Genomic DNA, 52936 nt, shown 5'->3' on the forward strand with positions numbered 1-52936 from the left:
GGTACCTTGGGAGAGCAAAAAAAGTGTGTTTGAATTGCGATAGCTGGGTCAGCATTAATATCAAGGCTCCAATGCATAAGACAGGGAAAAACTGCCATAAGTGCGAACATTCTAGCGATTAACGCTAATGTTTCCAGAGATTATTTATATTTTATCAATGAAATCTTGGCATTACCCGACGACAACTTCTTCCGACCCCCGTCGTTGCTGAATGACAACCTATCTTCTACATTGATAGCTACATCGGTATCAACCTGCGGCGTATCCCTTGAGTCGAAACTCATCATCATGTTCAGGTCAGTTTTTACATCAGCGTTTTAAATAGCTAATGGCCGCAATAATGGCGCCCTGTGGGTCTTTTATCCAACAAAAACGGCCCACCTCCGGAATGTCTTCAGGGCCAAACAGAATGTCACCGCCGAGTTTTTTGGCACTGATAGCCACTTGATCCACATCGTTAACCGTAATATAGCCTGTCCAATGTGAGGGAAGGGTGGGGATTAAACTGTCGGTAATTCCGCCAATGCTGATGCCTTGGTTTTCAATAATGTGATAGTGACCGTGGGGCAATTTAACGGTTTTAAAATGCCAGCCAAAAATTTCAGCATAGAAGCGCATGGCCTCTTCGGTATTATTGGTTGTGAGTTCATGCCAACTTAACTCCCCTGCAGTGTTAAAAGCCGATTCCATAAGCGCATCCCTAATTTATAGTGGTTAACTTTTGTATTTGAGCCGATGTTCAGTGGCTGTGTTAAGGCCTGTATTTAAGACATGTGTTTAAGCCCTGAATTCTGAGCTTGCATTTGGAAACCCTATTTCGGGTTTCTAACCCAAATTGAGTGTAGTTGAGGCCCATTGATAATTCACAGGCGGTAAATTAAAATTTCTGCATTTTGAGCTTGGTGAGCATTAAATTAACTTAATGTTCTACAAGGAGATTCACTTATTTAGCATAGGCCAATCGGCCGTTAGCGGCTCTGTGACGTTGCGGCTTTGGCGATGAGCAGGATGCAGCTTATCGCGCCAAGACTTAGTACTGAAAACAGATTTGAAAATGGGTTCGTTTACTGTGGTTTGAGTGTTAGACCTGACTCCCGTTAACTTGTTAATATAGGCCAGTTTTGCATCTTATCGATGCCACCTTAGGGGATACGAGATTGAATAAGAGTTTAGTAACAAATTTATTGGCGGCTGCTTTGGTGGTTGTGGGTTACCTGATGCATTCGGCAATTGTCCTGAATGTCGGATTGTTTGCCTTATCGGGTGCTATTACCAACTGGGTTGCGGTTTATATGTTGTTTGAGAAAGTTCCCGGACTTTATGGCTCGGGAGTCGTGCCTTCTCGTTTCGAAGAGTTTAAGGCGGGCATTGCTCATCTGATGATGAAGCAGTTTTTTACCACAGAAAATATCGAACGATTCCTATCGGAAAAAGAAGGCATCAGTAAAATGGATTTGGCGCCCGTGATTGAAAAGGTCGATTTAGCACCTTCTTTCGATGCCTTAATTAGCACTGTCGCCCAATCTTCCTTTGGCGGCATGTTGTCTATGTTCGGCGGCACTGATGCATTATTACCGCTAAAAGAGCCGTTTATTGTGAAGATGAAAGCCTCTTTAGTTGAAATGGCGCAAAGTGATGCATTCCACGAGCTGTTGAAACAAGAAATCGAACAGCCAAATGTGATGGCCGATCTGCAAACTAAAATTGCCAACATAGTGGAACAAAGGTTAAACGAGCTGACACCGCAAATGGTGAAACAAATCGTTCAGGATATGATCCAAACGCATTTAGGTTGGTTAGTGATCTGGGGCGGGGTGTTTGGTGGTCTGATTGGACTTGTCGCAGCCTTAATCCAAGGTTAACCTGAGTTAAAGCCGCGAATAGAATGGGAGCTTTGGCTCCCATTTTTTATTCATGCATTTTGTGCCCATCATTTTGTTCCTCATTAAATAGCAAGGAAGTCTATGAACCTTCAACACAGCATCAATTATTTGGAAATCCCGAGCCGCGATATTGCGAGTTCTAAGGCCTTTTTTAGCCAGGTATTTGGCTGGACCTATGTCGATTACGGTCCTGAATACAGCTGCTTTATGGATGTCGGGATCACAGGTGGCTTCTATCAAGCCGAGGTGGATTTTACCCTCGCAAAAGGCTGCCCGCTGATTGTGATCTACAGCCAGAACTTAGAATTGACTCTGACGGCTGTCGTGGCCGCTGGCGGCGCTATTACGGCAGATATATTTAGTTTCCCCGGTGGTCGCCGATTCCACTTCACTGAACCCTGTGGCAATGAATATGCCGTCTGGTCAGAATGATCCTAATGCCAATCCTTGTATCCGCAATTGTTGTTTAGACCAGCAAGATATTTGCTTAGGTTGCTTTAGGCATCTCGATGAGATTTTAGCCTGGCGCGCTATGTCAGATGTGGAGCGGCAAGCTTGTTTTGCCAGAATGGCGCAGCGTAAAGCTGAGTCTCAGGCCAAAAGAAGCGGCGTAAATAGAACTCTGGATAGTGAGTAGCCTTGCATAATTGTGCTGAGGTTAACCATTTATGCCGAGTTAGCTTTCACATTTGAATACTCAGCGTTTGCGTTTGAGCACTAGGCGTAACGTTTGAGGATTGGGTGTTAGGCATTAAAGTTCAATACAGCTACTTTGGCGTCAGCATTAGCGCGTGATCACTTGATGTTGAAGTATTAGTCGAACAATCCAACGGCGAAATACGCATTAACGTATTTCGCCGTTGGCATTTTGAAGCATTCTTGGCATTTGAAGCAGGCGTTACACGGGATCTATGACTATGTGCTCAAGTTCGATGGCGGCAACGGTATGGAGTGCATCCATAGTCGCGCCGACTAAACTGATTTTTCCTTGAGATGATTCAATCAATACCGCACGGCTGATATCGCTAAACTCGCGATTATGGCGAACGAGATTCGACAAGGCCATTTGCATCGGCAGCATAGAAGGATTGAATGCCGCGTTCTCTGCATAGCGACCACAATAGGTTGCGCCATCGCGAGTTTCTAAAACCACGGCAGCAAAACTCTGAGTATAAGGCGCGTAGCTTAAACCGGCATGATCTAAACCTACGATGATCATAGGATCGGCACTATCTAAAGCAAATTCAGTTTGTTGCTTCGCCATTAAAGGCGAAGTGACATTTAAGTCTTTTGGGCCAAAGGCATAGGGTAAATAATACGCCAGTGGATGGCTTTCCTGTGCGGGTAGATGAATGCTGATCTTACTTCCTTCAACCAGCTCATTCATAAATTGACGGCAATGGCCGCAAGGGCTGGCATTGACTATGATATCAACAATTTGGCTTTCACCGCTGAGCCATGCATGGCTGATAGCGCTTTGTTCTGCATGGACAGAATGAAACAGCGCTTCACCGGGTAATTCTAAGTTGGCACCCATGTAGATATCGCCACTTTTTCCTTTGGCAATCGCACCGACATAAAACTCACTGATAGGCGGTTTCGCCAGTGCAGCGGCTATCGGCAGCAGTGCCAGTAACACTTCTGCTTCGGTCATCTTGCTTGCACTTGTGAGCGTGGCAAGTTGCTGCGCATCTAAGTGCCCAGCAAAATTCTGGTGCAACATCGGAATGAGAGCATCGGCTAACGGCGTTGGCAGTTGGGTTATGCTACGAATGAATCTATCTTGCATTTCCCGATTCCTTATTTGTTAAGTTCATGGAAGAACATTCTAGTAATTTTGTTACAGCATAAATGCGAGTTAGCTCGCGTTTATACGCTGCAAATGTGTGTGTTCGATAGTAAACAATTTAAGTTATGCGCCTAATAGAGTGAGTCTATTCACGAATATAAACAAGCTTAAGACTATTAAATAAAAGACTTAAGCTTGAATTGATTAAACTTAAAGTTCACGCAAATAATGACAGAGGGCAGCCAGTAACTTCTGTTTAGTCTCATCCGCTTGTGTATCTTGCAGCAGATTTTCTAATTTAAGTACGTAGTCTTGATCGGCTAAGCGATTTTGACAGAATTCACGCCAGCGCTGTGACTCTTCGTAATCGAGTAGTTCAGGGTAATTACGGGCACGGTAACGAAACAGCATTTCAGGGATACGTGGGTCATCAAACTGCAAGTCTAGCGCCGCTAAATTTTGCGGTAGGGTATGACGGATGATTTCCATTTTCGCTTTATCAGCTTGGCTAAAGAAACCACCAGAATACAGCATCAAATCGGGATCTGTGGTCGCTCTGCTGTCATCGTGCTCAAATAATAGCGCCAGTTTTTCACGTAGTTCTGGGTGAAGTTTAAGGCGTTTATATTGCTCTCTGGCAAATTCTTTATCTATGCCTAAACGAGCGGCATGTTCATCGCTGAGGATTTTAGCCGAAGTGATAAAAGGGCACTTATTTAAATGAATTTGTTTTATCGCGATCGGTAATTCGTCTTCGGCAAGATCGGCTCTTGGCGTATACATACGCGTTTTAATTTGCTCGATATCTAGCTCAAAGAGTGGCGTTAAATCCATGGCTAAATTAACGCAAATAACTGCATTTTTATTGGTTGGATGGTGCGCCACGGGGGAAATCAACGTCGTACAGCCATTGCGAGCACTGATCTTAGAGCTCACGTGTACTAACGGCTGCATATTGAGCACATCGATTTGAACGCTCACCGCTTGCTTACGGCGCAGGTCAAAATAGTACTGATATAACTTAGGTTGTTTCTCGCGAATGAGTTTTGCCATAGCGATGGTTGCATACACATCAGACATGGCATCATGGGCTTTCTCATGGCTTAAACCATTCGCTTGGGTCAAATGTTCTAGCTTAAAACTAGGAGATCCATCTTCCTTGGTTGGCCAATTGATCCCTTCGGGTCTAAATGCGTAACACGCGCGTACTAAATCAATGATATCCCAACGAGAGTTGCCATTTTGCCATTCACGGGCATAGGGATCGATAAAGTTTCTATAAAAGCCATAACGGGTCACTTCATCATCAAAACGCAGTGAGTTGTAGCCCGCGACACAGGTGTTTGGCTGGCTAAACAGTGCTTGAATACGCCCCATAAACTCAGTTTCAGGGATGCCTTTTAAATTGGCTAACTGCGGAGTGATCCCTGTGATCAATATCGCTTCTGGTGACGGCAAATAATCAGGGGCTTGCTTGCAATAAAATGTCTCAGGCTCGCCGATGATATTGAGATCTAAATCCGTGCGAATACCGGCAAATTGCGAGGGTCTGTCTTTCGCCGGGTTAGCCCCGAAGGTTTCGTAGTCGTGCCAAAATATGCTTGGCTGGGAATGATTAGACATAATTAAATTCAAATGACAGTTTATCGAATAATAACATCTTAACACCGAAACTCCCCGAATGAACATTTACACCATTAAGGTAATTAAGTCATTATCTTGAGAATATAAAGACTTAATTGGTGATCTTCATTCAGATTCAAAGGTACAATCGCGGCTGAACAGGGGAATAATGTCTTATGTATCATCAATTTTTAAATGAGCCTATGGTGCTTGATGCCGAAAAGGCGTCGAAACTCACGTTGCGGTTACCCGACGATATCAGTGATTTTATTGTGTTACAGGCGATCAGTGCGCCTTTGCTAGAGGTCGTCGTTATTGCTGAAGCTGGAACCCCGCAAAATATTGCTATCCGCTTTCAACCGTTTATGGGTCTTAAGGTTGAATCATTACCGCAAAGTGCACAGGCCTTTAATACACCGATCACTCGGAGCCTTGGGCAAGGTTTTCGGCTTTATACGCGTATGGGCACTGCAGCAAAATTTTGCGCAGCAGAATTGAGACGGGGCGTATCTTTTACCTTAGACATGACTAATCGTTTAGGCGCAGAGAATTGCTTAACGTTTGCCTTACAAGCAGATTCAAAGTTTGAGTTAGTGCCTTTAGAAGCCGATTTACGTGTCTTACATGAGCCTAAAGCGTTGATGGTCGCCAAAGCGCTGTTAGCAAGACAATACGACTATGCCGCTTCGTCAGAATCCCTTGCCATTTACATGACCGAAATCGAGCAAGTTAGGTTAGAATTACAAGCATTTTTACGCGGAGAGCTTGGCCAATGTCACGCTAGGCTTACCGATGAGGTATTAAGGCTCGATCCCTTGTTGCTTCAGAAACAACAATGGTTATTTAGAACCTATACCCATATGTTTGAGCGCCCCAATTACAACCGCGCCGCTAATGATGTTGATAACACAGATAAGTTATTAAGAAAATTAGAGTGTTATGAGTTGCTTGCCCCACCTGAACTGATCCAGATGGTTGATCGATTGATGGAAGACGAAACGTAAACTTTTCTTGCCAAAATTTAGTTAAACGATAAGAGTCCACTATGCATTATTTATGTCCCCTGTGTTCCGCGCCGCTGACGTTAACGGATCGAACTTGGGGTTGTCCACAGCAACATAAGTTTGATATGGCCAAAGAGGGCTATGTCAACTTATTGCCTGTACAGAAGAAAAACTCAAAAGATCCTGGCGATAACAAGCAGATGATGTTTGCTCGGCGTGAATTTCTAAACGAAGGCTACTATCAAGATTTGAGTGATAGAGTGAATGCACTCGCGCTCGACTTTGGTGCTGAAGCAAAGCAGATCCTCGATATAGGCTGTGGGGAAGGGTACTACAGCCAGCGTTTATTCAATGTGTTGAGCCAGCACCATGATTGTGATTTACAAGGCATAGATATTTCTAAGTCAGCAATTAAATATGCGGCTAAACGCTACCCCAATTTAGCATTTTGTGTGGCAAGTGCCTATGAGATGCCCATCGCCTCTCAAAGTGTCGATCTTGCCATTCGCATTTATGCACCTTCCAAAGTTGAAGAGTTACAACGCATTATGGCCGATGGTGGTATCTTGATAACAGTCTCTCCCGGACCTTCACATCACTTCGCCTTGAAGCAACAGATTTATGCTGAGCCTAGATTACATCCCGTATCAGCCGCGCATATTCCCGGATTTGAGTGCCTGCATCAGGAACGCTCAATTTCTCAACTTGAACTGACAAAAAGTGAACATATTGCTCATTTTTTAGAAATGACGCCTTACGCTTGGAAGTTTACCGATGCGCAAAAGCAAGCATTTGCTCTGCAAGGACTGAGTTGTGAATTGGATTTCCAAATTGAAGTGCATCGCATTTCAAGATAAGCGATAAGATTAAGCTATTGAAATAAATTATTTAAAATGTTTAACTATACTTGCTAAGCAGCATGAACTGAGTGTTCAGCTAGCCGGTTGCAAAACCGCAAAGTAGATTTAGGCAAAATAAATAATCCAAAGTGTCGCAGTGTGTTGACTTATCTTTAGAATGGTTTATAGTCTTATCAGCTTGAAGGTTGGGCTTATATTTATGTGTTCAATACGACCAGTTCGTCCTGTAAACATAAGTAATACCGGCATTTTCCAGCTCCACCGCCGTTAAGGCTTTAATTTTTTATTTACAGGATTTATATTATGTCTCAAGTTACTGGTGTTGTTAAGTGGTTCAACTCTGACAAAGGTTTCGGATTCATTGAGCAAGAATCTGGTCCAGACGTATTCGTACATTTCCGTGCGATCAACTCTGACGGTTTCAAAACTCTTGATGAAGGTCAAAAAGTGTCTTTCACTGTGACTCAAGGTCAAAAAGGTCCACAAGCTGAAAACGTAACTATCGTTGGTTAATTTTCGGTGCTGTTAGCCTAGAGCTGATAGCAATGGATTAAAGGGCTATGGTTTATTCCATGGCTCTTTTTATTTGTGCAAAATTTAAAATATCCTTCTAGGTTAGATGCTCTTCTAGAGTGGGTAGCCTTCTAAGAAAGTAAGAAAGTAAGAAAGTAAGAAAGTAAGAAAGTAAGAAAGTAAGAAAGTAAGAAAGTAAGAAAGTAAAATATACAGTTGCTAGATGCATGAGCTTAAGTTGCTCAATCGGCTCCTTAGACTACCGTATTAATTTAACTGTTAGCTCCCGCTTCCAGTTTTCCTCTTCATCTCCAAAACACCTCATTTCAGAGAGTTAATCTTCAATAAAGCTTCCTCGATTCATCCACCATGTTTTTGCTTCAGTGATATTAAAGCTTTTAGCTCTCAACACAGTATTTAGCCATAGCGTAACTTAACTCTCTAGGCCGACAGCGTGTACATCCCATCACTTTTTTGTTGTATGAATCTGGAGGATCAGAAGCAGCAGGGCACTATTAACGCTTTGGAGTCTGTTTATACAGCACTGTGTTCATTGGTAACATGCCTAACTACAAATCTCGCTATGGCTAAACCAGAATTCAGATAATAATTACTAAACCGAGTGGGATGGATTATACATTGATATGACTCAGTTTTTTGCCATTCATTGATTGGCGTTGAGTCGATAAAAAAGCCTGAATATTGCTATTCAGGCTTTTTGTATTTCTTATGGAAGCTCACACATTGCTAATGAAACATTGCTTACGAATCCAGCTTGTCATCGGCCACTTTATAGTGAGGATCATCGAGTTGATTCACTTCGACAAGATTTCCCGCTTTATGCAGCAGTGCTTTACAGTCAGCGCTTAAGTGGATCAAGTGCAACTTCTTACCCGCATTAACATAACGTTCAGCGAGCGTGTCTATTGCTTCCAATGCGGAATGATCGGCAACCCGAGAGTTCTTAAAGTCGATAACCACATCTTGAGGATCTTTTGATGGGTCAAATAATTCGAGGAAGTTCGCAATTGAGCCGAAAAACAATGGGCCATTGAGTTTATAGACTTTCCAGCCTTGCTCATTTTGCTCTTCTGTCACATTAATATGCTTGGCATGTTCCCAGGCAAAGACTAAGGCTGAAACGATTACGCCGACAAATACCGCAAATGCCAGATCGGTAAATACGGTTACCGTCGTCACTAGCACGATAACGAAAGCATCATGTTTCGGGACTTTACCCATAAACTTAAAGCTTGCCCATTCAAAGGTGCCGAGCACAACGATAAACATCACCCCAACTAGCGCCGCAAGTGGGATTATCTCAATAAATGAAGCGCCAAATAAGATAAAGGCAAGCAGCGCGATTGCGGCTGTAATTCCTGATAATCGGCCGCGTCCACCCGAGTTAATGTTAATCATCGATTGACCTATCATGGCACAACCACCCATAGCACCGAAGAAGCCGCTGGTGATGTTTCCAAGACCTTGGCCGACGCATTCTTTGTTGCTGCGACCACGGGTATTGGTCATCTCATCTATCACAGTTAATGTCAGCAGTGATTCGATAAGACCAATAGCCGCTAAGATGCAGGAGTAGGGCAGGATGATATATAAGGTTTCAAGATTAAAAGGCACAGAGGGAATCGCAAAGCTAGGTAATGAACCCGCTATCGTCGCATTATCGTTACCACTCATGGTTTTTAGGAAGTCGAGGACATTACGAGTATCAAGATCGAGTCCGACGACAATTGCCGTTACAGTGAGGATTGCGACTAGTGATGAAGGCACTGCTGTGGTGATCTTAGGCAAAAAATAAATTATCGCCATCGTCAGTGCCACTAAGCCTAACATCAGCATTAATGGTTCTTGTGGCAACCAGACTAAGTTTCCGCTGGCATCCTTGATCTTAAACTGACCTAGCTGGGCGAGGAAAATCACAATCGCCAGACCATTCACAAAGCCAATCATGACGGGATAGGGCACAATCCGAATAAATTTACCGAGTTTACATACCCCGGCTGAGATCTGGATGAGTCCCGCTAAGACTACGGCAGCAAATAAATATTGGACACCGTGCTCAACGACCAAAGACACCATGACGACGGCCATAGCGCCTGTCGCGCCTGAAATCATGCCTGGGCGGCCACCAATCAGTGCCGTGATAAGTCCCATGATAAAGGCGGCATAAAGTCCAACCATAGGCTCTACATGGGCGACAAAGGCAAATGCGACCGCTTCTGGGATAAGCGCAAGTGCAACTGTTAGCCCTGAAAGCACATCGGCTTTATGGCTAGACGTTTTGTGGCGAATGAGATCAAACATTGAACCTCTGTTATTAAGTTGTTGTGTGGATAAAAATAAGGCGCGAATACTAACAAAAAAATGGATTGAGCTAAACCTTAAATATAGTGTGAGTTTTACGATAGAAATAAAAAAGCCATGCAATTGCATGGCTTTTTCTGACTAACCTAAGTGGTTATGGACGAGCCATATCCGACTCTGCACCGTTAGCGAGTTTGATTTTGGCGGTAGGCTCTTCGGTCGCAGTATTTTCATACTCGCGTCCTTTAGGCACAGCCACTTGCTCTCTCACTTCAACAACTGGTTTGGTCATATCCGAAGATACCATAGAGCCAAAACGGCTGGCAGCTTTCGGCTTGTTGACAACAACCGCATCAGTGATTTGCGAATTCACTGTCGTTGGGGCAGCTTGCACTGTTGCTTGAGGCTTAGCGATAGCAGCAGGTTTTGCCATTGGGGCAGAGGCTGTTGCTTTAACCGCATCTTTAACTTCAACACTCGGTGCAACGCTTGGCTCTACAGCAGGTTCAGTCTTAGGCGCTTCAACTTTAGCCGCTTCAACTTTTGGCGCAGCTGGTGCAACCGCTGGGCTTTCAGCTACAGGAGCTTTAACCGCTTCGGTTTCTACTGCAACGCTGACTACTGGAGCTTGAACGATTGGTGCAGCTTCAGCTTTCACTTCAACTGCTTTTGGCACTTCCGCTTCAGTAGCTTTAGTCTCAACTGGCTTAGCTTCAACTTGCTGAGTTTCGACCGCTGTAACGTCATTTGCTGGCGTTTCAACTTTCGCTTCAGCTTTAACGATAGCAGGAGCTTCAACAACAGGTGCTTCGCTTGCTTGTGCCGTTTCTACTTCAACGGATTTAGCCGTTGCTTGAGCTTTAGCCACTGCATCTGTTTTAGTTGCGACGACTGGCGCTTCTACACGCACACTGGCGACTTCGCTTGGATACTCTTGGTCAGCACCTAATTCGTCGTTAGGAACGAATTGCGCTGGCGTTGATGTACCTTGGTCATCTTCGTCACGACGACGACGTTGACCGGCTGCACGAAGGTGACGTGGGCTACGACGGCTACGACGTTGACCATCTCTTTGCTCGCGTTTTGCTTGATCATCAGCAGTTTCGCTTTCAGCATCGACCGCTTCGTTATCTTGCGATACCGCATCCGCTGGTGCTGCAACTTCATCAGTAACAACTTCATCAGTAACAACTTCAGCATGTTCTTCAGTCTTAACAGAATCAACCGTTGGGGTTTCAGCTGCCGCAGAACTCATCGCTTTCTCTTCTACTGCAACATTTTCAGCCGCTTCTTGAGCAGGTGCAGCTTCTTTACGAGGCTGACGACGTGTTCTTGGTGCTTTAGTTTCAGCAGGTGCTTGGGCTACTTCAGCTTTAGTGTCAACACTGATAGTGCTCGCCGCAGCGGCGTTAATGGCTGCAATTTCAGCTAATACTTCAGCAGCATCTTCTGGTGCAATTGGGATCGCATTATCTGGCGTGTTATGGCCATTATCGATACGCACCTTACGGCGCATGTTACGACGTTGACGGCGTTCACGGGCGACTTCTTGCTTAGGTGCATCGGCTTCAACGTCGGCAACCACGTCTTTTGGCGCTTGTACACGTGGCTTAGGTTCCGCTTTCGCTGGACGCTTAACCGCTTCTTCCTTCTCGCGAACTGGGCGTTCTTGAGTGCTTGTGCTTACCGCTGCATCAGCTGGTTTTTTCGGATTACGGCTGCGTGGCTCACGAGTGCCTTCTTTTGCTTTATCAGCATCTTGGGCATTACGTGGGCGGCGAGTATCGTTGCGACGGTTACGGCGGTTGGCGTTAGCGGCACTAGAATCGGCTGTTTTAGTTTCAACAACTTTTACGGGTTCTGCTTTTTCGCTTGGCGCAAACATGGCGCTGACCGCACTCACTAGCTTACTGAAGAAGCCAGGTTGTGGTGCTTCAACTTTCACCGTTGGAGATGGCGCTTGTTCCACTTTCTGTGGCGCGGCAAAACCTTTTAATGCAGGAATAGGCGCTGCGGTACGTTCCAGTTTACGTGGCTCATACAACTTGGCATCAGGCTGCTCGATACGCTTATAGCTAGACTCGCTGATTTCATCATCACTACGGTGACGGATCACGCGGTAATCTGGCGTCATCATGTGCGCATCAGGTATCACATACACTTCGACATCGTGACGTTGCTCTGTAATGCGAATGGCTTTGCGTTTCTCGTTCAACAAGAAAGCCGCCACATCCACAGGCACAATCGCTTCGATTTGTGAGGTGTTCTCTTTGATGGCTTCTTCTTCCATCAAACGTAAAATCGACAGTGCTAAAGATTCAGTACTGCGAATCGTGCCTTGGCCATGACAGCGAGGGCAGATGTGCGCTGCAGATTCTTCTAAAGAGGGGCGCAGACGTTGACGCGACATTTCCATCAAACCAAAACGCGAGATGCGACCTAACTGTACGCGAGCGCGGTCATGGTGCACAGCATCACGTAAGCGGTTTTCAACTTCACGCTGATGGCGCACAGGCGTCATATCGATAAAGTCGATAACCACTAAGCCACCTAAGTCACGCAGACGTAATTGACGGGCAATTTCATCGGCGGCTTCAAGGTTAGTGTTCAGTGCTGTCTCTTCAATATCACCGCCTTTAGTGGCACGGGCTGAGTTGATATCGATTGAGGTTAAAGCTTCAGTTGGATCGATAACAATCGAGCCGCCAGATGGCAGACGCACTTCACGTTGGAAGGCTGATTCGATTTGTGATTCGATTTGGAAGTGAGTGAATAACGGCACTTCGGCTTCGTAAAGTTTTACGCGCTCAACGAAATCTGGGCGAACTAAGGCGATATGTTGCTTAGCTTCTTCGAAAATACGTGGATGGTCGATGAGGATCTCGCCCACATCACGACGTAAGTAGTCACGAATAGCGCGCACGATCACGTTACTTTCTTGGTGAATTAAGAAAGGAGCGCCTTTAACCTGTGAAGCTTCGGTGATTGCTGCCCAGTGGTGCTGCAGAACTTTTAAGTCCCACTTTAACTCGGCAGATTCTTTGCCCACACCGGCAGTACGTACGATAAGACCCATGCCTGCTGGCACTTCCAAATCGGCCATCGCTTCTTTTAACTCAGTACGCTCATCACCTTCGATACGACGAGAAATTCCGCCTGCACGTGGGTTGTTTGGCATTAATACTAAGTAAGAGCCTGCAAGGCTGATGAAGGTCGTTAAGGCGGCGCCTTTATTGCCGCGTTCTTCTTTGTCAATTTGGACAATAACTTCCTGTCCTTCACTGACCACTTCTTTGATATTTGGGCGACCTTGGAACGAATATCCTTTCGGGAAATATTCTCTGGCGATTTCTTTCAGTGGCAAAAAGCCGTGACGATCGGCACCGTAGTCGACGAAAGCGGCTTCTAAAGACGGTTCTACGCGGGTAATTTTACCTTTGTAAATGTTTGATTTTTTTTGCTCATGACCTGGACTTTCAATATCTAGATCATACAGTTGTTGCCCATCAACAAGGGCAACACGCAACTCTTCTGATTGAGTTGCATTGATTAACATACGTTTCATGATGACGTCATTCTTCTTTAAATAGAGGTCATCAAACATCGCGCTTCGCTGCATTACGGGCCTAGCAGTAGGTCAACTGAGCCTCACGGCTGGTGGCTAGGCAAGAGGTGCGCATTGCTGTTAGACGCAGTCGCTGCGTGTCGCATCCTATTTATGGCTTATTTTTTAATGATTACAAAAACAAGGAATTCGTTGTAAAACATCAACCAACCCCATAAATTCTTTAGTTTCTTTCCGGTAATGCCCAAGTCGAATCGGTTTGTCTGACGACAAGTTAAAATATCCTTCGAAATCGGGGAGGAAAATCTAGGGTAAACCTTATTAAAGTAAGGCGACTTTCTCGATTTAATCGTAAAAAACGCATTTATGGTATTTTTACTTATTATACGATTCGCAAATCAATGACTTGCTATCAAGAAAATGTTTTTTTATCCGTTAAATTTTCCGCTTGGGATCGGGGCGTTGTGAACACTTTATTCACGGCTTATCCCTAATCGCTGGTGAAATATAGCAATAATCAAAAAATTCAGCAATGGAAAGGCACAATTCTTCTCAGTTGTTGTACAATGGCGGCCGTTATAATTAGATGGCGCATCATGAATATAGAATCCACCCCACAACAGGTTCAGTTGATCACGATTGATGAAGATCACTTCGAACAGCGTATCGATAACTACTTAATGACCAAGCTGAAGGGCGTGCCGAAAAGCATGATCTATCGCATTGTCCGCAAGGGCGAGGTTCGAGTGAATAAGAAACGTATTAAACCCGAGTACAAGTTGCAGATTGGCGACATAGTGCGTATTCCGCCTGTCCGAGTGGCAGAGCCAGATAACCGTACCGCACCATCGCCTAACTTAAGCAAAGTCTCGCAACTCGAAGACCGTATTTTGCACGAAGACAATCATTTGATCGTGCTGAATAAACCTGCTGGCATTGCTGTGCATGGTGGTAGTGGTGTCGATTACGGTGTGATTGAAGCATTGCGTTCACTGCGTCCTCAACAAAAGTTTTTAGAGCTAGTACATCGTCTCGATAAAGATACTTCGGGTGTGTTGTTGGTGGCGAAAAAGCGTAGCGCACTTAAACATCTGCATGATCAGCTCAGATATAAAAAGATGCAGAAAGACTATTTGGCCTTAGTGAAAGGTGAATGGTCTGCTCAAGATAAAGCCGTTAAACAGCCTTTATTAAAAATCACCCTTAAATCCGGTGAGCGCATAGTGCGTGTTAATGCGGAAGGTAAGCCTTCTGAAACGCGCTTTAAAATTATGCAGCGTTACCAAGGTTGTACTCTCGTGAAGGCAAGCCCTGTCACTGGACGTACTCACCAAATTCGGGTGCATTGCCAATTTGCGGGTCATCCTATCGCCTGTGATGATAAATACAGCGAGCAAGGTTTTGACGACAGCATGCGTTCATTAGGTTTAACTCGACTCTTTTTACATGCGGCTGAGTTGATGTTTATTCATCCAGAAAGTGATGAAGTGATGCGGGTCTCTGCACCTTTAGATGAAAACTTGTCACAATTATTAGATAAGTTAAAACGTGTGTAATCGACGGGGATAGGTTTCAAGGATGAAGACAAAGCAATACGATTTAGTAATTTTCGATTGGGATGGCACTCTGATGGACTCCATTGGTAAAATTATCACCTGTATTGAAAATATGGCTAAGGCATTGCGGTTACCTATCCCAACCGAAAGCGATATTCGTGATATCATCGGTCTTTCTATGACAGAAGCGCTGCGAGTCCTGTTTCCACAGGGGCTCAATCTCAGCGCTTCTTCTGCCTATTCTCAGCATCAGCATCCTAAAAATGCATTCAGCCAAGGCGAAGATGATCAATATCAGCAGATGCGCGCCGAGTTTAAAGCACAATATTTGCATTTAGACACCACGCCAACGCCACTCTTTGCACAAGCACCTATTTTAATCGATGAGTTACATGCTCAAGGTTATCAATTAGCCGTTGCAACCGGTAAGGCCCGTGCGGGACTTGACCGCGTTTTTGCGCAAACGGGCTTAGGTCGATACTTTGTTGCGTCACGCTGCGCTGATGAAGTGCACAGTAAACCCCATCCTGAAATGATCTCAAGTTTGCTGAAAGAATTGAATATTGCCCCGAACCGAGCCCTAATGGTGGGTGATTCTCTGCTGGATTTGACCATGGCGGCCAATGCCGGGATTGATAGTATTGGCGTGACCTATGGCGCCCACAGTGCCGAAAAGTTACTGCAAGCAGGACCTATCGCTTTGATTGACTCTCCTGCGCAATTGCTGCAATACCTCTAGCACTGCTATTTAATGCTGAAGCGGCAATACATGCCGCTACGCATGAGTACTTGCTGGTTAGCTTTATTTACGTCCCATCTTTTCGTCAATGAAACGAATCTGCTGCTCGGCATTTTTGGGTGCGCTTAATCGATTTAATAAACAGAGCACGCTGAGCAAAACCTCAGTAAACGAATAAGCTAACGTGTAAGCCGGTTAAGCGAGAACGTCTACACCTTGGGCCAACAGCATTTCTGTCAGTAATATCAGTGGTAAGCCAACTAAGGTATTCGGATCGCGACCTTCAAGCTCGGTAAATAAGGCTATGCCTAAGCCTTCACTCTTAAAACTGCCCGCGCAGTAGTAGGGCTCTTCTTTTTCTATGTAGGCGACAATCTGCGCATGGCTAAGATGCCTGAAATGAACCGTAAAGGGTTCAACCTCGGCGGCCATGGCGCCCGTTTCGGCATTATAGAGTGCAAGACCAGTATAAAAGGTGATGGCCTTGCCAGAGGCTTGGGTGAGCTGCGCGACGGCATTGTCAAAATCATGGGGTTTACCGATAATCTTGCCATCAATGACGGCAACTTGATCGGAGCCAATAATCAGCCCATCGGGGAATTGTTCTGCACCTGCGACGGCTTTTGCTTTGGCTAATCGCAGCACTAAGGCATGGGCCGATTCATCGATATGCGCCGTTTCGTCAATATCAGGATTGCAGCATTCGAAGGGAAGACCGAGTTTTTGCAGTAAAGATTGTCGGTATACAGAGGTCGAAGCTAAGATTAATGGGGTTGGCATAATAGGATATCCGCAAAAGAGTGACTCATATTGTGACCAATCTGCGCTAGAGAGTGCAAGAGTTTCGTCTTTTACGGTTTCTTTTCCGTGAATGCGACTATTTTAGTCGGCTTATGCTTGTATGCGACCTCGTGCTTGGGTACTATTTCGCTTCCGTCAATTTCAATGTTGGGGCTGGAGAAAGGCTTAAGTCGCAAACTGGGACTTAAGTTAGAATTTTTTCTTTGACTCTAGCGTTTTCAAACTATAATATGCGCGCCTTATGCAAACAGTAAAGATACCGGTTTCAATTGATCCATTTCGCGCCGCCTCGAGTCGCCTAGTTTATCAGGGCGTTGTTCCTGGTGTGCAATTGAAAAGATTAAATGAGTTATGTGCCGGCGACTGTTCCGATGTGGCAGTGTCGCTTGAATGTGGCGTAGATTTACAGGGGATAGTCTACCTGAAAGGGAAGGCTGTGACGGAGCTCACTCTGATATGTCAACGTTGCATGACGCTATTTACCACTGAGGTTACGGTCGAGTTTTGCTTCGGTCCATGCCGGACTAAGGCAGAAATCGATGAGCTCCCGGATGCGTATGACCCAATTGAGTGCAATGAAATTGGCGAAGTGCGTCTACATCAATTGATCGAAGATGAATTGATAGTCGCTATGCCGATAATCCCAATGCATCAAGAAATTGATTGCAGTGCTGGATCTAAAGACATGGTTGTAGGCGAGATCGAACCCGCTCATGAGGAGCGTCCAAATCCGTTTGCAGTGTTAGAAAAACTGAAGAGCAAGTAATCTAGGAGACAGGCCAATGGCTGTACAACAGAACAAAAAATCACGTTCAAAGCGCGGAATGCGCCGTTCACATGACGCACTGAGCACTGCTCAGCTGTCTGTAGACGCTACCAGCGGTGAAATCCATATGCGTCACAATGTGACTGCAGATGGCTTCTATCGCGGTAAAAAGGTAATCAACAAGTAATTTGTTGGTTTCCTAATGACGAATCTGACGCTTGCGTTAGATGCAATGGGTGGTGATCATGGCCCCCACGTCACAGTGCCTGCAGCCTTGCGGGCACTACAATTACATTCTTTTCTAAAAATCATTTTAGTCGGTGACAAGACTGAAATTGATGTCTATCTACGTCAAGCGGAAGCGAATTTACTTTCACGCATAGAAATCATTCATACTGATGAAGTCGTTAGTATGTCCGATCGACCTGTGCATGCTTTGCGTACACGTAAAAACAGTTCCATGCGATTGGCGATTGAGTTAGTGCGTGACGACCGCGCGCAAGCTTGTGTGAGTGCCGGTAACACGGGTGCGCTGATGGCAATGGCGAAAGTGTTGCTGAAGACCCTACCTGGCGTTGACCGTCCTGCGTTAGTGAGTTGTTTACCTGCGGTGACCCAAAAACCTGTCTATTTATTGGATTTGGGCGCGAATATTTCCTGTGACTCGGAAACCTTATTTCAATTTGCCGTGATGGGCTCTGTCCTGTGCGAAGCGGTAGATAAGAAATCTCGGCCAAAAGTCGCCTTGCTCAATGTGGGCATTGAAGAAATTAAAGGTAACGATCAGGTTCAGCAAGCGGCGCAGTTGCTGCAACACACAGATCAAATCAATTACACAGGTTTTATCGAAGGCGATGAAATCTACTCCGGTAATGTGGATGTGATTGTTTGTGATGGCTTTGTGGGTAACATCACGCTCAAGACCTCAGAAGGTATTGCCAAGTTATTGGTACATCAGTTAAAACGGGGACTAACCCAAGGTTTATTCGTTCGTTTTCTGGCTAAACTTATCGCCCCACGTATTCAGGCGGTCCTTAGTCAGATGAACCCCGACCACTATAACGGTGCAAGTCTGATAGGATTGCGCGGAATAGTTGTAAAAAGCCATGGAAACGCGGATGAAACTGCCTATTTACAAGCAATTAGTTTGGCAGTAACGGAAGCTCAACGTCGACTCCCTGAAATGATAAAAGATCGTTTGGAGTCGATTCTTTTAGATATCAATCACTGATACCGCGACAAACAAAGATTTATCACGACATTCGCTAGTATAAAACCCTTTAAAATCCTCGTTATGCGTCAAATCACTGCGACAAACTAAGACATTCAAACTCGACATAAGACAAGCAAAACTTGTACAAATTTGTGTGCAAATTTACACTATGTACACCGATAGCCGATCAGGCTAAAAAAATTTGTACACAAAGAGGGTTTATGGCGCTGTCAGATTCATGGCTAAAAGCTAACTCCGGCAAGGAGATCGACAAGGCTTATGGGAAGGCCGATCGTGATGGCTTAAGTGTGAGAGTGTCACCCAAAGGCAAACTTACATTTCAATTGCGCTATCGATATATTGGCAAAGCATCACGGCTTGATCTCGGCTCTTATCCTGCGACTTCATTAAAGTCAGCCCGGACGGAATGCTTACGTTTAAAAGGTGAGCTAGAGAAAGGTTATGATCCTAAATTAGTTAAAATTAACGATCGGATTGAAATTGAAAATGCACCAACGATCAGCGACTTGTTTTATCGTTGGCATAGTGCAAAAAAAATCAGAAATGAAAAGTGCCACAAGCAGGTATTACGTAGCTTTGAAATTCACTTATTACCTCGAGTTGGCATGATGTTAGTGCAGGACACTAAATTACATACATGGCTTACTGTGCTTGATGACATCGCGAAGGGAACGCCAGCAGTGGCCGCAAGTATATTGGCCAATGCCAAAAAAATGCTTGGCTGGGGTGTTAGAATGCGGCTAATCAGCGATAACACTTTATCTGACATTAGTGCGAGAGAAGATCTTCATGTCGTTAAGCGTGTCGGCAAGCGTTCGCTGAGTAATGATGAAATCGTCTTGCTTTGGGATGCGCTTAGACGCTCAAGAGTTGCACCTAAAAACAAAGTGTTTATCAAGCTCCACCTGTTCTTTGCTTGTCGCACAGGTGAACTACGGCTAGCTGAAAAGTCACATTTTGATTTTGATAAAATGGTCTGGACTGTTCCGGCTGAAAACCATAAAACTGGTTATAGTGGTAACCAAATTGTCAGGCCTATCGTGCCTGAAATTGTGCCTCTACTGAAAGAGGCTTTTCTATTAAGCTCAGGTAAATTTTTATTTGGGTCGGCAGATTCTTTCAGCGAAAAGCCTGATAGTGAAGTCAAGCCGTTAGCGTCGACATCGCATTTATCTATAGTGAACGTCATCAATAATTGGATAAATAAGCATCATGAATGCGGCATCACGCATTGGTCTATCCATGATTTACGTAAAACCGCGCGCACTAACTTTTCAGATTTGACAGATGAAAGGACTGCAGAGGTGATGCTCGGGCATAAGTTGCCAGGCATTCAAGGCGTGTATGACCACAATTTATATTTAAAAACCCAAGCGGCAGCATATACCGCTTGGCATTATAGATTGTGCGACATTATTGGAAGTGAGTTGTAACGATATACAGAACGTAGGGGGGATGTTAAGCGGCTTGGCTGTTATTTGTTTGGTGGTTTGCTGCTTGAGTCTCCCACGCTTCTACATCATCGATGGCCCACAAGTTTTGACTGCCTGCCGCTAGCATCCGTGGTTTTGGAAATGGATGTTGTGGTTTTTGCATCCAGCGGTAAATGGTGCGGCTAGTGCATCTAAACCGCTCGGTGATATCTTTTGTACACCAGTAACCTTTAATCATCATGCACCTGCCTTTCTAATTCTTGATGAGAAATCATCAATCGCTTGTCTAACAGACTTCTTCATTGGGTCACTATCATGCAGAGAGATTCTGTTGTGGTTCCAATCAACAGCCCATCCATAGATAGTGCTATTCTTCTTATTAAACTCAGCATTGACGGCATCCAGTAAATCTAGCCTTAGCTTGTCCTGATTTAGTTCTCCGAACTGAGTCAACATTTCAAGGCGTTCTGATTCTAGTTGCTCATTTTCGGAAATCACTTGGATCATGCTTTCGATCCACTCAATAGCATGAGGCACACACTTACCATGAACTTCACACTCAGGTATTGCATCTAATAGTTTTTGCCGTTCTCTTAGAAGGGAATTGGTTATATCTAACTCCTCTTTTAAGTATTCAGCACATGAATGGCTTCCGCTTTTGCCTCGAACCCATTGATAGTTACAAGTGCTGCATTTACATAGATTTTCATTGATTTCTATACTGGTACTTGCTCGAGTAACCAATACTTGATCACAGCTTTTAACGGTAGATTGTTTAAACTCAGGACCCTTGCTAAGGGTTGCCACTTGTCGCTTAAGCTCGGCGTTCTCTGCGATAAGCTGGTTAAGTCTGTCATTCATCTTCATGCTTCACCTACCTGAAGTTCAACTAGCTCGTCTCTAAACTCCATATAAACAAATTTCAGAATCTTCTTTTGCAGCTCAACTCGTTGAAGCATTGCATCGTTCAGCACTGCTTGAGCAAATGTTTTTTGAAGATTATTACAGTATTTATCGAAGTAAGGCTCTGAATTACCATTCATTTTAAATGGCGACCTATTTTTGTTATTGAATGACATTTGAACGAAACACATCAGTAATGCCAATTCATTTTCAATGAATATCATATCGTTAAGCTTTTTAAGTTCATCTGATGTCAGCATCATGCACCGTCCTTATTTTTACCAACTGGTTTGACTTTGGCATCAGGTTTCACATCGATGTACCACGCTTCACCTTCTGCGTTAATAACGATAAATCGCCAACCGAAAAGCCACTTCATCGCTATTTTTTTGCCAATCCATGTGAATAAAATCCAGATGATCGGAAGCAGCACAATACAGATAAAAAATGTGGTCATTTAGCACCTTCCTTCATTGTCTTAATGACTTTCTTACTTGCCACTTGCCAAGCTTTAAGTTGACAGCTTTCACCTTGTTGAAGCTCTATATCACGCTTTATCGCTGCTTCTAACTCAACTAGTGCCGCCCAAGTATGCGGACAGCGACCGCCGCCGATCATGTTTCTGTAGCGAAGTAGCCTAAACCCATTTAAGCCCACCCACATATCGCCATCAGGACCACGGGTAGCGGTGAGATATTGTTCTCTGTCATCATCGCTAATGATGTTTGCCATCACTCACCACCCTTAGCCGCTTGCCTTGTTATCCATTCTTCTGCAAGTACCTTGATGAATGGCATTGAGCAACCTTCTGCCGATTCTTTTGCAAAATCGCGGACAGCTTTGGCGCGGATATCAGCAATTGATTTTGCATATCGATGTTCAGACTCATACCGCTCTGACCAGTGCATCACATCTTCTGAATTAAATGCGCAAGTATCGTCATCCTCGTTTTTTTCATCTTTGATACGTTCCATATAGCCGTCATACCAGCCATCGCCGATTGCATCTACAAAGAGCGCTTTTACTTCTTCAAGCTCGTTTTGCAACTGGTCACGCAAGGCTGTCACGTTCTTAAGCGTTTCGGCTGTTTTAACTGCAATGCCAAGATCAACTTCCATCGCGTTTACTTGGTCCTTTAATTGCTGAATCTCGGTACCCAGTTTTTGTTTAACATCGAGTAGAACAGTGGCAGGAACATAAGCACCAAGACCTTCAACATTGATTTGGCTTGAGCCATTGCCGTCTAATAACACTCTGCGTTTGGTCGTCATCACTTACCTTCCTTTGCCAATTCCTCGGCGAGTCGTTTTAAAAACTGTTGGCAGCTGCCAGCTTGTTCGCGTGGCATGGCGTACCACTTCTTAAGCGCTTCGCGAATTGCGGTTGATTGCTTCATGCCGCTTCCTTGGTGCGTTCTATAGCCCACCAAGCAACAGGGCCATCTTCGGTATCGTGAATTGATAAAAGAATGGCATCGGCACTAGGCGCTTCTGGATTCCACTCACCAAAACCAGCATCACCATTTTCAAAATAATGAAGCCATGCCGGATGATCTTCAGTGATTTCAGAATCCATGCGGTTAATTACTAACTGAAAATCCATTTCAGCTTGCCACTGTTCAATCGCATCCTTAGAAATGCATTCGGCACCGTCAAAATTTGGAAGTTGTGAGTGCTGATAATCACCATACCCATCACGAACAACTGTTTCTGTATTGAATTTCATACTGACTCCTTAATGGCTTTTTCAGCTTTCTTTTTGAGAGTGACAGCCGTTTTGTGCAGCGTTTTTTTATTACTGAGTGAGGCTGTGGCGGCAATTATTTGATTTGCCATTGAAAGGGCTTCTTGTGGATCGCGCTTGAGTAAATATTGAAGTGACATTTTTGCATCATCAGCGCTGGTATTAAGGTATCCCTGCAGCTTAGACATGATGGTCACCTTTAAGCCGTTTAGTGGACGCCATTTTTATACGCGCTAATAGCAAAACCGTTTCTTTAGCGTCGGCATGAGCGCGGCCTAAACCCATCTTGTTGACAACGGCATGCTCTGCGGTGGTGACAAGCATTAAATTGCTAATATCACAGTTGGTGCGGTCGTTATCGATGAACCAAATTTTATGGCTTTCGGGCACTTTACCGTGGTGTTTTTCCCACTCGATAATGTGTTTTAGTCGCCATGTTCTAGGCTCAGATACTTTTACCATCACAAAGCCGTCTTTATTATCGATACGCTCTGATCCAACAGGTTTGTGGTTCAGTGGCATATCGCCTTTTTTAAACTGGGTTGCTGCAGAATTTCCGCCAGCTTGCCAACCTTTCATCCCAGCATTCCACGTTTTACAACCAGGATTAAATCGGCCAGTACGTCCCGATTTCATTTTATGGTTGCGGGTGAAAGCACGGATCTGATTAATCGTTTTTTCAGCACCAAAGGTATCGTTAAAAGCCGTGGTAATTTGCTCGATGGTGAGGCTTTTATATTGCAGCTTTACCCACTCATATTGTTCGTCGGTAAAGCTGCGTAATTTGCCTTTTGTTATTTCACCTTGTTTGCGTCCACAGGTGATACCGTGGTTCGAACATGCGGCTTTAATCTGCGATAGCGTCTTGGTGTAACCAAAGGCACAATTGAACAGTGCTGTGGTTTCAGCAAGTGACTTTTCTGGGTACGTTGCGCGCAAAAAATCAAGCATGGCAACAGTGAATAAGAATCTAGCCATTCTTAGCCTCCAACATTTCAGGGAGTTTTCTACCTACGCCCATGTCATTTGCTGCTATTTGCGCATCTAGCGCTAAACGTGCGTTAGCCACAATTTGTGTCGAAATTTGAGTGACTGACTTGGAACGATGGACTTCATCTTGCAGCGCTTCACCTTTTAAGCTTTCGTCAGACAGTCGCTCAAGCTGTGCAAATAGATGATTATTTAGGTCGATAAGTTTGTTTTTCATGCTGCTTCCCCTGCAATATTTTCTTGCTTAAGCGGGATTTCAATTGAGCCCTTTACCTCGTTGCTAAACTCAACTTTGATGGTGCCATGCTCGCCAAACAGTCTCGCAAACTCAGCAATGTTTTTACCGATGTAAGTGATCACGCTGCCCTTGGTGCAACTATCTGCTTTGCTGCCATCGGCTTTTTTGTAGTGCACTCGACCATGTGGGAAACATTGAGAATATTTAAGTAATGGTAAAAGCCAGCCTTCAGATGAATTACAGAATGTGATGATCACCGCCTCTTTTATGTGGCCGCTTTCATACTCGTAGATCACCTTATTTATCCAATCGCTATTACCTGGGATCGGCTTATCAATATGATGGCCGCGTTTAATACAGGCTTTTTTCTTGCATTTAGTTGGGCAGGGTTGCTCACCTCTGTGAAATGGATGGTTCATCCAAACCGTGCCATGCCAAGGCTGAGATAGCCCGTCAATTTCTTTAGTGAAAATTGTCTTGGCATTAATGCTGGCATTAGCAATATCGTTGCTTGCTGGGTCTAAATCTATTCCACCCATTAGCTGGCTTGCTAACTGAGGCCATGGCTGTGGTGTGTAATATTCAAAACCCTGTTCTGCATTAGATTGGTTGATAAGATTGGCGTTATTTACTGTGATCATGGTTAACCAGCCTTGCTAATTTGATGGATTGAATCAGTTAACTGATAACTGGCTAATTGGGTTTCTAGCTGTGTTTCGAGCTGTGCGATGCGCGCATAGGCTGCAGCTAACTTGGCAAGATGCTTTTCCCAGTCGATTTCTTTGATGGCTTCAACAACGCCCATGGTGTTGTTAAGCGTGGTTTGGGCGCGCATCAGGTTTGATAGCTCGATAAAGTGGCGAGCGGCGCAGCGTTCTGGTTCCAAGCCTGTGGTGTAGTGCAGTTTTATTGCGGCAATAGTGGGCTCGGATGTGATGCGCGTTAGCGATAGCAGTAAGTCGATTTTGCGTTCTGACTCACTGCCAGCGAGTAAGTGGAGCATTTCGCGTGGGGCGGATTTAGTCATGCTGCACCTCTGTTCCATTCGTTCTCAGGGCTTGCGTCCCAGTAGCAAAACTCGATAAAGTTTTTAAAGCCGTCTCCGTACTCTAAATAACGCTTATAGCGCTGCTGTGACTTAGTTGTTTTGCGGATACTGCCAATCTCGCCGTATTCAACTTCCCAAGTTGGGTGGCAATGACGAATAACGCCTGGCTTATCGTCGTCAAAATTAACGCCAAGGTGATGGCCGCAATCTTTTACGATTACGCCAGCGCGGCCATTTACTTTCACTAAGCGGCCTATTTCGGCTGGAACAGCGTAATACTGTTTGATGTAGTCAAATTGGCTCATGCTGCTTTTCTCCTTGCCTTGCTCGCTTTCAATTCTTCGCAGGTATCCGACACAACAAAGCTAAGGCCATTGCGTTCGCTGTATTGCTCTGCGCAGGTATAGTTTTCGTAAGGATTAAACCCCCAAGTGATGGCGCCACAATGTGGGCAGTTACCGCGAGTTTTACCTGAGGTTTGACGGGTGCGTTGGCGCTTAGGTTTGCGAATGCCAGCAGCGGTGATCATGCGGCGTTCGTTGACGTTGGCGGCTTGGAAAGTACGGCGCGCGATGGCGTCGATATCCGACTTGGCGTAGATAGTGGAATCAAAGCCCTGTTCGACTAGTTCCCATGATCGTAAAAGTGCTGATTCGTAACTAAAAACGGCAGATGATTTATAATTAACACTTTTAAATTCAAGCGTTAGCCAATAAACATCATTGCCATCAGTACTGTCACCAACGCGAATTACGTACTCATTACAGCCTGACTTTTCACCATAATTGCCTAGGAGTTGGCAATCAACACGCACGGTTGCCAGCTCATCCACAAGCGCTTTTGATAGCGGAACGTCAGTGTGACGGCTATTAAAATGTCGCTGTGCTTCTTCAAGGGTAAAAATCTCAGCCAGTTCAAGACTGCTAGTGTAGCCGCCTCGGTCTGCCCAAAACATACAAGTTCGGCCAACGTTAGAGCGCGAATCGCGCAGGTAAAATTGGCTCATGCCTGCTCTCCTTTACGCTTGATTTCGGCTGTTTCCCAAGCTTTTAAATCATTCTGATTTATTCGCCACTCAAGTTTTCCATCAGTTCCATAACCAACACTTCCACCATACTTAGCGCCATCAAAAGTGAAAGATGCAGAGCAATAGCATTGAGGCCATTTACCTCTAAATTCTTTAAACGTTAAGTCAGGGCGTAGCGAGAGTATTTTTTGCTTGAAGGTTTCTGCTTTTGCATCGTGCTCTGCTCGTTCACGCATCTCTTCATCGAGACAATGCTGATTACAGTAAATAAGATGGTCTTTTTCGATTGGATTTAATTTAATGATGTTCCCGTCATCATTCTCATATCCATCTTCAATATCATCGGTAGATATTTCATGACCGCAATGAGCGCATTCTTGCCACCAACCGTTTTCAATCATTACTAACGGTGGGACTCCGCCTTTAACACCAGCGTATTGATCAGCCCATTGGGCACGGCGGCACGATTCAACCTCGCCAAATTCAAGGCTAAGTTCGTTTCCACCTTCTCGGCGAGCTGTTGCTGAATTAGTTGCAAACACAATGCAACCATATTCATCGCCCTGCACTTGATATGCTTTAAGAGGCTTAGTGTTCATGCTTGCCATCCTTGCTTGATGATTGGCAGTTGTGCAGCTGCGGCACGAACAGCGGCTGCGGCTTCTTTGCCATAGCCCCAAATATCGCCGTTATCAGGGTTGCTGCGATTAGGTGCTATCCAGCCGATTGGTATCAGAGTGCCTTTGGTGATGTAGTCACGCATTGCACACACTAAGTCGCGTAATGTTCCTCCGTGGTGAAACCCGCTCCACTGACCTCGGTAGTGGGTGTAAACCCTAGCTTTCGAATATTCACTTACAAACCAAACCTTGCCGTTTTTATCCAACTCAAGCGTGGCTATGGTGCCTTTGTACTCGAAGAATTTACGTCCATGCTCAGATAGGGCTTTGATTAAAGCGTTAGCGTGTTCTACGCGCTCGGTGATGATCGGCGCTGGTAAGTCATAAAAAGTGTCGCACTGACATCTAGGGCAAATGAAAGTTTGCATACACCCTTCATCACGCTTTGATGCTGTTGAGTAATCACCAGTCCAGCGGCATGTGCGGCGACTGCATTCGATACGTTGGCTCATGCTTTCACCTCAACTTTTGCGGCTTGATAAGCACTTTTTACGGCTTCATATTCGCTGCCAAATATCTCGGTCGCATCGATAAGACTTAGGCGGGTATCGAGGTAAATAACGTCATCGTGCAGGAACAGCGAAAGCGGGGCGAATAAGCAATCACCCCAATTTGTACCAATCGCCTCTAGTAAAGGTATGCGTGAAACTTCTTCAGGCATCATGGCATTGTATTTAGCTCTGATAGCTTCTAACGCTTCACGATCTGCCGCTTTCGGTTTGCCGTATTTTGGTGATGAAGCAAAGCAATTTGCCGCTTTAGGCTTTAGCCATAAGTGGTTATTCTCAAGCTGGTTGAAGTTGTGAAAGTTAATGCCAGCACACGAAATACTTTCAACGCGATTGCTAAAAATAGGTTTGCCACCGAAGTGGTCGGCTAATTTAGTCGCTTGCTCAATCAAGTTTGCTTTAGCTGCATCAAAGTCTTTGAACGCTTGCACTGCGGTTGCGTTGGTAATTTTGTAGTAACTCATATCGATTCTCTCTGCTCTGTTTTCACTGCACTTAGGGTTGCGTTACGCGGCTATTTCGCCGTTGTAGACCACCCAACTGATAATCTCTTTCTTGGTCTTGGGATTAACCTTGCCTGTAGGTTTGCGGTAACGAACGTGCAGGTCGCGGCATTGGTCCTGTTTTTTTGCTAGCTCAATGTATTGCGCGCAGAGCGAAGGCGTTGAGAGCGAATGCGACAGCTTTTGTGGCTTCATGGTTTCAAACTTGGCCTTTGCCATTTCATCTAGCTTGGCTTGGTATTCCGCGGGGCTGAGTTCGCGACGCTTAGGCTGTACGCCTTCGTATAGGCTGCACTTTTTAGCCGCTTCTTTTTTAGCTATGGTCATGGACACGCCGTATACGAAGAACATGGTGAACTCCAAACTGGTGATTGCTCACTAGGCTGATAGATGGAATAGGGTTGGTTTGAGTTGAACTTGTAAGGATTACTTACACGTTCACATTGGGTGCTTAGCTTGGTGTGCTGGCGAGTCGCGCATATTCAGCGTTGAGCAGGTCTTGCGCGCTGCGCTGGCCGTGCTTTTGCTTTATCTCTTGCCAGCTTTCAATTAGCCGATCCCAAGTGTGTTTTGATTCGGGATAGTCGATGATCAGCTGGTTTAACTCGGCTATTGAACGGTCACAGTGGGCGGACATGGCATTTTCACGTTTACGCCCTTGCGCCTCTTGCTTGAGCTCGTTCGCGAGCATTCCAACTAATTTGTCGCTGGTGGCATGGGCCTGTGCATCAAACATGGGGTACCTGCTTTAGGCTGTTAATCACTTGATGTTGAAAGCAGCGGTTAATCCAGCTGCAGGTTCGGTCGCTGATGGTGATTTCGGTCGCGGTTGGCAGGGATACTCGGGTGAGTTTTACGCGGCCGCTACGAGTTATTTGAATGTTGGCCACTTCGTTTAGTGGCGTTGTTTTTAACGGGCTTTCATCCAACTTGGTGACGTGGAAGCGCTCGCGAAATGCATAGGTGCAAATGTTGTTTTGCAGGTATTGCTCTAACGCATTTTTGCGTTGAATAACCGTTGGGCAGTGCATGAGGTTGGTCAATTGGGCGAGGCGACAGGCTATGCCAAGGTGCATTAGCAACTGAGCTTCGATTGTGGCACGTTTATCTTGCGCAATGGCGCATGATTGCGCTGCGATTGGGTGTTGCATAGGTCACCTCGCTGAATCGTGGTTAGGTTTTAAAGGCTAGAAATTAAAAGGAAGGGTTTGCGTTACAACAGGTCGAACGGGATCAACTTGGCGAGTAGCATTAGCACTAAGTCGAGAAAGTCGGGTTGCTGAGTTTTCATGGTTTCTCGTCCTGCAGGGGAACAGATTTGAACTATCCGGTTATTCCGGATGGTTGGCGTTGGATAGCGGCTTGGTTTAGGTCATTTGCGATGGCAGCTTGTATCTGTTCAGCCATTTCGATGGATTCGACTTCTTGGCACTGCTGGACTAGGTGTAATGCGGCCTTTAATGCTGCGGCAATTTCCGCCGTTAGTTCTCTATCTACATTGATGATGCTTATTAACTCAGTAATCAGGCAGTACATTGGGTTGTCGCATTCATATTGCTCTGTGATTAACCCGCTTAATGCTTGGTTAACTTCTTCGGCTAACCCAGCTGATTTGCCTGTGATGTCATCGCTTTCAATAACTGGCAGCATGGCTTTTAACGCCAAACCTAAGTCATATAAATCATGCGGGTGGATCAGGCCTTTTTTAATCACTTTAACAGCCACTTTGACGAGCATTTCAATCACAAGGTGCATTAAAATTCGTCTAATTAGCAACTTAGCCACTCTTTTATTTGCATCGTTTAATTGCGCCGTTATTTTCATTATGTTCATACTGACCTCGATATGGATGTTTTAGCTTAAAGCTGTATGGTTGCCGGTTACGTCATACGGCGGCCTGAACCCGTCCTCTGCCGCGCTATGCCGCTAATAACTGGTGCTGAACTTTCAGGCGTTCGCGCTGCTTTACCAGTGGGACCTTTATTTATTAACCCTAACCAGATCCAAAGCTGGCTCAGAACGTGCTGACTCGGGGCGCAGTCATAACCAGCGCTTGTGGTCGAACTATTGAGTTACTTCATCGGCTTGCCCTCTGGTTGTTTGCCTGCTGGTGCCGCAGGCTGGCGTGATTTAATTAAGTTGTTCGGAAATCCTGAACAACTTAGGTTTTGAAAAATGTTTCAACAAGTTGATAATTTGAACGTCCAACTCTGCGCACTTCAAATTCTCTACGGCCGAGAGTTAGCTTTTCTCCTAGTGCAGGCAGGCTATTAAACAGCTGCACATGAGCTTCTATTTTTCTAAGCAACATTTTATTTCCTTAATTTATTGGGTTTTAATTGCCGTTATTACTTATTCGCATTAGTGAAGGTGACTGTGTCTCGGCGTTCGACCGTTCACGTTTCGCTTTGTCTATATTGGCTTTGCCTCACGACTACTCTGGCTAATCCGCACGCTGCCTTAAGTCACACATGGATAAATCAGCCACCTTCCCAATGCGCCCTGTTGCCAAGGCGATTGTCCATCTACCACACCGCCGATGGTTGGCGGGGCTATACACATATTTGGGTCATGCTCGCAGTGAAACCATTTAGTACCTGTTCTTATGGGCTCTTCCCACTCAAACAGTCCGGTCGCCAATAGCGGTGTATAGGTCTGTTTACGCGGATTACTATCCTCCGCCGCGTGATCCTCGGAGTAACCTAGCTTGGTTCCCTCACAAATGAGGGTGCCAAGGTTAGTTGTTCATGGGCCAGTCTGTTAAAGAGCGTTTGATGGGATACAGTTTAGACAAGTAAACATTTCTGTCAATAAAAAAGTTTAATCATCTAAACTTTTTTGTTTAGAGTAATTCAATTGCGGTTTAGTTAGCTGATTTTGGTTTAGAGGGTTACTTAAGAGGTGAGGTTTAGAATGGGTAGTAAAATGCGAGTGGTGGTTATTGGCAGCATGATCGGATCAGGAAGTGCACTGAGTCGTGCGCTAAGGCTGTTGGCAAATAATATCGATGTGGTGAGTGCCGTTACGTCAAACGAAAGGGATTTTTTGATAGATAGGCTGCGCTGTATACCTGAACCTGCAGATCAGTATCATGCTGGTATCGGCAGGCGGCGCAATAAGTCAGACCGTAAAAGGAGTAGGGCTGATAGATGGAGATGATGGCTTTAATGCTTTTAGCTTAAATCACTGCCGCAGTGTTTACACTTTCTTGCTGCGAGTAAAATGTCTTCCGCACAATACTGGCATTGCTTCATCTTTTTTTGTTCAGGTGGTGGTGTGGGTGCAGTAGGTGCATTGACTGTGACAGTTTTAACGGGCTCTTGGCTTTTGACTGCCCATACCAGCGCAATAACCCAGCCGACGAGGGTCCAGCCTAAAAACAGATTTAGGGCGAATATTGAGAAGAAGTTAGGTTGCTTATGTATATAGGCTTCATACATGGGGTAGAAGTAAAGCACTGGCGCTAGTAGGAAAAACGATGCGGAAACAAATGTTCCAAATTCATTAAGCTGATTAGGTGGCGTTTGGCCCATGCCATAACTGTAGCCCGTTAATGCTATGAGGATGATCATTCTTAAAACAAACATAAATAACTCCTTTTATTTACTTTTCCTATGACATCAGTTGCTGGCGATACCGCCTGATATGATTTGTTGATTGCCGTTCTGGTCTGTCATCACTCGATATAGTTTGTGCTGCCCTTGGCCTATGCTGGTTTCAAAGTGTCGGATACTGGCGCCATTGCAGAGGGCAGTGCCTGAAGGCTGCGAGCCTAAGATCAATTCGCCTGGCATCACGTTAAAAGTGACTTTTTCAGCGGTATCCAGCTTGGCAGCTAACGTATCGTTTAAGTAGACATCAATATAACAACCTCCACCCACAAAGCCGCTATCACGAATAATGGTGATTTTGGCGTTTGTGTTGTCAGTGGCTTTAAGTAACACCCTTTCTGCTGGCACAGGTACGGCTTTATCGATAGTCACTGCTGAGGTAGCACAGCCAGTGAGTAACGCTAAAAGTATTGAGGCAGTGATAAGTCTCATTGAAAATCCTTTTAAGTATTTGCTAGTTATTCCAAACGTTTAAAACCGACCACCAGAACACCCAGCCAATGATTTTGAAATTACTCATTTGATCTGGTTGGATAATTTCATCTGGATATTCGTCGTTGTTGTAACTTTTAACGCGAATGCCGCCACCAGGTATGCGATAGAGCATTTTCACTCGCAACATGCCGTCGTGATCAATGGCATACATTTTACCATCGATGATGGTTTTTTTACTGGTATCGACGCCGACTGTAGTGCCGTGCTGTAGAACTGGCAGCATACTGTCACCAGAGACCGTCACACAGGCCGCATATTGCGGATCAACATTACTCTTTTTAAGGGTTGATTTAGCAAACCGCAGTTTGAAATCGCCATTTTCTTGGATAAAGGTAGAACCATTACCTGCGGCCAATTCTACTTCACGAAAAAACGGTAATGCCACTTCATCATCTCTTAATGGCGTATCGTTATCCCATAGTTCAAAGCCCGGATGCCAATGCGCATTCGCCTCTCTCACTTCCGACTTTTTGTCTTCATCTTCACCCGTAAGCAACCACTCTGGCGAGCACTGTAAGCAGCGTGCCAACGAAAATAAGTTTTCACCTGATGGTTGGCTTGTGCCATTTACCCAATGACTAATGGCACCTTTAGAGGCGCCTGTTTGTTTTACTAAGTCAACGGACTTCAAGCTAAGTGCTCGCATCCGTCTCTTGATTCTTTCTGACATATCCATAGTTAAGCAATCTAAACCTTTCGAGGTTGAAAGTCCTATACAAAATTAGTTTACTGATCTAAACTTCTGTTCAATTCAATAAACGTCATAGCCAAGCTGGAACTAAATATGAAAAAAACTGACGCGATTAATTACTTCGGCTCAAGCATCAAACTTGCTGAAGCCTTGGGACTTAATAAGTCTGCTGTTTCTCAGTGGGGCGAAGAAGTTCCTGAGCTTCGTGCCTTTCAGCTTGAGCGCTTAACGGGTGGTGAATTGAAGGTTCATGCTGATAAAGCCATTGAATCCAATTCAGCATCTCAGGTTGCCTAGCTAACTAGTGTCTAAACAGGATAACTAACCCTATGAGTAAACTAACATTAAAGCGCCAAAGTCTCTCATGTACCGATCCACTCTATGCCGCCCATGCGCTTGGGCACGATTACGGTGTAGATAAGCTGGCTAAGGATTTATTCCAGCAGCCCGGTGTGATGTACAACAAGCTCAACCCTGATAACGACAGCAATCACTTGTATTTGCGTGATGCGATTCATCTAACTGAGTTGGCCGATGACGACCGTATTGTGTCGGCGTGGTGCCATAGCCGTGGTGGCGTGTTCGTTAAGCTACCTGCCGCGGTTAACTGCGATGAAGAGTTAAGCGATCAGCTGTTATTGATTAGCGAGCAGATGGGTATTGCACTGGCTGAAATCCGTGACTCCCGCGCTGATGGGGTGATCACCCCTGACGAGTTTGAACGCATCGGCCGCGAGCTCACCAACACAGTGCGCGAAGTGCTGTCGCTTAAAGCCGTGGTGAGCAGCCAAGTTCGGGAATTGCCTGATTTTGAAGAAAGGCAACTTGCTGGTGTGATTCACACGACCAAGATTAGCGATCCTCTAATAGGGTCAGAAACCCTAACTAAAGAGCGCACAGCATGAGTGATATTGCAGATGTAGCTGCCATTGAGAATGACATTCACATTAAGGCCGCGCTGGGCGTTCGCCTGCCCTCATTGCCGTTTACTGGTTTTTGTCATTACTGCAAGAGCCCAATTCCTCATCAACAACATTTTTGTGATGCCGACTGTCGCCATGACCATGAGCGGTTAAAAGCGAATGGGAGAGTGTGATGAAAGCTTACGATCCAGTTATTGCGGTAAAGGTTGATGCAAATCAGTTAACTGATAACTCCTGCGCAAATATTCCCTACACCCCAGAAGAAGATGCCGAGTTCGCTCGCATTGAGCGTAATCAACAAATTTCCGAGTTTTCTCGCATTGAGCGGGATCATGAAATTGCCTTGCTGGCGAACGTGATCCGCACGTCACCGACTACTAGTGCTGAGGGTATTGCGGCGCGGGTGCTGGATGCGGGGTATCAGTTTTCAGGTAGTGCAGTGCAGTTGAAATAAGAAAGCCCACTAGAGCTGTGGAGGCTGTGGGCTTAATACCGAGCAACGTTACAGGAAGCCGAGGTAAGGCAGATGTTACAAGAACAAGAACTTAGCGTCAATCATGATGCTGGTGGCAGCAATGTGGTGCCGTTACGGCCCGTTGCTGAGCACAAACAACAAGCGCGGGGTGGGGTGGTGAAAGCAGACTTGGATGATGGTTATTTACGACTCTCCAATACGCTGGTGGATGCCCTGTGCCGAACGAAATTGAGTGATCGTGAAAGCCGTGTTGTGTTTGCTGTGATCCGTAGAACCTACGGCTATGGCAAGGCTACTGATTGGGTTTGCTTAGAGCAATTAGCCGACATGACGGGTATTACAACGAGCAATATTTGTCATGCGATTAAGTCGCTTACTGCGCGCGATATCATCATAAAAGATGGCCGTAAAGTTGGTGTTAACCCGATTGTTTCGGCGTGGCAAGACAAGAAGTCGCATTCGATTAACGGTAAAAAATCCACTATTAAAACCGACAATATTATTGTCGATTCTGACAATGCCATTGTCGAAACCGACAGCGTAGGTTGTCATAACCGAGAGATACAAAAGAAAGACACTAATACAAAAGAAATACAAAAGATCTCTTCGTCGAACATTGCTGTCGCAATGACCGACAAGCCATTAAAACTCGATGCTGCTGTTCAAACTCCGAATGGCAAACTTTGGGGCACTCAGGACGATTTAACCTGTGCTGAGTACATCTTCAACAAAGTCCTGATTGTTAACCCCACTGCAAAGCAGCCTAACTGGCCTGACTGGGCTAACCAAGTACGTTTAATGCGTGTGCAAGACCAACGCACTCACCATGAAATCTGCAAGCTGTTTAAGTTTGCCAATACCGACTCATTTTGGGCGAGCAACGTGTTATGCCCAAAAACCCTACGTAAACAATGGGACAAACTTAACGCCAAACTGCTAGCGAGAACATCACATGAAACCACTGCAAACGATTCTGCCGCACACAATCAACGCTATGAGAACCCCACAGCCAGAGTATTCCGCGAACTGCGGGAAATGGCAGAGCAGCTCGAGCAGTCAACAGATCACCACGGTAGTGGCCACACAATTGATGCCGACTATGAACCTGTACAGTCGTGATTTTAGCAATCGGTTTGGTGCTGAGCTTGGCAGTGTAGTGGCGGAGTTTGTTAGCAAAATTGGCGAGGCAGGTTTGAGTGTGGGTGAGGTTATGATCGGTATTGAGGCGTTTAAACAACGCGCAGCGACCGCGCCGTGGAGCGTTAACCCAGCCGAGTTCGTTGCTATGTGCACACCTACACCTGAGCAGTTGGGCTTACCTAATGCAGAACAAGCTTACCGTGAGTGTTGTTCACATGGTCGATGGCCAAGTGAGCACAATTGGAGCCATGGCGCTGTATTTGCCGCTGGCCGTGAAACGGGTTGGTATGAGTTGCAAAACCGTACTGAACAGCAAACGTGGCCTTTGTTTAAACGTAATTACGAGGTGATGTGCCGCCGAGCTGTGAAGGGCGAAAGCTTTGATGCGTGCATTCCTAAGGCGCTTGCTGCCCCTGTAAACAAGCCAGTTGAAAATCAAAAGGCATGTTCGATTATCGCTGATCTGCGCCAAAAGTTTGGGCTAAGGACTGCAAATGGCTCTGGCAATTAAACCGTTACCTGCAGATGCGCCTGATTTTTATAGCGCGATTGTTTCGCCAACAGCGGATCCTATCACGGTCAAGGATGCGGTTAACGATGCCGTGTTGTTTGTGCCGACTCAGCACTCTGCAGCAGATCTACTGGCACAAGGATTTCGGTGTGCGCGTGAATACCCGCTGTTTTATCACTGCCGTAGTGGTGATTCAGACGCCAAGCTGATTCAAAAGCACATGTCTGTTATTCCTCAGCAGTTTAAGCATTCAGTGTCGATCGAGTACGAACGCTTATTTGCCATTGGTGGGCGTGATGGTCGCTTTCAGGCGAATCGGTTTTTAGTGGAGCAGTCGAAACATTTTAGAGGGGTAGTGGCGTGATTCGAATAGGCATTGATCCTGACCTCACTAAAAGCGGTGTGGCGACTGTAGTTAACAACGAAATAGTGACGCTTAAGAGTATGGGTTTTAGCGAGTTGATTGAGTTTGTGGTTCTCACTGCCGCTAGTTCAACTTGCACGGTATTGCTTGAAGATGTGGATAACAAAAAGCCGGTATTCCCTAAGCGGTTAAGGCAGTCGGTTAAAGGGCAAAACTGCTTGCTTGCCTACATTGGCCATGCACCTAGCCAAAGCGGATCTAACGCCAAGGTTAACATGAGTATTGCCGAGGATTTGGGCAAGGTGAAAGCCACGGCCAGACTGATTAAAGAAGTGCTTGAGGATAAGGGCATCAAAGTCACTTTGGTGAAACCGCTGCGTGGTCCGATTAAAAAAGCCAAGGATAGCAGTGTTTATTTTAACAAGATCACCGGTTGGACGGGGCGCAGTAATGCCGACACTCGCGATGCTGCACTGATCGCCATGTTTTGGCAGGGGGAATAATGCCATATTTAAAAAAAACTCTAACTGAGCGGCTTGAACAGGCCATTTCTATTTACCTAGATGAAGGTTGCTCAATTTTAGTTGCCGCAAAAAAATCGCAGATCAGTAAAGATATTTTATCAACACATTTGGCTAAACGTGGGTTAGTACGTACGAATGTAACTGATAACAGCAAGCTTGAGATGGCTGTGACGCTTTACGTTGTTGAAGGGTTGCCAGTTATTGCTGCATCACAACAAGCTGGCATAGGTACCCGCAGATTAAGTGCAGCACTAATCGAACGCCAACTTATGCGAACTGATCGCCGCAGTGGCAATGCGAATGGGAAGAAATCGGGTTCGCGCATTGATCCGCTGGAATCGAAAGAGAGCCGTGTATTTCGCATAGCACTGGCCATTATTCACAAAAGTGCGGCACCGACTGCGCAATCACCTCAAGGGACTGACCGATGATATCGATAGAGCGCTTATTTGAGTTGCTGTCGCCCCGTGGTGTTGCCATTGGTGCGGCAGTCGGTGGCAAAGGGGTTTTTAGTAAGGAGGATGCTATGGGTGTTGTCGCGCAGGTGCAGGGTAAGTATTTAGTCGGCGTTAAAGTATTAGAGGCCAGTATTTGCGGCGATATTGATGCCGAGAATTTGCTGATCAACGCCTTAGCCAAACAGTATGAAACCGACTTTAGGCCTGTTGCGGCGACTGCGTTGGCAAAGCTGGCCGTGAATGAGGTTTGTGGATCCCGCGTTTGCACTAAGTGCCATGGCACTAAGCTGAATTATCACCGTAATGGTGAGTGCCAGCATTGCTGCGGTACCGGAAAGATGTTGAACACGGTTGAGCAGCTGACTAAATCGTTTTGTGATTTAAGCGGTACCAAGATCACCACAGAACAATTTAGCCAGCATTTTTACGACAAGTACATGAGCGGCGTCGACACGCTGCACCATCATCAAGCCGATGCAGAACGCCATGCAAAGCGGGTATTGCGCTTAGTCGCTGCTGAAAATGAGCAGGTGAACTAATGAGTACACCAGATAACAGACTTACATTTAATGACGTACCTTGGCAGCAAGGTCGTGTTCTTTACACAAGGCACACTCGCCGCTGGAGTAAGCAAGAACTTGAGAAAGTCACAAGGATAGAACGCCGCACCGCCTTTGCTCATTTTTATGCCCATGATGAAGGTCGCAGCCGTGATCTTGTGTATCAATTTGATAGCACTGAAGAGTGTGAGAAAGCGGTTAATGAGCACAACAAAGCGTTAGCCGAGAGGCTATCCAAATGATTGAGACAGTAAACGACTTAGTTAAGCGCCTGGTTAAAGAGGCCGATCAACTCGAGTCTATGGGCTCGGTTGATTTGGCCTGTGGCGTTCAGGCTGCAGTGCGAGTGATCCGTGATGAATTAGATGCTAATGCCGCAATTGGTAATGCTGACAGCCACCGCATCGAGCCACTAGAACGCCAGAACAAACGCTTGATGGCGGTACTCGCCAAGCAGTCCGTATTAAATGAACGCTTTGATTTGCTCTGTAAAGACGGCGTGTTATCAACGCCTGAATATAAAGCGATGGTGCTTGCCAAAGAGGCAATTAAACGCCAGATCAATGCGCTGCCCAAGTGTAGAACCTGCCGCGGAGTTGGCAAAGTTAGGCCGATGTTTGAGCTGCATTGCTGCGATCAATGCGGCGGTGTTGGCGTGAATGTAACAGCCAATAATGAGCTGATTAAGCTGCAGCAATCCTTGATCCTGACTGAGTTTGAGTTGATTGAAAAACTGATTGCTGACTTGTTTAAGGTGGGGTTATCACCTGCAGATAAAGAGGCCATTGCCATCGAGTATTTTTACGCGGATTGCCGCACTAACCTGAGGTGTGACTAATGGCCGTGACCTGTATTGCGTTAAGTGACGCCGCCATTAAACGGGCGGTTGCCGATCAGTCTATTACTGAAATCAGGGACCCAAGATTCCCGCTGAGACTACGTTTGGCGAGTTCACGCAGCCGTGGTAGCTGGCACTTAATCACCTATAAAGACGGCAAGGCAAATTGGGCTAAGGTTGCCGATTGGCCTCTAGTTAGCGCTAAGGCCATGCTGGATGATTTACCGTCGCTCAGCATGCAGCATAGGCAAGATCAGAGTGTGAAGGTTAATACCTGGCTAAGTTGCGGGGGATTATTAAATTGGTATTTAAGCCGGTCACAAACGGATACCAGTTTATCGTTGAAGCGTAAACGCAATATCAAGTGCGCCATCACCAAGCACTTAATCCCTGTGCTGGGTGATGTGATGCTGAGTGAGCTTAATCATCATAAGGTTGATGAGTTATTGATTTGGCCCCTGCAGGCTCGCTACGCATTGGGCAGCGTTCGCCAGTATTACGCGATTTTACGTAAGGCATTTAAACAGGCGACAGTGCTTAAGTTGATTAGTGATGATCCGCTGGCATCATTGAGTTTTACCGATTTTATCTCGACACCAATTGCGACTAAGCCGCCAAAACTACAATCCACTGATCTGCTGCAGCTGCTGACTAATATCGGCAACGCTAACGATGGCGCCGCCATGCTGATTTTTATCATGCTGGCTTACGGTACCCGTATCGGTGAAACCCGTTTACTGCGCTGGACCTACTACGACGAGGCCAATGCTAAGTTGGTGATCCCTGCCGGCATTACTAAAACACATGCCCAACTGACTATCCCGATCACCCTATTAATGGCTGATGTATTACGTTGGCATAAATCCACGCAGGAAGCAGCAGGGTATCGCGGCGGGTATTTATTTCCGCATCCTTGTCGCAATGGTGGATTAGATGAACGGTCGGCGAATAGTTTGGTTAAGCAAGTGAGTAACAGTGAATGGACTGCCCATGATTTACGTAAGCTAGCAAGGTCGTGTTGGGCTGACTTAGGCATTGATTACATGGTGGCCGAGCAGATGTTAAATCATTCGATGACCAAGCTAGATCAAGCGTATATCCATACCTATTTAGCAGACCAAAAGAGGGCTGCAATTGAGTTGTGGCACAGTCATTTAATGGCAATTTATAACCCGTTTATTGTTCGTGTGAATCAAGACAGTGCCAAGACAGGAATTAATTGTAAAACAGCCTAAACCGTTGGTGTAAGTGGTTTGCGGGTTAGTTTATGCATCTTCACAAAGGGAAGATATTTAATGAGTAAAGCGAAGGTTTTAAAAGCGGTTGGCTACATGACAGAACAACAGGCTATAGCGGAGGGTTTTAGTCATCATGGGAAATATTATGGCATCCCTGTATGGCTTGGCGATATAGAAGGTGACTTCTGGGTGGCGACTAAATGGGCACCAATGGAATGGCTAATGTCACTATTCCATGTCGTTGAGGGTACGATGAGGCCAATCTTATACCCTGATGAACCTAATTCATTTCAGTTTCAAATAGGCAAGGAAATTAAGGAGCACTTTCATGAATAGTTACTTTTTATTTGGCGATATTGAAACTGGCGGACTTAATGGTCGCCTTGATAACGGTCAGTTGGGTATGGAGTATTACCCAATTTTTGAAATTGCCTTAGTCGTTACCGATAGAGAACTCAATCAGGTGGGCTCTGCGCTGAGAGTTGTGATCCATCAAGATGAGGCTGCAATTAGCCGATCACATCAATGGGCGATTGATACACACACCAAGAGCGGCTTGCTTGATGAAGTACGTCAGTCTGCTTGGTCGTTACTTGAGGCTGAACAGCAGATCATCCACCATCTTCGCCAAATGGGTATTGAGGCATATGACCGAGAAACCAAACAAGGGGTGATCTTCGCTGGTAACTCCATCATGTTTGACCGTTCGTTCATACTTTGCCAAATGCCAGAGCTGCACCAGTTCATGCATTATCGTCAATTGGATATTTCAGCATTAGCACTCGCTGCCATGGCATGGGCGCCAGAACTAGCCAAAGAGGCGATAGCAGCCAAGCAATATAAGCATGAAGCGTTGGCAGATATTAGAGAATCAATCGCCGAGCTTAAGTATTATCGCCAGGCACTGTTTGGAGGTAATGCTAATGGCCTGTGATATTTGTAGTGCCAAAAAGCCAACCACCCCACTAAGTGGACAATATCAAACCGCTGACATTAAAGAGGTTTGCCAAGAGTGTTTGTCGGATATATCTAAGCAACACGATAAGATCAGAACTCATTGCATTGGGTTGATCCCGCTATTTTTTAAGCGCTATGTAAAGCTATACAGGTTTAATAAGCGAGGTGGCAAGTGATTGCCACCTATATCGCTGGACCAATCAGTGGCAACGTCGAGGTCAATAAGCTGGCGTTCTTTAGTGCAGCAGAGGAATTGGCCGCAACGGGCAGAGTAGTGTTGCACTCTGCAGGGTTGCCAGTTGGGCTCACTGAACCGCAGTATATGGATATCTGTTACGCCATGATCCGCGCCTGCAATGAGATTGTGATGTTGCCCGGTTGGCGCAATTCAGATGGCGCCACCGCCGAGTATTACTACGCCAAAAAGATAGGGCTTAAGATTGTGTTCGTCCCAACCGGAATAGACATTGCCTATGGGATGAGTTTAGTATCTTAAGAACTTAAATCAGTTAAGTGATAAGTATAAATATTAACATGGATGGTGAGGATCTTATGGTTTTTAGAAGTTTACAGGAAAAGCAGTGGGCAAAGTTTTTTGATTTAATCGGGGTTAAATACATTCATAACCCGCCTCACGTTAAAGTTAACGATGACTTTTATTACTCACCGTCTTTTTATTTGCTAAATGTAGATGTCAGCTTTGTTCCAAGTTCAGAAAAAGAGCATGGTGTTTATTTTGATGTTGTTACTGAAGATGACCATATGAACTTTGGGTTTGCTGAAAAGTTTCCTAAACCAATTCTCACAGGGAACCTATTGCCAGTATCACAAACTGAAGATGTTGATTCACTTAGTTATGAACAGTTGATTGATGGCAGATATAGTTTTATGAAGCTGTTTGATGGTGTCGTTGTTGCAGAGACGTTTTACCATACGATGAAGCAAGAGAGTTGGAATGAGAATACTCAAGTTTTCGACAAGGATCGGATGATGATACCGTTTAATGAAGCTAAAGAGGCTAGTGAAGAGGTTTATTAACACTATTGACCTAGCTGCATAAATTCACTATCGTGCTATAACAATGCGGATTAAAGCATCTAAAGCCACCTTAAAGGTGGTTTTTGCGTTTTATAGGCATAGATTTATATGGAATTAGTAGCAGGATTTGAGGCGGATAAGGAAACTAAGCCGCATTGGAATGCCTGCTTTTGCTATGCATGTCATATACCGTTCGAGCGAATAGCTAAAGCGAGGTACGTGATGTGGTTCAAATCCACCAAATTCCATCATTTTTGATATCAAGCCTCAGCACCTGCTGGGGCTTTTTTTTGGGGCAAATTCAATGCGCAATAAGATGATAGTCACAGGCCTTAGCCTATCAGCTGCAGCACTCATTACCTTGGTCACCTCAGAAGGGTTTGCGCCACTCGCTACAGTGCCGGTGCAAGGAGATAGGCCGACTGGCGGCTTTGGTTCTACGTATCACGCCGATGGAAGGCCAGTAAAGCTTGGTGAGAAATTCACCCCTATTAATGCGTTGACAACAGCTAAGGCTCACATCTCAAAGGATGAGGAACGCTTCCGCAATAGCTTACCGAACGCCGAGCTTAACCAAGCATCTTACGATCTTTATATCGACTGGGTTTATCAGTACGGCATTGGCCGATGGTCTAACTCACCCATGCGTGATCATGTAATCAAGGGTGAATATCAACAGGCATGTGATGCGCTTCTGCTTCCTCAATATCGCACTGTCGCTGGCTATGACTGTTCAACGCCTGGCAACAAGCGCTGCTATGGCGTCTGGGTTCGAGTGCAAGAGCGGCATAAGCGCTGCCTTGACTCACTGCAGTAGATTCACTCTAAATAATATCCAACACAACGCGATTAGAAGCGATTACTGAATGGTTTAAATTCATGATGCCAGCGTTCAAATCTTTCGGTAAAAGCCCTGAAATCAACGCCTATGAATCGGTTGAGGCGTTGTCAGTGGGGGTGGGGCGGGTCGAAACCTTGGGGCTTTTGCCTAACTGACCGTGCGCTCCCATCTTTATACAAAACCGCGAAATGAAACCTTTTTTTCTGGCGCAGGAAGGTCTTGAAAATGTTCAGTACATTAAAGAATAAAATCATTGCGTTAGTTATCGGTTTGCTGGTCGTTACTATTCTGGCTTTAGGTGTGTTTTTGACGATAAATCAGGGTCAAATAGCACTGTTAAAGAGTGATTTGGCTAGATCAGAGCAATCAAGGGAAAACTTGCAAAAGGATTTGACCTCTGTTTCAGACTCGCTTGAAGTTGCTGAAAAAGATAAAGAAAACCTGTTATCTAGCCTTAGCTTATTAGCGAAAGCATTAAGCGATCGAGAACGTGATCGAAATGAAATTAAGCAGGAATTTGCAGCAAGTAATAAAGAATTGAAGCAAATTTTTAACGGGGCCAGTGATGAAAAAACGAAGTCTTGGGGTTCTGCTGATATCCCTGCAGATCTTAATAGGGTGCTCGAGCGTTCAGCCAGATGTGCGAACCGTTACCGTCACCAAGATAAAGTATGTTTTTCCACCACAGGAACTGATCAGCCAGTGCCTAGCGCCACGATATTCCAGCAAGAAAAACCAAGAACTTTCTGAATACACCAATTCGTTGATTGAAGTGATTTCATTGTGTGACCGAGATTTGCTAGCACTAGAAAACTGGATTAACGAGCAAAAATCAAAACTGTCTACCGAGTGATCGGAGGCTAACAATGAATATCAAACCATTGGCGCCAATTATGGATAAAGCTACGACAACCGGAAGCTATATTGCTTCGATCTCAACAGCAATAGGCGGCTTTTTGTCACTCAATAATATTGCGTTGTTGCTTGGTATCGCATCAACAATCGCTTTATTCGTAGTTCAATTTCGCCTCTCGCGAGAAAAGAAAAAGCAAAACCGAGAATTTCACGAAGCGAGAATGGCCGCGATTAAACAAGGCAACTTAAAAGTAATCAATATGGATGATGGCAATGAATAAAGTCGTAGTGGTCTTTAATGGCGCCATTGTTTCAGTTCCAGCTGTCGAATCTGATATTGGTAATGGCGCAAAATCATTAGTGCCATTGGTACCCGCTGATTGGGTTGATGTCACTGCATTAAATGCGGCATACCCAACATTTCAGGGAAGTACCAAGCCACCAGTTATCAATCAAAGTACTCACGACGATTTAATTGAGCAAATGAAAGCCTTAACCGCCGCCATTAACGCCCAAACTACAGCGATCAGTCAGCTGGTAAACAGTAATCTTGAAATCGTTGATCAGATGATGGCCACAGGTCCAGAAGAAGAAAACCTATCAGGCTATTTAGATGGCTCAGATGAGTTATGAGTCAAAAACCTAGCTGGCGTGATGACAAGCGTAAAACCGCTGAACGTGGTTATGGTGGACGTTGGCAAAAAGCCCGAGAAACATTCTTAAGTCGAAATCCGCTATGTTGCTTCTGCGAACAAAAAGGCAAGATCACAGCCGCGACAGTCGTGGACCACAAAATTCCACACCAAGGTGATCAAGCCTTGTTCTGGGACACCAATAACTGGCAACCGCTTTGTAAGCTTTGCCACGATAGCACTAAAAAAATAATGGAGAATAGAGGGGTAAAGCCTGGCGCTGATGAAAGCGGCAAGCCTACAGACCCCAACCACCATTGGAACAAGATTAATTGAGGTGAAAAGTGGCAGCAGGAAGAAAATCCACCCCCACTGCGCTCAAGCTAGTTACAGGGAACCCAGGCAAGCGGCCACTCAATAAAAAAGAGCCGAAATTGCAAGCTGGTATTCCTCGCATGCCAGCTCACTTAAGCCCAAGAGCCAAAGCTGCATGGAAGAAACTTACCCTACTGCTTAAAGACATGGGCGTTCTTACCCTCGCAGATGGTATGGCCCTTGAGCGTTTATGTGATGTTTACTCCGAAATCCTTGAGCTCAGAGACGAAATTAAGCAAAACGGCAGAACCTACCAAAGTATCAAAATCATCGCCGAAACCGTTGATGACGAAACCAAAGCATTAACGCAAGTCGAGCAAATGCTAATGAAGGCTAACCCCGCCGTGCAAATGCTGGCTGATGCCGATCGGCGCTTTAGAGCCTATCTCGTTGAATTTGGGCTAACACCATCAGCCCGTAGCAAAGTACAGGTAACTGATGGCGCCAAGAAAAAAGACGAAGTCGACGAATTCTTCGGATGATATAGAAGATCGCGTCACTCGTTGGGCCAAGCAAGTTGCATCAGGTGAGTTCTTAGCGGGGCCAGACATCCGCAACGCCTGTAAACGGCATTTAAAAGACTTAGAAACAGGCCACGAACGTGGCCTTTATTTTGACTTAGCCGCAGCAAACCGCGCGATCAGCTTTTTCCCAAAAGTATTGCGCTTAAGTGGCGGTGATCACGAAGGTAAGCCGTTCCATCTTCTAGATTGGCAAGCCTTTATTGTTGGCTCCTTGTTTGGTTGGAAAGATGCCGACCATACCCGCCGATTCCGCATGTGTTATGTCGAAAGTGGCAAGGGTTCCGGTAAATCACCGCTCGCAGGTGGAATAGGGCTTTATGGTTTAGTCGCTGATGGCGAGGCAAGTGCGGAAATTTATGCCGCGGCGACCAAAAAAGATCAGGCGATGATCTTATTCCGCGATGCGGTTTCCATGGTCAACCAATCGCCGCAGTTAAGCTCAAGATTAAAAAAATCGGGAACAGGCCAGAGCGTTTGGAACCTAGCCTATCTCGAAAAGAACTCATTCTTTAGGCCAATCAGTTCAGACAACGGTCAATCAGGCCCACGTCCGCACATGGCGCTGATTGACGAAGTACACGAACACAAGAACAACAACGTCGTTGAAATGATGCGCGCCGGCACAAAAGGCCGCAAGCAAGCGTTGATCTTCATGATCACCAACTCAGGCCACGACCGCACCAGCGTTTGTTACTCATACCACGAATACGGCAAGGCCATTTGTGCGGGTACCAAAGAAGATGACTCATTCTTCGCCTTTATCTGTTCTCTCGATGAAGGTGACGACCCAATCAATGATGAAAGTTGTTGGCAAAAAGCTAATCCGTCACTTGGGCACACCTTCACACTTAAATATCTGCGTGAACAGGTTACCCAAGCCAAGGGCATGCCAGCCAAAGAGAGCATTGTTCGGCGCTTAAACTTCTGTCAGTGGGTCGATTCTGCCTCACCTTGGCTATCAGCCGACACATGGACAGATTGTGAAGATGATTTTGATATCAGCGAGCTTTACGGCGAAGAATGCTACGGCGGACTCGACTTATCCGGTACCCGAGATTTAACGGCATTAGCGCTTTACTTCCCGCGAGTAAAAACGTTGTTAGTCGAGTTTTGGACGCCAAAAGACACTTTGCTTGACCGAGAACGCACCGATAACGTGCCGTACTCATCGTGGTTAAGGAATGGTTTTATCCATGCACCACCCGGGCATGCAGTGGACTACAGCTTTGTCGCCGAACGCATCGCCGACTTATCAGCACAGTTCAATATCAAATGCATCGGCTTCGACCAATATCGTATTAACTATTTAACGCCAGCGCTAACAGAGGCAAACGTGTTTATCCCGCTGGTTAAGCACGGGCAGGGCTACTACAAAGCATCTGAATCAAACCTGTGGATGCCACGCTCAATTGAAGAGTTCGAAAAGCTGATCACTAGTAAGCAGATCAGAATCAAAACCAACCCATGCCTAAGGTGGAACGCAGCAAGCGCAGTGCTTGAGGCCGACGCCAAAGACAACCGTATTTTTACCAAGAAAAAATCCACAGGCCGCATCGATGGCGTAGTCGCCGCCGCAATGGCAGTTGGAACGGCATTAGAGTCAGATGGCATAGATGATACCGAAGATTGGTTAGCAGCGATAAGGGACCCAATTTACTAATGAACACACCACTTGCTCTATTCATTGCCCTAGCGCTCACAGGTTCATTACTGGCTGTCGCAGGCGTTTACATTCTTTTTGGGCTTGGCTGGTCATTACTAGCGGGTTCATTATTTGCATTCGCTAGCGCCTCATTTTTACGTAAAGGAATGACTGCGTGAAACCAACCAACTCATTAGGTTCAGTCATTGCGAAAGCCGCTAGCCAGCCATTTGCATCGTTAGATAGTTTTATGGGTAAAACCTTAAGGCTCACAGACGGTGATTTTTGGTCGCAATTAATGGCAACCTCAAAAAGCGGCAAAACGGTTAATGTTAATACCGCCATGCAGCTTGCTGCAGTTTGGGCCTGTGTTCGCCGCATTGCTGAAACCGTTGCTATGCTGCCGCTGGGGCTATACGAGCGCCAAAGTGATGGCGGCAGAGTACAGGTTCAAAGCAGCCTATCGAATGTATTAAGTCTTAAGCCAAATGCTGATATGACAGCAATGCAGTTTTGGGAGGCCGTCATTGCCTCCTTACTGCTAAAGGGCAATGCATTCATTGAGATCCACCGTTCAGGGGCTGACATTATCGCGCTCGATTTCCTTATGCCACACCGCATGGATATCGATCTCGCCGACAACGGCAGCCTAGTGTATTGGTACACGCCAAGAAAAGGTAAAAAGCGTCAAATCGAAAAGCAAAACATGATGCACATTCCCGCATTCTCGCTCGATGGTTTGATTGGCTTATCGACTATTTCCTATGGTTCCAATGTGTTTGGCGGCGCTATGTCAGCAGAAGATGTCAGTGCTAACACCTTTAAAAATGGTATGACAAAGACAGTCGCCTTTAAAGTTGACCGAATAATGACTGCACCTCAACGTGTGGAATTTCGCGAATATGTAAAAACCATCACTGGCGCAATGAACGCGGGTAAATCCCCCGTACTTGAGCAAGGTGTTAGCCCCGAGTTGATCGGAATTAACCCTATTGATGCACAGTTACTCGAGTCGCGAAACTACAGCGTAGAAGAAATATGCCGCTGGTTTTTAGTGGACCCTTCATTAATTGGTTTTGGTGGTAAAGATAGCAATTGGGGCACAGGGTTAGAGCAAAAGATGATCGGCTTTGTCACCTTAACGTTATCGTCTTGGATCCGCCGCATTGAGCAGTCAATTAGCATCAACTTGCTCACTCCAGCACAGCGTCAAACTCAGTACGCTCAATATAACCTTGAAGCCCTGCTTCGTGGCGATAGCGCATCACGAGCAGAGTTCTACAGCAAAATGACTCAAAACGGTATTTACACCCGTGACGATTGCCGCGTTAAAGAAAACTTACCGCGCCGTGGCGGCAATGCCGATGTGTTAACTGTTCAAACCAACTTAGCCCCCATTGATCAGCTGGGTGCTCAATCTGAATCTGCAAAAGTACAAGCCGCATTAAATAGCTGGCTTAATCAAGACAATTAGGGGTAAACCATGCCATTTCCAAAAAGCTTCTCGCAGAGCGGAGTGCGCTGCGATATTTCTCCGCGCGCGCAAGAGCTGTGGAACCCAGCGATTCAGGCCGCGGTTGAAAACACTGAATCTACCATTACGGTTTACGGCATCATTGGCGAGGACTGGTATGGCGAAGGCGTCACACTGAAGCGTATCGATGCTGCGCTACGCAGTATCGGCGCAGATAAAGATGTGACCGTCTACATCAATTCTCCCGGTGGCGATATGTTCGAAGGTATCGCCATTTATAACCGCTTGCTTGAGCACAAAGGTAAAGTGACCACCAAAGTGCTTGGCCTTGCTGCTTCTGCCGCATCCGTCATTTACATGGCTGGTGCTGATGATGCGCGCTTTGTCGCCAGCTCTGCCTTTCTGATGATCCACAACTGCTGGGTATTTGCCATCGGTAACCGCCATGCATTGCGAAACATTGCTGATGACATGGAAGAATTCGATGCTGCCATGGTCGATTTGTATGTTGAAGGCAGTGGGCAGAGTGAAAAAGCCATAGCAACCATGATGGATGAAGAAACCTTTATCCGCGGCAAAAAGGCCGTAGAACTTGGCTTTGCGGCTGGCACTTTATCCGCTGCTGAAATTGGCGAATCAACCGACAACACCAGCGCGAACTCACTACGAAAAGTCGATGCCGCCATGGCAAAAGCAGGCGTTCCGCGCAGTGAACGCCGTCAACTATTGCAAGATTTAAAGTCCAGTACGCCGAGCGCTGCTGGCGGCATCACGCTAAATGCTGATGTGTCCGATACGCAAAACGCTGTCGCCCCCGATCTAACTGCGTTAATCAACGCATCAAACACCATTTTATCTAAATAACTGGAGGCGATTATGCCAAACCCAAATTTTGAAAAACAAGTAGAAGAATTAGGTGCCAATCTAACTAAGATTGGTGATCAAATTAAATCGGCGGCAGAAGAAACCAATAAGCAGATCAAGGCTTCTGGTGAAATGCATGCCGAAACCCGCGATAAGGTCGATAAGCTGCTGTTAGAGCAGGGTTCCATGCAAGCTCGCTTGCAAGAAGCTGAGCAAAAGCTGCTTAAGGGGCCGCAAAGTCAGCAAGAAGAACGTGAAATGTCGATCGGTGAGCGAGTAGCGAAAGACAAAGAAATGGAAGGGGTAAACAGCTCTTTCCGTGGTAGTCGTCGTGTGCAAATGCCACGTTCAGCGATTACATCCGCCACAGGTTCAGGCGGTGCATTAGTTCGTCCTGATCGTATGGCAGGTATCGTTGCACCTCCACAGCGCACCTTCACGATTCGCGATTTGATTGCACCAGGTCGAACTGGTAGCAACAGCGTTGAATATGTGAAGGAAACTGGCTTTACCAATAATGCGGCCCCAACTGCTGAAAATACTCAAAAACCGTATTCTGATATCACTTTTGGTTTAGTGAATAATGCAGTACGTACCATCCCGCATCTTTTTAAAGCCAGCCGCCAAATCTTGGATGATGCCGAGCAATTAGCTAGCTACATCGATGCTCGTGCTCGTTACGGCTTAATGCTTGCTGAAGAAACGCAACTGCTGTACGGCAACAATACTGGCGCTAACCTGCACGGTATTATCCCGCAAGCCAGTGCTTACGTTAAACCAGCAGGTGCAACAGTCATTGCGGAGCAGCATATTGACCGCATTCGTCTTGCAATGCTACAAGCTGCTTTAGCTGAATACTCCTCCGACGGTATCGTACTCAATCCGATCGACTGGGCTGTGATTGAAATGCTTAAAGATAGCAATGGGAATTACTTAATTGGTAAACCTCAAGGCCAAACATTCGCAACCTTGTGGAATCGTCCAGTTGTAGAAACTTCAGCGATTGTGCAAGACGAGTTCTTAGTCGGTGCCTTCCAAATGGGCGCGCAGATCTATGACCGTATGGATATTGAAGTCTTAATTTCTACCGAGAACGACAAAGACTTTGAGTTAAACATGGTGACTATCCGTGCTGAAGAACGTTTAGCACTTGCGGTTTATCGTCCTGAAGCGTTTGTCACTGGCGATTTCACCTTCGCCTAACTGCACAAAATCACTTAACTGATAACTAAAAGCAAAAAGGCCGAATATCTTCGGCCTTTGTCGTTTTTATCAATACCAATTTATAGGAGCAATACCATGGCTAAAGTTCTCGCCATTGCAATTAAGTCTTTTTACTTTGAAAAGGAAGTAAAAACTCGGGCATCAAAACCATTTGAAGTGGATGAACATCATTTCAATGAGCTAAAGCACAACAAATTAGTTGAGCGCGCACCGGAAGAAAAAACAGAAGAAGCTGACGCTAAGGCCGCTGCAGAAGCTGAAACCAAGGCAAAAGAAGACGCAGACGCTAAGGCTGCTGCCGCTGCTGCAAAAAAAGCTAAAGCTTAATCCGTTATTCAGGAGTCCTCAGTGAGCACCATTTCCCTAGAGCAAGCCAAGCAATTTCTTGACGTTATCCACGATGAGGATGATGCCAAACTGCAATTATTGCTCAATGCCGCCGAGGATGAGGCCTGTCAATTTATGGGAAGGGAATCCCTTACTATTTTGCTTGATGAGACGACTGCAGAGCTGCCAGCAAGTATCACTATGGGCGTAATGATTTTACTGCAAGCAAACTATCAAGCAACACCAGAAGATGCGGCAAAACTGCGCAAAGCAGCAGAAATAAAATTAACGCCTTATCGAATTGGTTGGGGTATCTAATGCTAGCGCATCGTTTACGTCATCGGGTGCATATCCAACAACCGATAAAAACTCAGGATCCCCAATCAGGTGGTGATCTCATCGAATGGCAAACCCTCATGTTAGGGGTAAAACCCCTCGATAAGCTCGCTGCAGAGGTATTAACCGGCGCTGGTCGAGAATTATTTGCGGCAGATGCCAAACAAGCTGAAACCAGCGCAAGAATTAATTTTCGTTGGTTCCCCATTGATTTAAGCCTCTTATACCAATGCCGTATTTTATGGGATGGCAGAACCTACGATATTCAATCAGTAGAAACCGACATAACAGGGCGTCAAGAGTGGCGATTACGCTGCAAAGATGGCGTTAATCAGGGGCTTTAAGATGGCCGCAAAATTCGATTTCAGTCTCATTGGCTTAAAAGAAGTTAAAGCCAAAATGAATAAGGTTAGCCAAACCGTGCTTGATACGGGTACACGTACCGCGCTGCGTAAAGCTGCTGGCATCGTCAAAAAAACGGCTCAAGAAAATTCACTCAATGTGGACGACCCCAAAACAGGTAGGCGCATTCGCGACAACGTCACCCTGCAGTTTGCTAGCCGGCTATTTAAAAGCGAAGGCGTGATCATGTATCGAGTGGGTATTGCAACTAATCGCGGCCGTATTCCTACACCGAACGCCGACGAAGGTGCGCGCGGTAATACCCCACACTGGCATTTAGTCGAGTTCGGTACCGAACACGCCCAAGCACAGCCATTTATGCGTCCGGCACTGGCCAATAACATCAATCAAGTGATCGGCCGTTTTACGGTTGAATTTGATAAAGAACTCGATAAGGCACTTTCATGAGTATGGCGCCCATTTTTGTCGTGTGTCGAGAAAGCACGGCAGTAACTGATTTACTCGGTACCAATCCCACACGGCTTTATCCCTTTGGCCAAGCGCCGCAAAACGTAGCCAAGCCCTATGCTGTTTGGCAGGTGATCGGTGGTAGCCCAGAAAACTATATCTCAGGCCGACCCGATACCGACACCTTTGCACTGCAAGTGGATGTATATGCCGATTCAGGCAATTCGGCTAATGCTGTGGGTGATGCAATTCGCTTCGCCACAGAATTAGAGGCGCATACCACCAATTACAACGGTGATAGTCGCGACAAAGAAACAGGCAATTATCGTCACAGCTTTGACATAGATTGGATAGTCACAAGATAACCCACTAAACACCATTTCATAAAACCCAAAGCCTCTGCAACCGCAGGGGCTTTTTTGTATCTGCCGTAAGGCTATTGTTAGGAGCACACACATGAGTATGAAAACGCAGGGCACACAGCTCTATGCAATCGATCCGGCAGATGATTCCATTTTAGGCGTCATCGCGGTGACCAGTATTGATGGTATTGACAGCGCCGTTGATTCTATCGAAACCACCCCGCTTGAGGCCATGGCCCGTGAATTTGAATCAGGCCTAAAATCACCTGGTGCGGCCACCTTTGGCATCAACGTTGACCCACGCCTAGCTAGCCACCTGCGCTTGCATCAATTAAAAACGGCAGGCACAACCCTAAAATGGGCGATTGGCTTCAGTGATGCTGTTGGCACTCCGCCAACTGTTACCACTAAAGACTTCACCTTACCTACAACCCGTACTTGGATCACCTTCGAAGGTTTTATGACGGCCTACCCATTTGGGTTTGCACAAAACGATGTGGTTAAGTCAACCATCGGCATTCAGGTGTCTGGCGATCCTGTGTTGGTGCCAGCGACTGTTACGCCTTAATCATAGGTAAGCCTGATTAACCTGAATTAAGCCCACTTAATCAGTGGGCTTTTGTTAACCGTATTAACTTAATCCTCAAGGAACAAACATGGAATTAAGTGTTGCTAGCCTTATTCAGTCGGGGTCTTATTCTCCCGCAAAGCCAGAACGCCGCGAAATTTCGTGGAAAAACTCTAATGGTGAAACCAATAAAGCCGTAGTTTTTATCCGTAAAGAGTCATTTGCCACCGCTCAAGCCGAAGCCCGCAACTACAATCTCGGCGTTGACTGGCTAACCTCGCGCATTGTGTCCAGCATTGTCGATGAACACGGCAAGCCGCTATTTGAGGTTGACGATATCCTCGGTAATGACGCCCATGGCCCTATCTGTGACTCATTAGGTTACGCCTTAATTGGCGCGATTAACGAAGTCAACGGCATTGGACTGAAACCTGACCCAAAAGCCTTACCGCCGACGACGAATTCTGGCACGAGCTCGTCCTCGCAGGCGTTGGCGGACGAACCATTGAAGAGGCCCAGCAAAACCTCACACACCGAGAAGTCATCAACT

The 52936-nt window shown here is 45.7% G+C and carries 81 protein-coding genes (2 of these 81 only partly in view); 48 read left to right on the forward strand and 33 right to left on the reverse strand.

The features are described from left to right. Both FW758_RS05370 and FW758_RS05375 read right to left on the reverse strand, forming a co-directional pair. Positions 1–55, reverse strand: partial view of a DUF748 domain-containing protein gene (locus FW758_RS05370; RefSeq protein ID WP_446444832.1) — the start only. The gene continues 3416 nt to the left of window position 1, outside the view; 55 of the gene's 3471 nt are visible here — the first part of the coding sequence; it begins with the start codon at positions 53–55; its stop codon lies off the left edge, out of view. Between the two features lie 254 nt (positions 56–309). Continuing rightward, a complete protein-coding gene (locus tag FW758_RS05375; protein ID WP_446444833.1) occupies positions 310–690 on the reverse strand; it encodes a VOC family protein in 381 nt (126 codons plus the stop codon). 467 nt (positions 691–1157) lie between these two features. Between FW758_RS05375 and FW758_RS05380 the strand changes: the two genes are divergently transcribed. The 3 genes from FW758_RS05380 to FW758_RS05390 all read left to right on the forward strand — a co-directional run bounded on the left by FW758_RS05380 (position 1158) and on the right by FW758_RS05390 (position 2520). Next, complete coding sequence (locus FW758_RS05380) at positions 1158–1862, forward strand: DUF445 domain-containing protein (RefSeq protein WP_041408515.1); 705 nt, start codon at positions 1158–1160, stop codon at positions 1860–1862. Between the two features lie 102 nt (positions 1863–1964). After that, complete coding sequence (locus tag FW758_RS05385) at positions 1965–2315, forward strand: VOC family protein (RefSeq protein WP_107404793.1); 351 nt, start codon at positions 1965–1967, stop codon at positions 2313–2315. Further along, positions 2290–2520, forward strand: coding sequence for a DUF1289 domain-containing protein (locus FW758_RS05390; RefSeq protein WP_011846519.1), 231 nt, complete (start codon positions 2290–2292; stop codon positions 2518–2520). The genes FW758_RS05385 and FW758_RS05390 overlap by 26 nt, the downstream gene beginning before the upstream one ends. Before the next feature lie 261 nt (positions 2521–2781). Here FW758_RS05390 and cdd read toward each other — a convergent pair whose 3' ends face one another. Next, positions 2782–3672 (reverse strand): cytidine deaminase, encoded by an 891-nt coding sequence (gene cdd, locus FW758_RS05395; protein ID WP_446444834.1) that lies wholly within the window; start codon positions 3670–3672, stop codon positions 2782–2784. 210 nt (positions 3673–3882) lie between these two features. Continuing rightward, positions 3883–5295 carry an exodeoxyribonuclease I gene (sbcB, locus tag FW758_RS05400; RefSeq protein ID WP_446444835.1) on the reverse strand — a complete coding sequence of 471 codons (1413 nt, stop codon included), beginning with the start codon at positions 5293–5295 and terminating at the stop codon, positions 3883–3885. A 176-nt stretch (positions 5296–5471) separates the two neighbouring features. Here sbcB and FW758_RS05405 point away from each other — a divergent pair, with 176 nt between their 5' ends. The 3 genes from FW758_RS05405 to FW758_RS05415 all read left to right on the forward strand — a co-directional run bounded on the left by FW758_RS05405 (position 5472) and on the right by FW758_RS05415 (position 7672). Continuing rightward, positions 5472–6299 carry a hypothetical protein gene (locus FW758_RS05405; protein WP_446444836.1) on the forward strand — a complete coding sequence of 276 codons (828 nt, stop codon included), beginning with the start codon at positions 5472–5474 and terminating at the stop codon, positions 6297–6299. Between the two features lie 41 nt (positions 6300–6340). Further along, positions 6341–7156, forward strand: coding sequence for a 23S rRNA (guanine(745)-N(1))-methyltransferase (gene rlmA, locus FW758_RS05410; protein ID WP_432311504.1), 816 nt, complete (start codon positions 6341–6343; stop codon positions 7154–7156). Between the two features lie 306 nt (positions 7157–7462). Continuing rightward, positions 7463–7672 (forward strand): cold-shock protein, encoded by a 210-nt coding sequence (locus FW758_RS05415; RefSeq protein ID WP_006081219.1) that lies wholly within the window; start codon positions 7463–7465, stop codon positions 7670–7672. A gap of 762 nt (positions 7673–8434) precedes the next feature. On the opposite strand, the gene FW758_RS05420 is transcribed toward FW758_RS05415, so the two are convergent. Both FW758_RS05420 and rne read right to left on the reverse strand, forming a co-directional pair. Then, positions 8435–9994 (reverse strand): SulP family inorganic anion transporter, encoded by a 1560-nt coding sequence (locus tag FW758_RS05420; protein WP_446444837.1) that lies wholly within the window; start codon positions 9992–9994, stop codon positions 8435–8437. A gap of 154 nt (positions 9995–10148) precedes the next feature. Beyond that, on the reverse strand, positions 10149–13613 hold the full coding sequence (gene rne / locus FW758_RS05425) for a ribonuclease E (protein WP_446444838.1): 3465 nt from the start codon (positions 13611–13613) through the stop codon (positions 10149–10151). 542 nt (positions 13614–14155) lie between these two features. Between rne and rluC the strand changes: the two genes are divergently transcribed. Further along, positions 14156–15115 (forward strand): 23S rRNA pseudouridine(955/2504/2580) synthase RluC, encoded by a 960-nt coding sequence (rluC, locus tag FW758_RS05430; protein ID WP_446444839.1) that lies wholly within the window; start codon positions 14156–14158, stop codon positions 15113–15115. A gap of 22 nt (positions 15116–15137) precedes the next feature. Beyond that, positions 15138–15854, forward strand: coding sequence for an HAD family hydrolase (locus tag FW758_RS05435; RefSeq protein ID WP_311891719.1), 717 nt, complete (start codon positions 15138–15140; stop codon positions 15852–15854). A 195-nt stretch (positions 15855–16049) separates the two neighbouring features. Here the strand turns inward: FW758_RS05435 and FW758_RS05440 are convergent, their stop codons facing one another. After that, positions 16050–16634: a Maf family protein gene (locus tag FW758_RS05440; protein WP_011846535.1), complete on the reverse strand. Its 585-nt coding sequence runs from the start codon at positions 16632–16634 to the stop codon at positions 16050–16052. Between the two features lie 262 nt (positions 16635–16896). Between FW758_RS05440 and yceD the strand changes: the two genes are divergently transcribed. From yceD to FW758_RS05460, 4 genes are all read left to right on the forward strand, one after another. Next, positions 16897–17421, forward strand: a complete 525-nt coding sequence (yceD, locus tag FW758_RS05445) for a 23S rRNA accumulation protein YceD (RefSeq protein WP_006087468.1) — start codon at positions 16897–16899, stop codon at positions 17419–17421. A gap of 16 nt (positions 17422–17437) precedes the next feature. Continuing rightward, a complete protein-coding gene (gene rpmF / locus FW758_RS05450) occupies positions 17438–17608 on the forward strand; it encodes a 50S ribosomal protein L32 (RefSeq protein WP_006081226.1) in 171 nt (56 codons plus the stop codon). Positions 17609–17623: 15 nt separating this feature from the next. After that, positions 17624–18652 carry a phosphate acyltransferase PlsX gene (plsX, locus tag FW758_RS05455; RefSeq protein WP_071938954.1) on the forward strand — a complete coding sequence of 343 codons (1029 nt, stop codon included), beginning with the start codon at positions 17624–17626 and terminating at the stop codon, positions 18650–18652. A gap of 203 nt (positions 18653–18855) precedes the next feature. Continuing rightward, entirely contained in the window at positions 18856–20088 is a 1233-nt protein-coding gene (locus FW758_RS05460; RefSeq protein WP_446444840.1) for a tyrosine-type recombinase/integrase, read from the forward strand. Between the two features lie 25 nt (positions 20089–20113). Here FW758_RS05460 and FW758_RS05465 read toward each other — a convergent pair whose 3' ends face one another. The 26 genes from FW758_RS05465 to FW758_RS05590 all read right to left on the reverse strand — a co-directional run bounded on the left by FW758_RS05465 (position 20114) and on the right by FW758_RS05590 (position 32511). Further along, positions 20114–20329 carry a helix-turn-helix transcriptional regulator gene (locus tag FW758_RS05465; protein WP_115334968.1) on the reverse strand — a complete coding sequence of 72 codons (216 nt, stop codon included), beginning with the start codon at positions 20327–20329 and terminating at the stop codon, positions 20114–20116. Further along, positions 20326–20955 carry a hypothetical protein gene (locus FW758_RS05470; RefSeq protein ID WP_446444841.1) on the reverse strand — a complete coding sequence of 210 codons (630 nt, stop codon included), beginning with the start codon at positions 20953–20955 and terminating at the stop codon, positions 20326–20328. The genes FW758_RS05465 and FW758_RS05470 overlap by 4 nt, the downstream gene beginning before the upstream one ends. Then, positions 20952–21254, reverse strand: a complete 303-nt coding sequence (locus FW758_RS05475) for a hypothetical protein (protein ID WP_446444842.1) — start codon at positions 21252–21254, stop codon at positions 20952–20954. Before FW758_RS05475 ends, FW758_RS05470 begins: the two co-directional genes overlap by 4 nt. Further along, positions 21251–21448: a hypothetical protein gene (locus FW758_RS05480; protein WP_219234311.1), complete on the reverse strand. Its 198-nt coding sequence runs from the start codon at positions 21446–21448 to the stop codon at positions 21251–21253. Before FW758_RS05480 ends, FW758_RS05475 begins: the two co-directional genes overlap by 4 nt. Beyond that, the gene (locus FW758_RS05485; RefSeq protein WP_219234312.1) at positions 21445–21723 is read right to left on the reverse strand and encodes a hypothetical protein; all 279 of its coding nucleotides are present in this window, start codon (positions 21721–21723) and stop codon (positions 21445–21447) included. The genes FW758_RS05480 and FW758_RS05485 overlap by 4 nt, the downstream gene beginning before the upstream one ends. Next, entirely contained in the window at positions 21723–22265 is a 543-nt protein-coding gene (locus FW758_RS05490) for a hypothetical protein (protein WP_446444843.1), read from the reverse strand. The genes FW758_RS05485 and FW758_RS05490 overlap by 1 nt, the downstream gene beginning before the upstream one ends. After that, positions 22262–22387 carry a hypothetical protein gene (locus FW758_RS05495; RefSeq protein WP_259574240.1) on the reverse strand — a complete coding sequence of 42 codons (126 nt, stop codon included), beginning with the start codon at positions 22385–22387 and terminating at the stop codon, positions 22262–22264. The genes FW758_RS05490 and FW758_RS05495 overlap by 4 nt, the downstream gene beginning before the upstream one ends. Next, complete coding sequence (locus FW758_RS05500; RefSeq protein ID WP_446444844.1) at positions 22384–22716, reverse strand: hypothetical protein; 333 nt, start codon at positions 22714–22716, stop codon at positions 22384–22386. The genes FW758_RS05495 and FW758_RS05500 overlap by 4 nt, the downstream gene beginning before the upstream one ends. Further along, complete coding sequence (locus FW758_RS05505; RefSeq protein ID WP_168823765.1) at positions 22713–22922, reverse strand: hypothetical protein; 210 nt, start codon at positions 22920–22922, stop codon at positions 22713–22715. Before FW758_RS05505 ends, FW758_RS05500 begins: the two co-directional genes overlap by 4 nt. Beyond that, complete coding sequence (locus tag FW758_RS05510) at positions 22915–23712, reverse strand: HNH endonuclease signature motif containing protein (RefSeq protein WP_446444845.1); 798 nt, start codon at positions 23710–23712, stop codon at positions 22915–22917. Before FW758_RS05510 ends, FW758_RS05505 begins: the two co-directional genes overlap by 8 nt. Beyond that, complete coding sequence (locus FW758_RS05515; protein ID WP_446444846.1) at positions 23705–23941, reverse strand: hypothetical protein; 237 nt, start codon at positions 23939–23941, stop codon at positions 23705–23707. Before FW758_RS05515 ends, FW758_RS05510 begins: the two co-directional genes overlap by 8 nt. Beyond that, the gene (locus FW758_RS05520; protein WP_446444847.1) at positions 23938–24603 is read right to left on the reverse strand and encodes a hypothetical protein; all 666 of its coding nucleotides are present in this window, start codon (positions 24601–24603) and stop codon (positions 23938–23940) included. The genes FW758_RS05515 and FW758_RS05520 overlap by 4 nt, the downstream gene beginning before the upstream one ends. Positions 24604–24605: 2 nt before the next feature. Next, a complete protein-coding gene (locus tag FW758_RS05525; protein WP_446444848.1) occupies positions 24606–24989 on the reverse strand; it encodes a hypothetical protein in 384 nt (127 codons plus the stop codon). Further along, complete coding sequence (locus FW758_RS05530) at positions 24986–25315, reverse strand: hypothetical protein (protein ID WP_446444849.1); 330 nt, start codon at positions 25313–25315, stop codon at positions 24986–24988. The genes FW758_RS05525 and FW758_RS05530 overlap by 4 nt, the downstream gene beginning before the upstream one ends. Beyond that, positions 25312–26016 (reverse strand): hypothetical protein, encoded by a 705-nt coding sequence (locus FW758_RS05535; RefSeq protein WP_445782185.1) that lies wholly within the window; start codon positions 26014–26016, stop codon positions 25312–25314. The genes FW758_RS05530 and FW758_RS05535 overlap by 4 nt, the downstream gene beginning before the upstream one ends. Further along, positions 26013–26636 (reverse strand): hypothetical protein, encoded by a 624-nt coding sequence (locus FW758_RS05540; protein WP_445782186.1) that lies wholly within the window; start codon positions 26634–26636, stop codon positions 26013–26015. Before FW758_RS05540 ends, FW758_RS05535 begins: the two co-directional genes overlap by 4 nt. Further along, positions 26633–27169 (reverse strand): hypothetical protein, encoded by a 537-nt coding sequence (locus tag FW758_RS05545; RefSeq protein ID WP_446444850.1) that lies wholly within the window; start codon positions 27167–27169, stop codon positions 26633–26635. Before FW758_RS05545 ends, FW758_RS05540 begins: the two co-directional genes overlap by 4 nt. Next, positions 27166–27690, reverse strand: coding sequence for a hypothetical protein (locus tag FW758_RS05550; RefSeq protein ID WP_446444851.1), 525 nt, complete (start codon positions 27688–27690; stop codon positions 27166–27168). The genes FW758_RS05545 and FW758_RS05550 overlap by 4 nt, the downstream gene beginning before the upstream one ends. Positions 27691–27732: 42 nt before the next feature. Beyond that, the gene (locus tag FW758_RS05555; protein ID WP_446444852.1) at positions 27733–28080 is read right to left on the reverse strand and encodes a hypothetical protein; all 348 of its coding nucleotides are present in this window, start codon (positions 28078–28080) and stop codon (positions 27733–27735) included. Positions 28081–28180: 100 nt separating this feature from the next. Then, positions 28181–28465 carry a hypothetical protein gene (locus FW758_RS05560; protein WP_446444853.1) on the reverse strand — a complete coding sequence of 95 codons (285 nt, stop codon included), beginning with the start codon at positions 28463–28465 and terminating at the stop codon, positions 28181–28183. Further along, on the reverse strand, positions 28458–28880 hold the full coding sequence (locus FW758_RS05565; protein WP_446444854.1) for a hypothetical protein: 423 nt from the start codon (positions 28878–28880) through the stop codon (positions 28458–28460). The genes FW758_RS05560 and FW758_RS05565 overlap by 8 nt, the downstream gene beginning before the upstream one ends. 172 nt (positions 28881–29052) lie before the next feature. Then, entirely contained in the window at positions 29053–29562 is a 510-nt protein-coding gene (locus FW758_RS05570; protein ID WP_446444855.1) for a hypothetical protein, read from the reverse strand. 328 nt (positions 29563–29890) lie between these two features. Beyond that, on the reverse strand, positions 29891–30040 hold the full coding sequence (locus FW758_RS05575; protein ID WP_170927447.1) for a hypothetical protein: 150 nt from the start codon (positions 30038–30040) through the stop codon (positions 29891–29893). A gap of 862 nt (positions 30041–30902) precedes the next feature. Then, on the reverse strand, positions 30903–31316 hold the full coding sequence (locus tag FW758_RS05580; RefSeq protein WP_446444856.1) for a superinfection immunity protein: 414 nt from the start codon (positions 31314–31316) through the stop codon (positions 30903–30905). Positions 31317–31349: 33 nt separating this feature from the next. Next, positions 31350–31772 (reverse strand): hypothetical protein, encoded by a 423-nt coding sequence (locus FW758_RS05585; protein WP_446444857.1) that lies wholly within the window; start codon positions 31770–31772, stop codon positions 31350–31352. Between the two features lie 22 nt (positions 31773–31794). Further along, positions 31795–32511, reverse strand: a complete 717-nt coding sequence (locus FW758_RS05590; RefSeq protein WP_446444858.1) for a S24 family peptidase — start codon at positions 32509–32511, stop codon at positions 31795–31797. 108 nt (positions 32512–32619) lie between these two features. On the opposite strand from FW758_RS05590, the gene FW758_RS05595 reads away from it, so the two are divergent. The 36 genes from FW758_RS05595 to FW758_RS05770 form a co-directional block, all read left to right on the forward strand. After that, a complete protein-coding gene (locus tag FW758_RS05595; RefSeq protein ID WP_259574265.1) occupies positions 32620–32823 on the forward strand; it encodes a Cro/CI family transcriptional regulator in 204 nt (67 codons plus the stop codon). Between the two features lie 32 nt (positions 32824–32855). Further along, positions 32856–33431: a phage regulatory CII family protein gene (locus FW758_RS05600; RefSeq protein ID WP_446444859.1), complete on the forward strand. Its 576-nt coding sequence runs from the start codon at positions 32856–32858 to the stop codon at positions 33429–33431. Next, positions 33428–33622 carry a hypothetical protein gene (locus tag FW758_RS05605; protein ID WP_446444860.1) on the forward strand — a complete coding sequence of 65 codons (195 nt, stop codon included), beginning with the start codon at positions 33428–33430 and terminating at the stop codon, positions 33620–33622. Before FW758_RS05600 ends, FW758_RS05605 begins: the two co-directional genes overlap by 4 nt. Next, positions 33622–33903, forward strand: coding sequence for a hypothetical protein (locus FW758_RS05610; protein WP_259581639.1), 282 nt, complete (start codon positions 33622–33624; stop codon positions 33901–33903). Before FW758_RS05605 ends, FW758_RS05610 begins: the two co-directional genes overlap by 1 nt. Positions 33904–33975: 72 nt before the next feature. After that, entirely contained in the window at positions 33976–35043 is a 1068-nt protein-coding gene (locus FW758_RS05615) for a replication protein (protein WP_446444861.1), read from the forward strand. Continuing rightward, positions 35024–35575 carry a replication protein P gene (locus tag FW758_RS05620; protein ID WP_432287634.1) on the forward strand — a complete coding sequence of 184 codons (552 nt, stop codon included), beginning with the start codon at positions 35024–35026 and terminating at the stop codon, positions 35573–35575. The genes FW758_RS05615 and FW758_RS05620 overlap by 20 nt, the downstream gene beginning before the upstream one ends. After that, positions 35559–35939: a hypothetical protein gene (locus tag FW758_RS05625; RefSeq protein ID WP_446444862.1), complete on the forward strand. Its 381-nt coding sequence runs from the start codon at positions 35559–35561 to the stop codon at positions 35937–35939. Before FW758_RS05620 ends, FW758_RS05625 begins: the two co-directional genes overlap by 17 nt. Further along, positions 35936–36442: a hypothetical protein gene (locus FW758_RS05630; RefSeq protein WP_446444863.1), complete on the forward strand. Its 507-nt coding sequence runs from the start codon at positions 35936–35938 to the stop codon at positions 36440–36442. Before FW758_RS05625 ends, FW758_RS05630 begins: the two co-directional genes overlap by 4 nt. After that, positions 36442–36894 carry a hypothetical protein gene (locus FW758_RS05635; protein ID WP_446444864.1) on the forward strand — a complete coding sequence of 151 codons (453 nt, stop codon included), beginning with the start codon at positions 36442–36444 and terminating at the stop codon, positions 36892–36894. Before FW758_RS05630 ends, FW758_RS05635 begins: the two co-directional genes overlap by 1 nt. Next, on the forward strand, positions 36891–37460 hold the full coding sequence (locus FW758_RS05640; protein WP_446444865.1) for a TIGR02642 family protein: 570 nt from the start codon (positions 36891–36893) through the stop codon (positions 37458–37460). Before FW758_RS05635 ends, FW758_RS05640 begins: the two co-directional genes overlap by 4 nt. Continuing rightward, complete coding sequence (locus FW758_RS05645) at positions 37460–37723, forward strand: hypothetical protein (RefSeq protein ID WP_446444866.1); 264 nt, start codon at positions 37460–37462, stop codon at positions 37721–37723. The genes FW758_RS05640 and FW758_RS05645 overlap by 1 nt, the downstream gene beginning before the upstream one ends. Next, the gene (locus FW758_RS05650; protein ID WP_446444867.1) at positions 37720–38319 is read left to right on the forward strand and encodes a hypothetical protein; all 600 of its coding nucleotides are present in this window, start codon (positions 37720–37722) and stop codon (positions 38317–38319) included. Before FW758_RS05645 ends, FW758_RS05650 begins: the two co-directional genes overlap by 4 nt. Next, entirely contained in the window at positions 38319–39554 is a 1236-nt protein-coding gene (locus FW758_RS05655) for a tyrosine-type recombinase/integrase (RefSeq protein WP_446444868.1), read from the forward strand. The genes FW758_RS05650 and FW758_RS05655 overlap by 1 nt, the downstream gene beginning before the upstream one ends. A gap of 60 nt (positions 39555–39614) precedes the next feature. Next, on the forward strand, positions 39615–39893 hold the full coding sequence (locus tag FW758_RS05660; protein WP_446444869.1) for a hypothetical protein: 279 nt from the start codon (positions 39615–39617) through the stop codon (positions 39891–39893). Beyond that, complete coding sequence (gene orn, locus FW758_RS05665) at positions 39886–40491, forward strand: oligoribonuclease (protein ID WP_446444870.1); 606 nt, start codon at positions 39886–39888, stop codon at positions 40489–40491. The genes FW758_RS05660 and orn overlap by 8 nt, the downstream gene beginning before the upstream one ends. 195 nt (positions 40492–40686) lie before the next feature. Continuing rightward, entirely contained in the window at positions 40687–41010 is a 324-nt protein-coding gene (locus FW758_RS05670) for a DUF4406 domain-containing protein (protein WP_446444871.1), read from the forward strand. 56 nt (positions 41011–41066) lie between these two features. Beyond that, a complete protein-coding gene (locus tag FW758_RS05675; protein ID WP_446444872.1) occupies positions 41067–41552 on the forward strand; it encodes a hypothetical protein in 486 nt (161 codons plus the stop codon). A 304-nt stretch (positions 41553–41856) separates the two neighbouring features. Beyond that, entirely contained in the window at positions 41857–42369 is a 513-nt protein-coding gene (locus FW758_RS05680) for a glycoside hydrolase family protein (protein ID WP_446444873.1), read from the forward strand. Between the two features lie 249 nt (positions 42370–42618). Continuing rightward, positions 42619–43143, forward strand: a complete 525-nt coding sequence (locus tag FW758_RS05685) for a hypothetical protein (RefSeq protein ID WP_173496335.1) — start codon at positions 42619–42621, stop codon at positions 43141–43143. After that, complete coding sequence (locus FW758_RS05690) at positions 43058–43246, forward strand: hypothetical protein (protein ID WP_446444898.1); 189 nt, start codon at positions 43058–43060, stop codon at positions 43244–43246. Before FW758_RS05685 ends, FW758_RS05690 begins: the two co-directional genes overlap by 86 nt. Before the next feature lie 13 nt (positions 43247–43259). Next, complete coding sequence (locus FW758_RS05695; RefSeq protein WP_012587930.1) at positions 43260–43529, forward strand: HP1 family phage holin; 270 nt, start codon at positions 43260–43262, stop codon at positions 43527–43529. Then, complete coding sequence (locus FW758_RS05700; protein ID WP_446444874.1) at positions 43522–43881, forward strand: hypothetical protein; 360 nt, start codon at positions 43522–43524, stop codon at positions 43879–43881. Before FW758_RS05695 ends, FW758_RS05700 begins: the two co-directional genes overlap by 8 nt. Then, positions 43878–44216, forward strand: a complete 339-nt coding sequence (locus FW758_RS05705) for an HNH endonuclease (RefSeq protein ID WP_432351228.1) — start codon at positions 43878–43880, stop codon at positions 44214–44216. Before FW758_RS05700 ends, FW758_RS05705 begins: the two co-directional genes overlap by 4 nt. A gap of 8 nt (positions 44217–44224) precedes the next feature. Next, entirely contained in the window at positions 44225–44737 is a 513-nt protein-coding gene (locus tag FW758_RS05710; RefSeq protein WP_446444875.1) for a phage terminase small subunit P27 family, read from the forward strand. Beyond that, a complete protein-coding gene (locus tag FW758_RS05715) occupies positions 44694–46439 on the forward strand; it encodes a terminase large subunit (protein ID WP_446444876.1) in 1746 nt (581 codons plus the stop codon). The genes FW758_RS05710 and FW758_RS05715 overlap by 44 nt, the downstream gene beginning before the upstream one ends. Continuing rightward, positions 46439–46600 carry a hypothetical protein gene (locus FW758_RS05720; protein ID WP_432368310.1) on the forward strand — a complete coding sequence of 54 codons (162 nt, stop codon included), beginning with the start codon at positions 46439–46441 and terminating at the stop codon, positions 46598–46600. Before FW758_RS05715 ends, FW758_RS05720 begins: the two co-directional genes overlap by 1 nt. Continuing rightward, positions 46597–47895, forward strand: a complete 1299-nt coding sequence (locus FW758_RS05725; protein WP_446444877.1) for a phage portal protein — start codon at positions 46597–46599, stop codon at positions 47893–47895. The genes FW758_RS05720 and FW758_RS05725 overlap by 4 nt, the downstream gene beginning before the upstream one ends. 9 nt (positions 47896–47904) lie before the next feature. After that, the gene (locus FW758_RS05730) at positions 47905–48759 is read left to right on the forward strand and encodes a head maturation protease, ClpP-related (RefSeq protein WP_012587923.1); all 855 of its coding nucleotides are present in this window, start codon (positions 47905–47907) and stop codon (positions 48757–48759) included. Positions 48760–48771: 12 nt separating this feature from the next. After that, the gene (locus tag FW758_RS05735; protein ID WP_446444878.1) at positions 48772–49962 is read left to right on the forward strand and encodes a phage major capsid protein; all 1191 of its coding nucleotides are present in this window, start codon (positions 48772–48774) and stop codon (positions 49960–49962) included. A 96-nt stretch (positions 49963–50058) separates the two neighbouring features. After that, positions 50059–50310, forward strand: coding sequence for a hypothetical protein (locus tag FW758_RS05740; RefSeq protein WP_446444879.1), 252 nt, complete (start codon positions 50059–50061; stop codon positions 50308–50310). A 21-nt stretch (positions 50311–50331) separates the two neighbouring features. Continuing rightward, on the forward strand, positions 50332–50628 hold the full coding sequence (locus tag FW758_RS05745; RefSeq protein WP_071938897.1) for a head-tail connector protein: 297 nt from the start codon (positions 50332–50334) through the stop codon (positions 50626–50628). Next, positions 50628–50990 carry a head-tail adaptor protein gene (locus FW758_RS05750; protein WP_012587919.1) on the forward strand — a complete coding sequence of 121 codons (363 nt, stop codon included), beginning with the start codon at positions 50628–50630 and terminating at the stop codon, positions 50988–50990. The genes FW758_RS05745 and FW758_RS05750 overlap by 1 nt, the downstream gene beginning before the upstream one ends. A 1-nt stretch (position 50991) precedes the next feature. Continuing rightward, positions 50992–51456, forward strand: a complete 465-nt coding sequence (locus FW758_RS05755; RefSeq protein ID WP_446444880.1) for an HK97-gp10 family putative phage morphogenesis protein — start codon at positions 50992–50994, stop codon at positions 51454–51456. Then, positions 51453–51821 carry a DUF3168 domain-containing protein gene (locus tag FW758_RS05760; protein ID WP_012587917.1) on the forward strand — a complete coding sequence of 123 codons (369 nt, stop codon included), beginning with the start codon at positions 51453–51455 and terminating at the stop codon, positions 51819–51821. Before FW758_RS05755 ends, FW758_RS05760 begins: the two co-directional genes overlap by 4 nt. 91 nt (positions 51822–51912) lie before the next feature. Continuing rightward, on the forward strand, positions 51913–52386 hold the full coding sequence (locus FW758_RS05765; RefSeq protein WP_012587916.1) for a phage tail tube protein: 474 nt from the start codon (positions 51913–51915) through the stop codon (positions 52384–52386). Between the two features lie 88 nt (positions 52387–52474). Beyond that, positions 52475–52936, forward strand: partial view of a phage tail assembly chaperone family protein, TAC gene (locus FW758_RS05770; protein WP_446444881.1) — the 5' portion only. It continues 33 nt past the right edge of the window; only the first 462 of its 495 coding nucleotides appear in the window; the start codon lies at positions 52475–52477; its stop codon lies off the right edge, out of view.

Source organism: Shewanella sp. 1180_01 (assembly GCF_052850535.1).

Bases quoted from the DNA above. Each gene is read 5' to 3' on its own strand.
- FW758_RS05440 (WP_011846535.1), bottom strand. From the start codon at position 16,634: ATGCCAACCCCATTAATCTTAGCTTCGACCTCTGTATACCGACAATCT.
- rlmA (WP_432311504.1), top strand. From the start codon at position 6,341: ATGCATTATTTATGTCCCCTGTGTTCCGCGCCGCTGACGTTAACGGAT.
- FW758_RS05495 (WP_259574240.1), bottom strand. From the start codon at position 22,387: ATGAAGCAATCAACCGCAATTCGCGAAGCGCTTAAGAAGTGGTACGCC.
- FW758_RS05625 (WP_446444862.1), top strand. From the start codon at position 35,559: ATGGCTCTGGCAATTAAACCGTTACCTGCAGATGCGCCTGATTTTTAT.
- yceD (WP_006087468.1), top strand. From the start codon at position 16,897: ATGCAAACAGTAAAGATACCGGTTTCAATTGATCCATTTCGCGCCGCC.
- FW758_RS05720 (WP_432368310.1), top strand. From the start codon at position 46,439: ATGAACACACCACTTGCTCTATTCATTGCCCTAGCGCTCACAGGTTCA.
- FW758_RS05750 (WP_012587919.1), top strand. From the start codon at position 50,628: ATGCTAGCGCATCGTTTACGTCATCGGGTGCATATCCAACAACCGATA.
- FW758_RS05480 (WP_219234311.1), bottom strand. From the start codon at position 21,448: ATGACCACATTTTTTATCTGTATTGTGCTGCTTCCGATCATCTGGATT.
- FW758_RS05515 (WP_446444846.1), bottom strand. From the start codon at position 23,941: ATGAAAAACAAACTTATCGACCTAAATAATCATCTATTTGCACAGCTT.
- FW758_RS05545 (WP_446444850.1), bottom strand. From the start codon at position 27,169: ATGAGCCAACGTATCGAATGCAGTCGCCGCACATGCCGCTGGACTGGT.
- rluC (WP_446444839.1), top strand. From the start codon at position 14,156: ATGAATATAGAATCCACCCCACAACAGGTTCAGTTGATCACGATTGAT.
- FW758_RS05595 (WP_259574265.1), top strand. From the start codon at position 32,620: ATGAAAAAAACTGACGCGATTAATTACTTCGGCTCAAGCATCAAACTT.
- FW758_RS05640 (WP_446444865.1), top strand. From the start codon at position 36,891: ATGATATCGATAGAGCGCTTATTTGAGTTGCTGTCGCCCCGTGGTGTT.
- FW758_RS05565 (WP_446444854.1), bottom strand. From the start codon at position 28,880: ATGCAACACCCAATCGCAGCGCAATCATGCGCCATTGCGCAAGATAAA.
- FW758_RS05460 (WP_446444840.1), top strand. From the start codon at position 18,856: ATGGCGCTGTCAGATTCATGGCTAAAAGCTAACTCCGGCAAGGAGATC.
- rne (WP_446444838.1), bottom strand. From the start codon at position 13,613: ATGCAGCGAAGCGCGATGTTTGATGACCTCTATTTAAAGAAGAATGAC.
- FW758_RS05650 (WP_446444867.1), top strand. From the start codon at position 37,720: ATGATTGAGACAGTAAACGACTTAGTTAAGCGCCTGGTTAAAGAGGCC.
- FW758_RS05735 (WP_446444878.1), top strand. From the start codon at position 48,772: ATGCCAAACCCAAATTTTGAAAAACAAGTAGAAGAATTAGGTGCCAAT.
- FW758_RS05685 (WP_173496335.1), top strand. From the start codon at position 42,619: ATGTTCAGTACATTAAAGAATAAAATCATTGCGTTAGTTATCGGTTTG.
- FW758_RS05660 (WP_446444869.1), top strand. From the start codon at position 39,615: ATGAGTAAAGCGAAGGTTTTAAAAGCGGTTGGCTACATGACAGAACAA.
- FW758_RS05540 (WP_445782186.1), bottom strand. From the start codon at position 26,636: ATGAACACTAAGCCTCTTAAAGCATATCAAGTGCAGGGCGATGAATAT.
- FW758_RS05575 (WP_170927447.1), bottom strand. From the start codon at position 30,040: ATGTTGCTTAGAAAAATAGAAGCTCATGTGCAGCTGTTTAATAGCCTG.
- FW758_RS05555 (WP_446444852.1), bottom strand. From the start codon at position 28,080: ATGTTCTTCGTATACGGCGTGTCCATGACCATAGCTAAAAAAGAAGCG.
- FW758_RS05435 (WP_311891719.1), top strand. From the start codon at position 15,138: ATGAAGACAAAGCAATACGATTTAGTAATTTTCGATTGGGATGGCACT.
- FW758_RS05655 (WP_446444868.1), top strand. From the start codon at position 38,319: ATGGCCGTGACCTGTATTGCGTTAAGTGACGCCGCCATTAAACGGGCG.
- FW758_RS05535 (WP_445782185.1), bottom strand. From the start codon at position 26,016: ATGAGCCAATTTTACCTGCGCGATTCGCGCTCTAACGTTGGCCGAACT.
- FW758_RS05730 (WP_012587923.1), top strand. From the start codon at position 47,905: ATGCCATTTCCAAAAAGCTTCTCGCAGAGCGGAGTGCGCTGCGATATT.
- FW758_RS05740 (WP_446444879.1), top strand. From the start codon at position 50,059: ATGGCTAAAGTTCTCGCCATTGCAATTAAGTCTTTTTACTTTGAAAAG.
- rpmF (WP_006081226.1), top strand. From the start codon at position 17,438: ATGGCTGTACAACAGAACAAAAAATCACGTTCAAAGCGCGGAATGCGC.
- FW758_RS05675 (WP_446444872.1), top strand. From the start codon at position 41,067: ATGGTTTTTAGAAGTTTACAGGAAAAGCAGTGGGCAAAGTTTTTTGAT.
- FW758_RS05585 (WP_446444857.1), bottom strand. From the start codon at position 31,772: ATGAGACTTATCACTGCCTCAATACTTTTAGCGTTACTCACTGGCTGT.
- FW758_RS05700 (WP_446444874.1), top strand. From the start codon at position 43,522: ATGAATAAAGTCGTAGTGGTCTTTAATGGCGCCATTGTTTCAGTTCCA.
- orn (WP_446444870.1), top strand. From the start codon at position 39,886: ATGAATAGTTACTTTTTATTTGGCGATATTGAAACTGGCGGACTTAAT.
- FW758_RS05500 (WP_446444844.1), bottom strand. From the start codon at position 22,716: ATGAAATTCAATACAGAAACAGTTGTTCGTGATGGGTATGGTGATTAT.
- FW758_RS05510 (WP_446444845.1), bottom strand. From the start codon at position 23,712: ATGGCTAGATTCTTATTCACTGTTGCCATGCTTGATTTTTTGCGCGCA.
- FW758_RS05505 (WP_168823765.1), bottom strand. From the start codon at position 22,922: ATGTCTAAGCTGCAGGGATACCTTAATACCAGCGCTGATGATGCAAAA.
- FW758_RS05610 (WP_259581639.1), top strand. From the start codon at position 33,622: ATGAAAGCTTACGATCCAGTTATTGCGGTAAAGGTTGATGCAAATCAG.
- FW758_RS05385 (WP_107404793.1), top strand. From the start codon at position 1,965: ATGAACCTTCAACACAGCATCAATTATTTGGAAATCCCGAGCCGCGAT.
- FW758_RS05420 (WP_446444837.1), bottom strand. From the start codon at position 9,994: ATGTTTGATCTCATTCGCCACAAAACGTCTAGCCATAAAGCCGATGTG.
- FW758_RS05605 (WP_446444860.1), top strand. From the start codon at position 33,428: ATGAGTGATATTGCAGATGTAGCTGCCATTGAGAATGACATTCACATT.
- FW758_RS05485 (WP_219234312.1), bottom strand. From the start codon at position 21,723: ATGGCAAACATCATTAGCGATGATGACAGAGAACAATATCTCACCGCT.
- FW758_RS05530 (WP_446444849.1), bottom strand. From the start codon at position 25,315: ATGAGCCAATTTGACTACATCAAACAGTATTACGCTGTTCCAGCCGAA.
- FW758_RS05600 (WP_446444859.1), top strand. From the start codon at position 32,856: ATGAGTAAACTAACATTAAAGCGCCAAAGTCTCTCATGTACCGATCCA.
- FW758_RS05465 (WP_115334968.1), bottom strand. From the start codon at position 20,329: ATGATGATTAAAGGTTACTGGTGTACAAAAGATATCACCGAGCGGTTT.
- FW758_RS05470 (WP_446444841.1), bottom strand. From the start codon at position 20,955: ATGAAGATGAATGACAGACTTAACCAGCTTATCGCAGAGAACGCCGAG.
- FW758_RS05390 (WP_011846519.1), top strand. From the start codon at position 2,290: ATGAATATGCCGTCTGGTCAGAATGATCCTAATGCCAATCCTTGTATC.
- FW758_RS05705 (WP_432351228.1), top strand. From the start codon at position 43,878: ATGAGTCAAAAACCTAGCTGGCGTGATGACAAGCGTAAAACCGCTGAA.
- FW758_RS05765 (WP_012587916.1), top strand. From the start codon at position 51,913: ATGAGTATGAAAACGCAGGGCACACAGCTCTATGCAATCGATCCGGCA.
- FW758_RS05635 (WP_446444864.1), top strand. From the start codon at position 36,442: ATGCCATATTTAAAAAAAACTCTAACTGAGCGGCTTGAACAGGCCATT.
- sbcB (WP_446444835.1), bottom strand. From the start codon at position 5,295: ATGTCTAATCATTCCCAGCCAAGCATATTTTGGCACGACTACGAAACC.
- FW758_RS05715 (WP_446444876.1), top strand. From the start codon at position 44,694: ATGGCGCCAAGAAAAAAGACGAAGTCGACGAATTCTTCGGATGATATA.
- FW758_RS05520 (WP_446444847.1), bottom strand. From the start codon at position 24,603: ATGATCACAGTAAATAACGCCAATCTTATCAACCAATCTAATGCAGAA.
- FW758_RS05475 (WP_446444842.1), bottom strand. From the start codon at position 21,254: ATGATGCTGACATCAGATGAACTTAAAAAGCTTAACGATATGATATTC.
- plsX (WP_071938954.1), top strand. From the start codon at position 17,624: ATGACGAATCTGACGCTTGCGTTAGATGCAATGGGTGGTGATCATGGC.
- FW758_RS05590 (WP_446444858.1), bottom strand. From the start codon at position 32,511: ATGGATATGTCAGAAAGAATCAAGAGACGGATGCGAGCACTTAGCTTG.
- FW758_RS05375 (WP_446444833.1), bottom strand. From the start codon at position 690: ATGGAATCGGCTTTTAACACTGCAGGGGAGTTAAGTTGGCATGAACTC.
- FW758_RS05570 (WP_446444855.1), bottom strand. From the start codon at position 29,562: ATGAACATAATGAAAATAACGGCGCAATTAAACGATGCAAATAAAAGA.
- FW758_RS05755 (WP_446444880.1), top strand. From the start codon at position 50,992: ATGGCCGCAAAATTCGATTTCAGTCTCATTGGCTTAAAAGAAGTTAAA.
- FW758_RS05415 (WP_006081219.1), top strand. From the start codon at position 7,463: ATGTCTCAAGTTACTGGTGTTGTTAAGTGGTTCAACTCTGACAAAGGT.
- cdd (WP_446444834.1), bottom strand. From the start codon at position 3,672: ATGCAAGATAGATTCATTCGTAGCATAACCCAACTGCCAACGCCGTTA.
- FW758_RS05405 (WP_446444836.1), top strand. From the start codon at position 5,472: ATGTATCATCAATTTTTAAATGAGCCTATGGTGCTTGATGCCGAAAAG.
- FW758_RS05615 (WP_446444861.1), top strand. From the start codon at position 33,976: ATGTTACAAGAACAAGAACTTAGCGTCAATCATGATGCTGGTGGCAGC.
- FW758_RS05580 (WP_446444856.1), bottom strand. From the start codon at position 31,316: ATGTTTGTTTTAAGAATGATCATCCTCATAGCATTAACGGGCTACAGT.
- FW758_RS05760 (WP_012587917.1), top strand. From the start codon at position 51,453: ATGAGTATGGCGCCCATTTTTGTCGTGTGTCGAGAAAGCACGGCAGTA.
- FW758_RS05645 (WP_446444866.1), top strand. From the start codon at position 37,460: ATGAGTACACCAGATAACAGACTTACATTTAATGACGTACCTTGGCAG.
- FW758_RS05525 (WP_446444848.1), bottom strand. From the start codon at position 24,989: ATGACTAAATCCGCCCCACGCGAAATGCTCCACTTACTCGCTGGCAGT.
- FW758_RS05620 (WP_432287634.1), top strand. From the start codon at position 35,024: ATGAACCTGTACAGTCGTGATTTTAGCAATCGGTTTGGTGCTGAGCTT.
- FW758_RS05695 (WP_012587930.1), top strand. From the start codon at position 43,260: ATGAATATCAAACCATTGGCGCCAATTATGGATAAAGCTACGACAACC.
- FW758_RS05680 (WP_446444873.1), top strand. From the start codon at position 41,857: ATGCGCAATAAGATGATAGTCACAGGCCTTAGCCTATCAGCTGCAGCA.
- FW758_RS05550 (WP_446444851.1), bottom strand. From the start codon at position 27,690: ATGAGTTACTACAAAATTACCAACGCAACCGCAGTGCAAGCGTTCAAA.
- FW758_RS05560 (WP_446444853.1), bottom strand. From the start codon at position 28,465: ATGTTTGATGCACAGGCCCATGCCACCAGCGACAAATTAGTTGGAATG.